The organism is Deltaproteobacteria bacterium (assembly GCA_029860075.1).
In the GTDB taxonomy this organism is placed as follows: Bacteria; Desulfobacterota; JADFVX01; order JADFVX01; family JADFVX01; genus JAOUBX01.
In genome coordinates this window covers 1-46,648 of sequence record JAOUBX010000031.1, presented here as the reverse complement: position 1 = coordinate 46,648, position 46,648 = coordinate 1, and the positions used below count along the sequence as shown (strand labels likewise).

The 46,648-nt window shown below is 44.1% G+C and carries 45 protein-coding genes; 32 read left to right on the top strand and 13 right to left on the bottom strand.

Features of this window, described 5'->3' with window-relative positions; translation table 11 throughout:
* Positions 1-526 precede the first annotated feature (526 nt).
* Positions 527-2,527: an AAA family ATPase gene (locus tag OEV42_10990; GenBank protein ID MDH3974793.1), complete on the top strand. Its 2,001-nt coding sequence runs from the start codon at positions 527-529 to the stop codon at positions 2,525-2,527.
* On the top strand, positions 2,524-3,372 hold the full coding sequence (locus OEV42_10985; GenBank protein ID MDH3974792.1) for an HNH endonuclease: 849 nt from the start codon (positions 2,524-2,526) through the stop codon (positions 3,370-3,372). The genes OEV42_10990 and OEV42_10985 overlap by 4 nt, the downstream gene beginning before the upstream one ends.
* A gap of 263 nt (positions 3,373-3,635) precedes the next feature.
* Here OEV42_10985 and OEV42_10980 read toward each other — a convergent pair whose 3' ends face one another.
* Positions 3,636-3,959, bottom strand: a complete 324-nt coding sequence (locus tag OEV42_10980; GenBank protein MDH3974791.1) for a helix-turn-helix domain-containing protein — start codon at positions 3,957-3,959, stop codon at positions 3,636-3,638.
* 184 nt (positions 3,960-4,143) lie between these two features.
* On the opposite strand from OEV42_10980, the gene OEV42_10975 reads away from it, so the two are divergent.
* The 12 genes from OEV42_10975 (at position 4,144) to OEV42_10920 (ending at position 15,471) form a co-directional block, all read left to right on the top strand.
* Complete coding sequence (locus OEV42_10975) at positions 4,144-4,371, top strand: hypothetical protein (GenBank protein MDH3974790.1); 228 nt, start codon at positions 4,144-4,146, stop codon at positions 4,369-4,371.
* 762 nt (positions 4,372-5,133) lie between these two features.
* Positions 5,134-6,315, top strand: coding sequence for an NnrS family protein (locus OEV42_10970; GenBank protein ID MDH3974789.1), 1,182 nt, complete (start codon positions 5,134-5,136; stop codon positions 6,313-6,315).
* The gene (locus OEV42_10965; protein ID MDH3974788.1) at positions 6,315-7,415 is read left to right on the top strand and encodes a hypothetical protein; all 1,101 of its coding nucleotides are present in this window, start codon (positions 6,315-6,317) and stop codon (positions 7,413-7,415) included. The genes OEV42_10970 and OEV42_10965 overlap by 1 nt, the downstream gene beginning before the upstream one ends.
* 550 nt (positions 7,416-7,965) lie before the next feature.
* Positions 7,966-9,846, top strand: coding sequence for a PAS domain-containing sensor histidine kinase (locus OEV42_10960; protein ID MDH3974787.1), 1,881 nt, complete (start codon positions 7,966-7,968; stop codon positions 9,844-9,846).
* Positions 9,847-10,225: 379 nt separating this feature from the next.
* Positions 10,226-10,684, top strand: coding sequence for a hypothetical protein (locus OEV42_10955; GenBank protein MDH3974786.1), 459 nt, complete (start codon positions 10,226-10,228; stop codon positions 10,682-10,684).
* 112 nt (positions 10,685-10,796) lie between these two features.
* Positions 10,797-11,336: a TlpA family protein disulfide reductase gene (locus tag OEV42_10950; protein ID MDH3974785.1), complete on the top strand. Its 540-nt coding sequence runs from the start codon at positions 10,797-10,799 to the stop codon at positions 11,334-11,336.
* A gap of 239 nt (positions 11,337-11,575) precedes the next feature.
* A complete protein-coding gene (locus OEV42_10945) occupies positions 11,576-12,430 on the top strand; it encodes a cytochrome c (protein ID MDH3974784.1) in 855 nt (284 codons plus the stop codon).
* A gap of 19 nt (positions 12,431-12,449) precedes the next feature.
* Positions 12,450-13,067: a hypothetical protein gene (locus OEV42_10940; protein MDH3974783.1), complete on the top strand. Its 618-nt coding sequence runs from the start codon at positions 12,450-12,452 to the stop codon at positions 13,065-13,067.
* Between the two features lie 188 nt (positions 13,068-13,255).
* Positions 13,256-14,035, top strand: a complete 780-nt coding sequence (locus tag OEV42_10935) for a GPMC system MBL fold metallohydrolase (protein MDH3974782.1) — start codon at positions 13,256-13,258, stop codon at positions 14,033-14,035.
* A gap of 21 nt (positions 14,036-14,056) precedes the next feature.
* Positions 14,057-14,590, top strand: coding sequence for a cob(I)yrinic acid a,c-diamide adenosyltransferase (locus OEV42_10930; GenBank protein MDH3974781.1), 534 nt, complete (start codon positions 14,057-14,059; stop codon positions 14,588-14,590).
* 156 nt (positions 14,591-14,746) lie between these two features.
* On the top strand, positions 14,747-15,133 hold the full coding sequence (gene crcB, locus OEV42_10925) for a fluoride efflux transporter CrcB (protein ID MDH3974780.1): 387 nt from the start codon (positions 14,747-14,749) through the stop codon (positions 15,131-15,133).
* Complete coding sequence (locus tag OEV42_10920) at positions 15,130-15,471, top strand: DUF190 domain-containing protein (protein ID MDH3974779.1); 342 nt, start codon at positions 15,130-15,132, stop codon at positions 15,469-15,471. The genes crcB and OEV42_10920 overlap by 4 nt, the downstream gene beginning before the upstream one ends.
* A 4-nt stretch (positions 15,472-15,475) precedes the next feature.
* On the opposite strand, the gene OEV42_10915 is transcribed toward OEV42_10920, so the two are convergent.
* The 8 genes from OEV42_10915 to OEV42_10880 all read right to left on the bottom strand — a co-directional run bounded on the left by OEV42_10915 (position 15,476) and on the right by OEV42_10880 (position 23,343).
* Positions 15,476-16,018, bottom strand: coding sequence for a hypothetical protein (locus OEV42_10915; protein MDH3974778.1), 543 nt, complete (start codon positions 16,016-16,018; stop codon positions 15,476-15,478).
* 24 nt (positions 16,019-16,042) lie between these two features.
* A complete protein-coding gene (gene nusB, locus OEV42_10910; protein ID MDH3974777.1) occupies positions 16,043-16,468 on the bottom strand; it encodes a transcription antitermination factor NusB in 426 nt (141 codons plus the stop codon).
* A 3-nt stretch (positions 16,469-16,471) separates the two neighbouring features.
* Positions 16,472-16,936: a 6,7-dimethyl-8-ribityllumazine synthase gene (gene ribE, locus OEV42_10905; protein ID MDH3974776.1), complete on the bottom strand. Its 465-nt coding sequence runs from the start codon at positions 16,934-16,936 to the stop codon at positions 16,472-16,474.
* A gap of 72 nt (positions 16,937-17,008) precedes the next feature.
* Positions 17,009-18,208 carry a bifunctional 3,4-dihydroxy-2-butanone-4-phosphate synthase/GTP cyclohydrolase II gene (locus tag OEV42_10900; protein MDH3974775.1) on the bottom strand — a complete coding sequence of 400 codons (1,200 nt, stop codon included), beginning with the start codon at positions 18,206-18,208 and terminating at the stop codon, positions 17,009-17,011.
* 109 nt (positions 18,209-18,317) lie between these two features.
* Positions 18,318-18,956, bottom strand: coding sequence for a riboflavin synthase (locus tag OEV42_10895; GenBank protein MDH3974774.1), 639 nt, complete (start codon positions 18,954-18,956; stop codon positions 18,318-18,320).
* Positions 18,957-18,966: 10 nt separating this feature from the next.
* A complete protein-coding gene (ribD, locus tag OEV42_10890; protein ID MDH3974773.1) occupies positions 18,967-20,058 on the bottom strand; it encodes a bifunctional diaminohydroxyphosphoribosylaminopyrimidine deaminase/5-amino-6-(5-phosphoribosylamino)uracil reductase RibD in 1,092 nt (363 codons plus the stop codon).
* 130 nt (positions 20,059-20,188) lie between these two features.
* Positions 20,189-21,622 carry an HD-GYP domain-containing protein gene (locus tag OEV42_10885; protein MDH3974772.1) on the bottom strand — a complete coding sequence of 478 codons (1,434 nt, stop codon included), beginning with the start codon at positions 21,620-21,622 and terminating at the stop codon, positions 20,189-20,191.
* 23 nt (positions 21,623-21,645) lie between these two features.
* Positions 21,646-23,343, bottom strand: a complete 1,698-nt coding sequence (locus OEV42_10880) for a HEAT repeat domain-containing protein (GenBank protein ID MDH3974771.1) — start codon at positions 23,341-23,343, stop codon at positions 21,646-21,648.
* A 158-nt stretch (positions 23,344-23,501) separates the two neighbouring features.
* Here OEV42_10880 and OEV42_10875 point away from each other — a divergent pair, with 158 nt between their 5' ends.
* Entirely contained in the window at positions 23,502-24,017 is a 516-nt protein-coding gene (locus tag OEV42_10875) for a glycine/betaine/sarcosine/D-proline family reductase selenoprotein B (protein ID MDH3974770.1), read from the top strand.
* Between the two features lie 11 nt (positions 24,018-24,028).
* Here OEV42_10875 and OEV42_10870 read toward each other — a convergent pair whose 3' ends face one another.
* Complete coding sequence (locus OEV42_10870) at positions 24,029-24,205, bottom strand: hypothetical protein (protein ID MDH3974769.1); 177 nt, start codon at positions 24,203-24,205, stop codon at positions 24,029-24,031.
* Positions 24,206-24,655: 450 nt separating this feature from the next.
* Between OEV42_10870 and OEV42_10865 the strand changes: the two genes are divergently transcribed.
* From OEV42_10865 to OEV42_10825, 9 genes are all read left to right on the top strand, one after another.
* Positions 24,656-28,111, top strand: a complete 3,456-nt coding sequence (locus OEV42_10865) for a glycosyltransferase (GenBank protein MDH3974768.1) — start codon at positions 24,656-24,658, stop codon at positions 28,109-28,111.
* Positions 28,095-28,823 carry a hypothetical protein gene (locus tag OEV42_10860; protein MDH3974767.1) on the top strand — a complete coding sequence of 243 codons (729 nt, stop codon included), beginning with the start codon at positions 28,095-28,097 and terminating at the stop codon, positions 28,821-28,823. The genes OEV42_10865 and OEV42_10860 overlap by 17 nt, the downstream gene beginning before the upstream one ends.
* Positions 28,824-29,090: 267 nt before the next feature.
* Entirely contained in the window at positions 29,091-30,137 is a 1,047-nt protein-coding gene (hemE, locus tag OEV42_10855; GenBank protein ID MDH3974766.1) for a uroporphyrinogen decarboxylase, read from the top strand.
* Positions 30,138-31,538 carry an oxygen-independent coproporphyrinogen III oxidase gene (hemN, locus tag OEV42_10850; protein ID MDH3974765.1) on the top strand — a complete coding sequence of 467 codons (1,401 nt, stop codon included), beginning with the start codon at positions 30,138-30,140 and terminating at the stop codon, positions 31,536-31,538. It begins immediately after the preceding gene.
* Between the two features lie 359 nt (positions 31,539-31,897).
* On the top strand, positions 31,898-32,284 hold the full coding sequence (locus OEV42_10845; protein ID MDH3974764.1) for a response regulator: 387 nt from the start codon (positions 31,898-31,900) through the stop codon (positions 32,282-32,284).
* 154 nt (positions 32,285-32,438) lie between these two features.
* Positions 32,439-33,620 carry a beta-ketoacyl-[acyl-carrier-protein] synthase family protein gene (locus OEV42_10840; protein MDH3974763.1) on the top strand — a complete coding sequence of 394 codons (1,182 nt, stop codon included), beginning with the start codon at positions 32,439-32,441 and terminating at the stop codon, positions 33,618-33,620.
* Positions 33,620-34,699, top strand: a complete 1,080-nt coding sequence (locus tag OEV42_10835; protein MDH3974762.1) for a beta-ketoacyl synthase chain length factor — start codon at positions 33,620-33,622, stop codon at positions 34,697-34,699. Before OEV42_10840 ends, OEV42_10835 begins: the two co-directional genes overlap by 1 nt.
* Before the next feature lie 108 nt (positions 34,700-34,807).
* Positions 34,808-35,530, top strand: coding sequence for an ABC transporter permease (locus OEV42_10830; GenBank protein MDH3974761.1), 723 nt, complete (start codon positions 34,808-34,810; stop codon positions 35,528-35,530).
* 8 nt (positions 35,531-35,538) lie between these two features.
* Entirely contained in the window at positions 35,539-36,093 is a 555-nt protein-coding gene (locus tag OEV42_10825; GenBank protein MDH3974760.1) for a DUF2284 domain-containing protein, read from the top strand.
* Between the two features lie 46 nt (positions 36,094-36,139).
* Here the strand turns inward: OEV42_10825 and OEV42_10820 are convergent, their stop codons facing one another.
* The gene (locus OEV42_10820) at positions 36,140-38,167 is read right to left on the bottom strand and encodes a serine protease (protein MDH3974759.1); all 2,028 of its coding nucleotides are present in this window, start codon (positions 38,165-38,167) and stop codon (positions 36,140-36,142) included.
* Between the two features lie 99 nt (positions 38,168-38,266).
* A complete protein-coding gene (locus OEV42_10815) occupies positions 38,267-38,584 on the bottom strand; it encodes a hypothetical protein (GenBank protein ID MDH3974758.1) in 318 nt (105 codons plus the stop codon).
* Positions 38,585-38,746: 162 nt separating this feature from the next.
* Here OEV42_10815 and OEV42_10810 point away from each other — a divergent pair, with 162 nt between their 5' ends.
* Positions 38,747-39,628, top strand: coding sequence for a metallophosphoesterase (locus tag OEV42_10810; protein ID MDH3974757.1), 882 nt, complete (start codon positions 38,747-38,749; stop codon positions 39,626-39,628).
* Positions 39,629-39,884: 256 nt separating this feature from the next.
* Here the strand turns inward: OEV42_10810 and OEV42_10805 are convergent, their stop codons facing one another.
* Positions 39,885-40,628, bottom strand: coding sequence for a hypothetical protein (locus OEV42_10805; protein MDH3974756.1), 744 nt, complete (start codon positions 40,626-40,628; stop codon positions 39,885-39,887).
* Between the two features lie 815 nt (positions 40,629-41,443).
* Here OEV42_10805 and OEV42_10800 point away from each other — a divergent pair.
* The 7 genes from OEV42_10800 to OEV42_10770 all read left to right on the top strand — a co-directional run bounded on the left by OEV42_10800 (position 41,444) and on the right by OEV42_10770 (position 46,374).
* A complete protein-coding gene (locus OEV42_10800; protein MDH3974755.1) occupies positions 41,444-42,751 on the top strand; it encodes a DUF2157 domain-containing protein in 1,308 nt (435 codons plus the stop codon).
* Positions 42,748-43,260, top strand: coding sequence for a GDYXXLXY domain-containing protein (locus OEV42_10795; GenBank protein MDH3974754.1), 513 nt, complete (start codon positions 42,748-42,750; stop codon positions 43,258-43,260). Before OEV42_10800 ends, OEV42_10795 begins: the two co-directional genes overlap by 4 nt.
* A gap of 89 nt (positions 43,261-43,349) precedes the next feature.
* Positions 43,350-43,661 carry a hypothetical protein gene (locus tag OEV42_10790; protein ID MDH3974753.1) on the top strand — a complete coding sequence of 104 codons (312 nt, stop codon included), beginning with the start codon at positions 43,350-43,352 and terminating at the stop codon, positions 43,659-43,661.
* A gap of 183 nt (positions 43,662-43,844) precedes the next feature.
* A complete protein-coding gene (locus OEV42_10785) occupies positions 43,845-44,528 on the top strand; it encodes a TIGR00266 family protein (GenBank protein MDH3974752.1) in 684 nt (227 codons plus the stop codon).
* 4 nt (positions 44,529-44,532) lie between these two features.
* Positions 44,533-45,627, top strand: a complete 1,095-nt coding sequence (locus OEV42_10780) for a M48 family metallopeptidase (protein MDH3974751.1) — start codon at positions 44,533-44,535, stop codon at positions 45,625-45,627.
* 20 nt (positions 45,628-45,647) lie between these two features.
* Complete coding sequence (locus OEV42_10775) at positions 45,648-45,812, top strand: hypothetical protein (protein MDH3974750.1); 165 nt, start codon at positions 45,648-45,650, stop codon at positions 45,810-45,812.
* 211 nt (positions 45,813-46,023) lie between these two features.
* A complete protein-coding gene (locus OEV42_10770) occupies positions 46,024-46,374 on the top strand; it encodes a nuclear transport factor 2 family protein (GenBank protein MDH3974749.1) in 351 nt (116 codons plus the stop codon).
* Positions 46,375-46,648 lie beyond the last annotated feature (274 nt).

The following is a 46,648-nucleotide window of genomic DNA, read 5'->3' as shown; positions in this document are numbered from 1 at the left end:
GAATCCGGTTTTTAATTGTTATAGATACCCGATAAGAGCCTTCGGGTATGACACATGTTTAATTGGTTAACAGTCAGGGACAAGCTATTAATAGCGCATGATAAACACCCTTAACTTAGTGCCATTCGGATGTGTCCCTATTATTAATTATCAGAATAGATCACTCAAAAAATTAAAAAATATTTTCCATCGACTTGATAAAGGTTCTTTTGGATTTCGATATCCATTTGAACAAAATGGGACAACACCATCATTCGAAAAACAAGAAACAATTGAAATGAAGAAAATAATCCTACTATATGATACTGCTATAAAGCTCTTAACATACACTACCGATGTGGTAGCAGAATACTTGCCACCTTCCAACCCGTAATCGTTTCCTTCCTGAATTGCTCAAGACTAACCTTCTTCAAGTAATAGCAACTTTTAACTAGAAAGTTGCATTATTTTTCTACATATGCTTTATTGCTACAGCAAGCGTATGTTATTGAATAACATATGAAAAGCATGCCAATCATTGATTAAAGTGGTAACCTTGCATATCAATCAATCAAGAGATAACATGATAATTATTTCTAGAAAAATCAAATCGGAATTATTTAATGCCATTATTAAGGAACAGCATCCTTTTGGAAGGGATGCGGATAGTGAAGAGATTCTGGAGTTTCTAATGGATATCTGGGATTTAAGAGCTATGCCCTCTGAAGATTCTAGATTTGATGATGCGTATGGCGACATTGTCCAGCATACAATCAACAATTACGATTGGGAGTTGGAATATCTATTTATAGACCGACTAAAATTATTTGAAGACGATGAAATATTTGTCAAATTTGTTGAAAACATAGTTAATCCTAAACACAGAGATGATGAAGATGAAATATTAAAATTTGTATTACTCATTAATTCTTACATAGAAAAAGAAGATTTTGTATTAGCTATTTCCGGATATAGCGATGATAACCTTCCCATATACCAGCTACAAGTCAAGCAAAACAACAATTTACCTTTTGATTTACCGCCAAATAAAATTGAATTTCATGTAATAAAAAAATCACTTGGTCATACTAAAAATTTTTCATCTCATGCCCCGCCTAGTTCTAAGCCAGCGTTCATTTTAGTATATAATGAGGGTTGGAATGATTTTACTTATAAAACAGAATTCTCACTTTTCTACTATGGTGCTGATGACTCCGAAAAATATATAGGAGAGACAAAGATAACTGATGGTACTAGTCAGCATACTGTAACAAGCATACCTAGTAAGTTTACCATCCTCGAAAATAACTTTTGCTCATTGGGGCAAAAATACAGCTTTTATAGCAACCTTAAAGAGGTTACTGGTAGAAATTTTGAAAGTGTTTTGTATGCACTGAAAGATTCTGCTTTTTTCCCTGAAATTCATGATAGATATGAGAAAAACGAAATTTTTAATGAATCACTTATTAGGTTTGATGAGGCAGAACAGTTATTGAGGGTTGCAAAACATAAAGTTTATGGATTTGATTTAACGAACCTGTTTAGCTTCAAATTTAGTTTTCAACCAAAGTATGCCAGTGATCCAATCGATGTGCTTTTTGATTTTAATAGTAATAAAGAGTTGCCTAGTAGGATATACGCTATTATTGGCAAAAATGGAACTGGCAAAACTCAGCTGATAACATCGTTACCAATAAAAATTTCTCAAAAAAAGGATGAGCATTTCAGTCCAAGAGCACCACTTTTTAGCAAAGTAATTGCTGTTTCTTATAGCCTTTTTGACAATTTTGAATTACCAAAAAAAACATCGTATTTCAATTATATTTACTGTGGTTTGCTCAATGAGAAAAGTGAAAAAAAAGAATTACTTTCACAAAGACAACAAGTTCTTCGTTTCCATAACAATTGGAAAAGAATCGAAAAGCTCCAGAGAATATATAAATGGAGAAAAATTCTTTTAAATTTCATTGATGAAGAAATTATAAACACGTTTATTGTTGAAAAAGATGATGATAAGACAATTAATGGCTACGCTGTCAGTATAGATGGTTTTAATAAAATTAAAGATAAACTAAGTTCTGGTCAGAGTATTATTCTATACATAATCACCGAAATAATATCAAACATACGGTTGGACTCTCTACTCCTTTTTGACGAACCGGAAACACACTTACATCCCAATGCTATATCACAATTAATGAACACAATATGTGATTTAGTTCAACAATTTCAATCATACTGCATTATAACAACGCATTCTCCGCTACTAATCCAAGAACTTTTTTCAAATAATGTTTATATTATTGAAAGGCACGAAAATATATCATCAATAAGAAAAATTGGCCTTGAGTCGTTTGGTGAAAACTTAACAGTACTTACTGAGGAAGTATTTGGAAATAAAAATATTGAAAAGCAATACAAAAAAATAATAGATAATTTAATTGAAAAAGAAAAAGCATACTCTGAAATTGTTTCAGCTTTGGAAGCGGATAAAATACCGTTAAGCTTAAATGCTCGTTTATACATCAAAAGTAAACTAAATCAATGAAAAACTTAAACATTTACGATCAAGATACTTTTGAATTTCACAAGAAGGTTGTCGGCCATAAAAGAAACTCAGAAGAGGATCCTACTTATAAGGCAAGAGTTTCTGCGTTAAATGATGCAATTGAAAAACAATTTAAAAAATATGATGAGAAATTTGATGAAGATAAATTAGAGACATTACACAGCCTAGGATATACAGGGGACGAAAAGAAGATTTTACATAAATTATATGTATTTAAAAGTAAAGTCCTTCAAGAGCTTAAAGTACAATTAACTACAGATGAAAATAACAGAATAATTAACACTTGTCAGAATTGCACTATAAGTGAAGTAAACTCATTCGATCATCTTATCCCAAAAGAAGAATTTGCTGAATATGTCGTTAATCCTAAAAACTTATTTCCTTGTTGCACTACCTGTAATAGTCTAAAAAGTACAGCGTGGAGAGAAGACAACAAAAGGATTTTTTTAAATTTATATCTTGATGAACTACCAGACGTACAGTTTCTATTTGTTGAAGTAATGGAGAATTCTGGCGAATTAGATTTGAGGTATTATTTAGAGAATAAATATGGTATTGATCCAGAATTATTTCATTTGATTGAAAGTCACTATTATAAATTAAATTTATTTCAGCGATTTAAAGAGAGTAGTGATTCAGTTATATCTGAATTCGAAACTTCAATAAATGCATTCATCAAAAAGTTGCCAATCGAAGATATAAAAGAAACTATTATTGAGGAATGTGAGAAAAATAAAAAAGCTTTTGGACATAATTACTGGAAATCAATATTAAAAATGACACTGGTAAATGACTTTAACTATATGAGTAGATTTGATAAGTAGCCTTCAACTTCAGATAGGATTGTATTCTTAGCTACCGGTTTCAATTAATAATCCTTAAAAAATTAAATCTATAAAATCACCTACTTGTAGGTGAACTAAATATAATCAATTCTCACAAATCAGTGGGCATAACGCATTAGAACAGAGGGGGAAAATTAATTAGCTCCCATATTAAGGACAGGAATTCTGGGGACAAAATACTTAATTCCACTCTAGCAAATAAAGAGCAGAGCCACTGCTCTTTATTTTAATACCCCCCCCCTCTACTTCTCCACTGCCGCCCTGATCAAATTCAACAAAAGAACAAGCTTTTCATCATCTGCTTTATTAATCAGTTTTTCAATCTCCGCTCTCATCTCTTGCGGACTTTTAAGGTGGCGCTCAAACTCAAAAAGTTCTTTCATCTCTACTTCCAATACCCTGGTAATATTTTCAAGCGTATCGAAGGAGGGGAAGCTCTTGCCCACTTCTATTCTGCTTAATTGTTTCGGGTCAATATTCAGTTGTTCCGATAGTTTTTCTTGAGTCAGGCCTTTGGCCTTACGCAATTCTTTCACTCTTATCCCTAACAGTTCCTTTTTATTCATTACTTACCCCCTAAAGTTATTGTTTTTCTATTAGAAAAACAGATTATCCGACATTTAGAGGAATACAAGAACCATATCAAATATTGAATTTTATCTTGAATGGTAACATTAAATGCGGTATAGTGGACATCAAATGTTACTTTATTTTTGAAATAACCATATTTAATATTGAAAGGAGATAGCTATGAGCAGACCAAATCCACTTTTCCATGAAGATGATCATCCCTTCGATGCATTGCAGAGAGTCGGTTTTATTTTGGCTTTTTTGAGGGATTTTCATGCCCACAATTCGGGGGAAGTCACTTTCAGTAAACGGAGCAGGGAGGGATTTATATTTCTTATCGGTATGCTGGAAGATACAACATTTCAGATTTCTAAAGCGGTTTTGGATATGGGGAAAGAGGGGGAATAGGGTTGCAGGTTATGGGTTAAAATCCAGTTGATCCTGTAAATCCTGTCAAAAGAAAAAGAATTAAAAGCCTTCATACTTTTCTTTGACGGCCTTTATGCCCTTGAGGGTGAAAGATAAAGTATGCAAAAGAAAGGCCGCCCTACATCTTGGCCTGCGGCTTCCCTCGTTCCACTGCTATCTGTGGCGGGTTTATAAACTCGCTTCGCTCAGACAGTATAAACCCTTATTTCCACAGATAACAGTTCCACTCGGCTGCGTTTGATGGGAAGAAAAGATTGGTAAGACCTTTTAGGAAAAAAAGGGGGATAGGGTTGCAGGTTATGGGTTAAAATCCAGTTGATCCTGTAAATCCTGTCAAAAAAAGAATTAAAAGCCTTCATACTTTTCTTTACCCTCAAGGGGCATAAATTCCGGCAAAGAATAAGTATGCAAAAGAAAGCCGCCCTGCAATTCTGGCTTGTGGCTTCCCCCATTTTACGGATATTTTCGGTGGAGTTATAAACTTGCTGTTACTCATGTCTCCAGTCTATACAGCACTTGGGGAGGGTTGCCGCATGACGGGCCGGAGTGAAAAGGAAAGGGGCAATCCTTTCAAGAATCGGGGGCCTCTTTTTACAATTGTTTTCCGGCCTTGTTTTTGCTATAATTCCAACAAAAAAGCGACCTTGCGGAATAAATGATTACTCCTTTGCCCATCTGAAAAAATCGTACTTCACCTTTATCCACTAAATACAAAAAAAATCACCCTTAGGATTAAAACAAATGTCTCTATTTAAACGCAATAGAAGTTCTTATCAAATCTCATCCATGAAGCGGACACGAATACCTGTCTTTCATCGTTTTTGGGGCGCTGCCATGCTGGCAGGTCTTTTCATCGGGTTTCCCCTGGGAAGCTGGACCTGGGCAATGCTGAACGGGCTTGTCGATATTTTACCCGGCTATGCCGATTTAAAAGCGGTTCATTTGTCTGTCCAGGTTTTTGTATTCTTTGGATTATTTGTTGCCGGATTTGCTTTGCAGTCAGGAGCACATGTCCTGGGGGGATCACCACCAAAATCAGAGCAGGTAATCTGGATTTATCCGCTTATTCTTTTGGGTGTCATACTAAAAGTCATTCCTTCGGCGAATGTGCAAATAGCAGGCAATGCGCTTATTACAGCAGGTAATCTCTGGCTGCTTTTCGTTATGGTTCGTACCGCTCTTGGTGGAGCTCAGGAACGCCTTATCCCCATTGGGAGCCTTTTCTTTGTCGGATTTCTGACGCTGGCCGTCGCTCCCTGGCTTGATTTAAGCCAACCGCCGCAAGGCTTCTTTGTCCTGTGGTCCGGTGTTTTTCTTATCGTTCTGGCGGCGGGTCAGCAACTGATTGCCAATGTGCTGGGAGCAAAACGTTTTAACTCCCTTGGTGGCGTGCTCTTTGCCCTGACAGCTATTGCTTCTGTGGTTGTGCTGGGACTGACCGTTTTTACTGAAATGGAACTGCTGCAAGTGACGGGCATATTAATGGCCCTTGCTATTATTATCTACCTTGCTTTTCTCGGCGTCATCCCGGCATTGATTAAAACGGGCTTTACTTCCCTTGTCCTTGCCTTTGTCTTTAATTTTTTCTGGGCACTGGCCATTGCCTTTGCATTGATTTTTGCCGATCCCACGTGGGACGCCATACTTCACATCCTGGCATTAGGCAGTGTTACCACCATGATTATTGCCGTTGGCGCCAGGGTGTTGGGGTTTTTCTCGGGCAAGGTTGCTCTTTCCGAGGGAGCGCTGACGCTATTGATTGTTGCCTGGCAATTGGTTCCACTCCTTCGTGGAGGTGCGCAATTGTTTGATTTTTCAGCCCTCTTTTTAATCCTCTGGGCGGAGATTCTCTTTAGCCTGTGGGCAATCCTTTGTTTTAAAAGAGTATTAAAGGTTATGAATCCTGATAAAGTGGAAGAGTGATGGGTGAGCAGTTATTTAAATTCCTCTTTTTAATGGACCCCTACGATACGCTCAACCTTGAGACAGAGACGTCGCTGCTCTTAATGGATGAGTTGAAACAAAAGGGGCATACTGTGTACTGGATTGAACCGGACCTTCTTTATCTTGAACAGGACCGGGTTATGGGGGAAGTCCGGCCTGTTGAATCGGTATCACCCTTTCGGCTGGGGCTGCCGGAAGAGCAAGGGCTGGCAAATTTCGATTCTTTACTGATTCGTAATGATCCCCCCTTTGATATAAATTATTACCATTTAACGTTGCTCCTCGATTATCTGCCTGCCGGGGTTATTCAGATCAATCCCTCCAAGGCATTAAGAGATCTCAACGAAAAAATTTCAGGACTTCGCCTTCCCCGCTTTTCACCGCCTGCCATGACCACGAAAAACTGGCGTCACATGCTGCAATTCGTAAAAAAACAGGGCGAGATTGTCATAAAACCTCTGGGGGAGTGTTCCGGCAGAGGGATTGAAAAATTATCAGCAGAAGATCCGGCCCTTGAGCAAAGATTGAAAATGAAAATGGGCGAGGGGAAAAGCGCGCTCTATTTAACGGCGCAAGCCTTTTTACCGGCCATTTATGAAGGCGATAAACGCATTTTTCTTGTTGATGGAGAATGTTTGGGTATTGTAAACCGGGTTCCCCTAAATGGAAGTTTTATGGGAAATATTCATCAGGGCGCCAGGTGTGAGGCGGCCACTTTAAATGACCATGAAAAAGAGATCCTGCAAAAACTGGCCACCTTTCTTGAGTCTCACGGTGTTTTTATGGCCGGCGTTGATCTCATCGGCGGAAACATCACGGAAATCAACCTGACCAGTCCTTCTGCCGTGAGACAAATCAATGAAGTTTCGGGAATGAAAATCGAGAAGCTTATTGTTGAAAAAATCCTGGACTATGTTGCCCGGGAACAATCCAGACAATCAACCAAGGCACCGCAAATAGCGGAGAATGTACCCGCCGGGGATTCAGACAAAGCGCAATCCCTGATTTTAAAGCGCCTCAATAGTGCAACACTTTGCCGGGATTTGCTCAAGGGATTGCCTGCTCCACTTTCATCTTAATGAAAACCGCTTAATCGTCTGCTTTTTTTAACGATTACCCTTATTTTTCTTCTGTCCGTGGATTAGGGCTTTTTATTGTGATAAGCTTAAAATATCACGGGTATTTAACCTGGAAAGGGCGGTTATATCGAGCAATGACCGGTTAGGAAATTGCAATTGATTGTCATTTCGAATGAAATGAGAAATCTTTACCCAAGGTACGTTAAGATTTCTCCTCGTACCTCGTCGAAATGACAATCTCATGGCGTATTTACCTTAAAATTAATCATTGAAATTCCTAACCGGACAGTACCGGGTTATATCATGGTTTCCGGCGCAACTGCGATTTTGTAAAAGCGCTGTGAAATCCTGTGTAACACTATCAATCCATGCCCAACTGCCCTTGCCGGGATTAACAAAGGTTTTCCTCTTATGGGACAGGGGAACATGCCTGCAATCAAGCGCTTCTGACTCTTGTCCACAGGGTTTATCTTTTTAGTAGATTGGGGGGGAATCCCCTTGAAATACATTTTAATCCAGGGTAAGGGGCGGTCTTTTTGTGGGGGAAGTAATGCATGCAAAAAACAGACGTGAAATAAAGTGGAGAATGTTCCTCATTGTCGGCGCATTGGGGGTCAGCCTGATCAGCATGCTCAGCTACAGCGCCTATACAGGTATCCGGCTAAATGCCAGGTATGCGCATCTTGATGAAATCGTTATGAAGATTCAACTGGAGGGAACAATGACCCACCTTCTGGCCCTGGAGATGATGGCCGGTGATATTCAGGTAGAGACAACGGTTATCGGTAAATACCTGGATAAGGTCGAAAATTATACGCAGCTTATGCTGGAAGGCGGCATCGCCCCGGAAGGGTACGTTGTGATTCCTCTCGATGATGCGGACGTTCGCCGTAAACTTGTAAAAGTCGCAAAAATGCAGGATGAACTCAGGGGAATTCTTTTTCAACTCCTGAAAACCGCTCGCCCTGAAAGTGTTGTTCGTGAGAGCTATCATCTCATTTTTGATGACTTCATGAAAAATGCGCAAGAGGTGGAACATGTACTCCACAGGCTGATAGATAAGGAGTTAAACAGGTTAAAAGGCACGGAAACAGCGCTTGTTATCTTCGGTATCATTCTCACGGCGCTTGCCTTAATCATCTTTCACCGCTTTGAGAAACAGCGAAAAAAGAGTTACAGCATGCTTCAGGAAGCTTATGCGGACGTGAAAGAGGAGGTTGAGGAACGAAAGATTACCGAAGAGAAATTGAGAAAATCGGAGAGCAGCTATGCCGACCTCTATGAAAATGCACCCGACATGCATGTTTCGGTGGATGCCCGAACGGCACAAGTCGTGCGATGCAACCAAAGACTTGCCGACAAGCTGGGATACAGGAAGGAGGAGATTATCGGTCGCTCCATATTTGATCTGTATCAACCTGATTGCATTGACTATGTAAAGAAGAAGGTTTTTCCAGCCTTTATTGAGACGGGAGAGGTGCATAATGAGGAACTCCGCTTAAGGAAAAAAGATGGTTCCAGAATTGATGTCAGTCTCAATGTGACAGCCGTTCGCGATGAAAAGGGCAAGGTTCTTTTCAGCAGATCGACCTGGCGAGATATTACCGAACGCAAGAAAGTGAAGGAGGAGCTAATAAAGGCGAAGGAATCCGCCGAAAGCGCCAGCAGGACGAAAACGGAATTCCTGGCCAATATGACACATGAATTAAAGACACCACTATCCGCCATAATCGGTTTTTCCCGGATTATGTATGAGGGAGGGGCCGGCAAGATTACTGATCAGCAAAAGAATTTTCTGAGAGACATACAGGAAAGCGGCGGCCGTATTCTCACAATTGTGGATGATATTCTTGACTTTTCCAATATAGAAACGGGCAGACTGGAACTCAGTTGCTCCAATGTCGATATGGGTTCTCTCGTAGAAGAGGGCCTCATATTCGTCAGGGAAAGGGCAGTCAAAGAGGACATCAGCTTAAACAAAGAGGTAGAGCCTTCCACTCTTTCTTTGTTTGGTGATGAAAAGAGGCTCAAACAGGTGCTGGTCAACCTGCTTTCCAATGCTGTCAAGTTTACGCCTCATGGCGGATCTGTTGTCGTCAGCGCAAGAAGAAGGGAAAAGGGAGAGGAGGGATTTGTTGAAATAGTTGTCGAGGACAGTGGCATAGGGATAAGCCCCGAGGATATGGATAAGCTCTTTCAGCCCTTCAATCAGCTGGATACACCTTTTAGCAAGAGATTTGAGGGTATCGGGCTCGGCCTTGCACTTTGCAAAAGGATTGTAGAGATGCACGGTGGAAGAATATGGGTGGAGAGTGAGGAAGGAAAAGGAAGCAGATTTGCCTTCACTATACCGGAAAAGCAGGATTTTATCGGGAAAAGCACCTGTCCGGAAGAGGAAAGTCCGCCTCAGTCTAACGATATGAGAGAATAAACAGATAAAACAGGTTTATTTATACTTTAAGGAAAAATCTCCCCCCTGCCTATTCCCTTCTTTGACAAGGGGGAAGGGCTGCACTGCAAGATAGCTCTGGCTGTGCAGCAATCATTCCGGAAATTGCAGCAAACCAGGGCGAAAGTCAAAATAGAAATTTCTCCTCAAGTGCTCACAAGAACCGCCATCATGATGGATATCCTTGTGGCGCCTGGCTGCGTGTTTTGCTGCTGCCCGTCATATTGCTAATTATGGGATGTATGAAAAAGTCGGATCGAAAAGTCATCGCGGGATATGGTAAGCTTTTAGGAGGAACCCAAAGGGCGGTTTGTACGTGGGAAAGGACTTTTTTTCATGCTAAAGGAAAAGGATTTTTCAAATGGAAAATAAAAGAAACAGGGCATATTGGGTCATTACCGTTTTTTTAGCTCTATCGGCCCTGTTGTTGCTAATGGGGCAAACGATGGCAATAGTGAATTATGATTTTGCGGTGCAACTTGGTTTACAGGAGGATGTCACTGAGGTAGGTGAATATGGTTTACAATTAAACCGGGCTTTCGGTGCGGCAGATACACTTGTTTATTTGCCGCTAATCCTTATTTCGCTGGTGGGTCTCTTTTTGAGAAAGCGGTGGTCCTTAACCATAACAGCAGCCGTAATGGGTATATCAGCTTATTGGGCAACAACAATCGTCTTCATGCTGTTTTTTCTCACAGGTATTCCTCATTATTATCTGGAACCGGGGATAGAATATGGGCTGATTTTAGGGGCGTACATAATCTTTGGCCTTTGGGGCATGATTTACCTCGCCGTACGTGGAGAAAGGATCGTCAACTAAAGGGTGAAGATTTCCCATTCTACATTCATGCAGTTACCTTATTCTTGATATTTTCCCTGTTTCAAGCTATTGTGCGCAATCAATTCGATAACAAACAAAGGAGGAACAGACCTTGAAGAACCTTGTCATCGCCATATCCCTTTTACTCTTTTTAACATCAACGGTAATTTCATCTGAAGCTGTCGGCGGAAAGGCGCCGGCATGGCAAGTGTCGGAGTGGATTAATGGCCCCGGTGTTAATGTGGAAGATCTTAAGGGGAAGGTTGTTGTCGTCGAATTTTTTCAGCTTTGGTGTCCCGGCTGCAACCGTTTTTCCATCCCCCTCATGCTGAAATGGAACCAGACCTTTTCCAAAGAGATAGAGGCGGGCAAACTGTTTATGCTGAGTATTCATACCGTATTTGAAGGGCATCAATTCCAGAGGCCGGAAAAACTGAAATCATTTGTCAAAGAAAAAGGGATTCATCACCTGGTAGGGGTAGATCTTCATAAAAAAGGTGAGAGAGTTCCTGAAACGATGAAAAGGTATAATACAAGGGGTACGCCGGAAATGGCTATTATCGGCAAAAAAGGTGTTATCCGGTTTCAGCAGTTTGGCTCTTTTGATATTGTTAAGGCAGAAAAATTGATAAAGCAGTTGCTGAAAGAATAGAGATTGCAGCAGTTGTTTGCATGCTTCTCAAAGAAAAGGAAAGCCTTTTAAACAGCTTGCAGGTTTTAATCCCCTTGATCCTGTAAATCCTGTCAAAAGAAAAAAGAATTAAGCGCTTGCCGCAGGCGGCATTAGGGGGATTGACAGGATAGAGGCTTTAGCGGTATTCCTTGTTTGCAATTTTTTCAGCTTTATGTTTTAAATAGTCAGTCAAATATTAAGAATGACGGGTAATTTTCATGCGATGGTTATATTTTATTCTTCTTCAGGTTTTGCTGATTGCGATTGTGTCAGGCATTGTCTACAGTCATAAAGACAAGGTGGTTCTGCTGAAAAAACCGCCCCAGTCTCTGCAAAAGTGGTACAAGCCGGAAAATAAACGGCAGCTGTGGCTGCACAATATGTTCAAACTGCGTCGCCAAATGCAGGCGGTTCGTTTCTATGCTGAAAAGAAAGATGCAAAACATTTGGAAAAATGGGCAACCGGCTTGATCAGTCATTATCTGAAGATTGCCGAAATGGTTCCTGAGTGGAAGAAAAAACTGGATATAAAAGCCCTTTCCCGTTTGCAGAAAAGCGTAAAAACCAAAGAATATGAAGATCTGTTCCATGCTCTCCAAGACTTGGGCAAAAGCTGTGAGTCCTGCCATGCAGATTACCGGGTTATTACTGCCGCCATATACCGTGCCCCCGATTTTAGCGCCCTTAAAATTAATTCATCGGTTCCTCTTCATGAACATATGGAAAAACTTACAAGCGAGGTAAATCAGATCAAAATTGCCTCTCAGGACGGTATGACAGCGCTTGCGCTTTCATCTTTGTCAGATTTAAAAAAAGGAATTCATCTGCTCGGTGAAAGTTGTGTCAATTGCCATAAAAAGGATAGGATGGTCTATCCTGATGAAAGAATGAACAAAACAATAAGCAGCCTGGAGGAAAGCCTGAAAACAGGCACACTCAAGGAACAGGGGCGGCATTTGGGCACATTGGCTGTGCTGGCTTGTGCCCGCTGCCACGGCGTCCATCGCCTCTCTTATGATGCCGGGAAAATATTTTCGGCTAATCAGGACTGGTTCGAGTTGATAAAACATTAATCCAAAAGCTATTCTTCACATGAAAAGGACAATATTTATCACCCTGGCTGTTATGGGTACCGGCCTGGCTGCATTTCTTCTTCTCAATTATTATTCACCTATTCAAACCTCCCGCCCGTCTCGCTTCGATGCCAACGATCAGGCGCTCTCTAACGGACTTATCGCAATAGATAAAAAAGCGCTTCCTCAAGCCGGCGGCAAAGTGGCCGCTTACTACGATGCGGCATGCGCTTTTTGTCATGATCTGCCCGATCCGGCCTCCCACGACGCTATTGAGTGGGCATATGTGGTGGACCGCATGGAAGAACTCATTATTGAGCTTAAGGGGAGGGAAAAGAAGATCCTTGTCCCCTGGGATGGGGAGATCAAAAAAGAGGTGCTCGCTTATCTCGAAGAGCAGGCCTTTCAGGGGATGAATCCTGATGATCTGCCGCATACCCCTGAAAAAGGGGCCAAACTCTACAAAGCGATTTGCGCCTCCTGTCATACGCTGCCCGACCCGTCCATGCATTCCCTGGTAGTTTGGGAGTATGTGCTCAGCAAAATGCAGCATTTCCAGAAGGATATGGCCTTGCCTGTTATGTCTGAGGAAGAGGTGGCGGCCCTTTTGGAATACCTTAAACCCCTGTCACGCTGACCACCGTAAGAGGGCAAGTCTTTTTTACAGAAGGGCGAAAAGGCTATGGCCGCAAATTATTCCGCCTTGATTTTTTGACAGCCTTTTTGAAGTATTTATCGGCTCTCTGATGAAGGGCCGTTAGCTTGCCGTCTGCGCCTTTGTATCTTGATATTTAGCCGATGATGTGCTAACGTCAACGCATAAATATGGCTGAAGAGAATGCAACGATTAAAGTCACCATCCTCGGTTCCGGGACTTCTACCGGGGTTCCGGCAATAGGCTGTGATTGTCCTGTTTGCTCCTCCCATGATCCCAGAGACAAACGAACGAGGGCTTCAATCCTGTTAACGCTGGAGGGGGCTAATGTCCTCATCGATACCTCTACGGACCTTCGGTACCAGGCATTAAAAAACGGGATTAAAAGGCTTTCTGCTGTTTTCTTTACCCATGCCCATGCCGATCATGTTCACGGGATAGATGAGCTTAGAAGCTTTAATTTTCTTCAGCAGGAGGCCATACCCTGCTATGGCGACAAGGAGACCCTCAAAAGAATAAAGACCATGTTTGCCTATATCTTCAGGGAGCAAAGGCATGGTGGTGGTATCCCGAAGCTGACGCTTCATGAGATGTCGGGGGATTTGCAATTACTGGGCAGAAAATTTATCCCTGTTGAAGTGCTTCATGGCGAGTTGCCTGTTCTTGGATACAGGGTTGCAAATATGGCCTATGTCACCGATTGCAGTGAGATAGGGCCTGCGTCGATGGAGAAATTGAGAGGGCTTGATCTTTTGATCCTGGGAGCGCTCAGGCACAGGCCGCATGCAACCCATTTTTCACTGAGTGAAGCCCTTGAGGTTGTTGAGGCTTTAAAGCCCAGGCGGACACTCTTTACCCATATGGGGCATGAAGTCAGCTACATTAAAACTTCAGCTGAGTTGCCTGAGGGCGTAGAACTGGCTTATGACGGCATGACTGCAGTTATATAAAATGAATTCAAGGAGCATTGTGTGACGGAAGGACTGATACATATTTATACGGGGGAAGGTAAGGGAAAAACGACAGCCGGCATGGGGCTTGCCATAAGGGCGGCGGGGCAGGGATTAAATGTTTGCATCATCCAGTTCCTGAAAGGTGGAAACAGGGGCACAGGGGAGCAAAGACTCATTGAAGAGAAACTTCCCGGAATAGAATTTATCTGTTCTGACATGATTCATCCCATGTTTTTAAAGAAAAAGCCGCTTTTTACCAGGATGGTGGAAGATGCTGAAAAAACCTTTCAACTCTGTAAAGAGAAAGCCATGTCCCGTGAGTATGATCTTCTGGTTCTTGAAGAGATAAATAATGTTGTTGCCAATGAATGGCTCGACTGGGTAGAGGTGGCAACATTCCTTGAAGGGAAGCCGAAGGAACTGGAAGTGGTTCTTACCGGCAGAGATGCCCACCCCCGGTTGCAGGCCATGGCTGATTATGTAACGGAAATGCTGAAGATCAAGCATCCTTATGATAAGGGTTATATTGCAAGGCGGGGGATTGAGTATTAAGGGGACTGTTAAGGAAAGTCATTTATAAAGGTTTCTTTAAGGTCATTACGGATTAAAGGAGGCAAACTTTTTTTCGGTCAATTTGTCAGATGGGAGATTGCTTCGTTACGTTGTTTTTCACAAAGACTGGAGAAGAAAAGTAAATAGTCAAAAACCATGCAACAGCTCCTGTATATTGGAATAGCCGGTTTTTTCGGCGCCCTGGCCCGTTATCTCCTTTCGGGGTGGACCACATCTGTTGTGGACGGTCGCTTTCCTCTGGGAACAATGACCGTTAATGTGCTCGGTTCGCTCTTTCTTGGTTTTCTCTACACCCTTTCTGTGGAAAGGCTTGTTCTGCCTCCCGAACTTAAGGTAGCCCTTACCGTCGGTTTTCTCGGCGCCTTTACCACCTTTTCGACATTCAGCCTGGAGACTTATAACCTGATCAGGGAGGGGAGCATCTTTCTTTCAATAGTCAATATTATTCTTAACATGTCGCTGGGGCTTGCTGCCGTTATTGCAGGTGTGTCAGCGGCAAAAATTCTTTATGGCGGGCAATGATGAATTATAAAATGGTAAAAAAGAAACTGCTCCGTGTATTTATTACCGAGGCTGACAAAGAGAGGGGAAAACCGCTCTATTACGCTATTATTGATCTTTGCAGGGAAAAGGGTTTAAGCGGCGCTACCGTTATCAAAGGGGTGGCCGGCTATGGTCTGCATAAAGTGGTTCATACCGATAAGATACTCCGCCTGTCGGGAGACCTGCCGCTTATTGTGGAGGTCATCGGTGAAGAAGAAAAAATGGCGGTGCTCATTCCAGCCCTTGGTGATATTGTAAGTGAAGGCCTTATTGCTGTGGAAGATATTGATGTTGTTGCTTTTGATGGAAAGTCCTGACTTATTACCCTGACTCTTCCATACCTCTTACTTCTTTTCTCAGCTTTTTCATATAGTTTTTTGTCTTGTCGAGGTCGCTTTTTTCGAGAACAACAGTGGTATAAATATCATGGTCCTTGATCTTTTTTCTCTCCAATAATGCTGCAATTCCCCGGATTAATGCCCCTGTGGCATCAGTACTTTCAAGAGAGGTCAGTTTTTTAGGGGGAAGGGCAATGGTAAAATTTTTAACATTGATATGCACCATTTGCTCTATGATTTTGCTGCCTGCCTCTTTGAGTTCTCTTTCGTTCATTCTCGATGAATCACCCAGGCCCGTCATGAGGATTTTTTTTGCGCTTATCCTGTATTCAGGAAGAAGGAGAGTCGATTCACCTTTGTCACCGCTGATTTTTCCTTCATTGATGAGTCTCGATATTCTTCCTCTCATTCTCCAGTCAATAAGACCGGCAGCGCCCTTGAGCGGTCTTTCATCGCTGAAAAAGGGCAGAATGACGACTTCCGTTTCAATACGATCGATATCTGTCGATAAGAGTCTCGTTTTCAAGATTCAGCCTTGATTCTTTAAAAATTACCCGGTCTTCTTTTCTCCGGGGTTCCTGCTTTTAAAAACCTTGTCCAGGATGCCGTTGATAAAGGCGCCCGATTCTTCCGTGCCGTAGAGCTTGCCCAGTTCAATGGCTTCGTTTATGGTCACTTTTGAGGGGATACCTTCCATATGGAGCAGTTCATAGGCTGCAAGGCGCAGAATATTCCTGTCTGTAAGGGACATTCTTCCCAGCTTCCAGTGCTCCGATTCCCCTTCAATAAGGGCATCGATTGTTTTCATGTGCTCGCAGATTCCCTTGATCAATGCTTCAGCAAAAGACCATGACTCTTTTTTTACCTTGAAATGGTTTTTGAATTCCTGCAATGCCGCATCCCGTGAAACACCGGTAATGTCGATCTGGTAAAGCACCTGGAGAGCAATTTCCCTGCCTTTTCGCCTTGTTCCCATCCCTTAGATACTTTTCAGCAGGTTAGCCATTTCTATTGCACTTACTGCCGCATCAAAACCTTTGTTTCCTGCCTTTGATCCGGCCCTTTCAATAGCTTGTTCCAGGTTATCTGTTGTAATGACGCCGAAGGAGACAGGCAGGCCTGTTTCAAGAGATACCGTTGCTATTCCCTTTGAGACCTCTGATGCCACGTAGTCGAAGTGAGGCGTGCTTCCTCTGATAACGGCGCCCAGGCAGACAATCGCATCGACCTGGCCCTTTTCCGCTATTTTTTTTGCGGCAAGGGGAATTTCAAAGGCGCCCGGCACACGGACTATTTTTATCGATTTTTCACTGCCGCCATGTCTCTTGATTGCATCCACGGCGCCATGGAGAAGTTTTTCACCTATAAAGCTGTTAAACCTGCCTAAAACAAGAGCGAAGCCAAGCCCGCCGGCATCCAGGTTTCCTTCATATGTATCAGCCATTATTACCTCCTTTTATGTGGGGACCTTTAGCTCAGGCCCTCATAAATTGATTACATTTTTTAATAAACGAGCCTATAAATTGAGAAGATGGCCCATTTTTTTTCGCTTTGTTTCCAGATACTTGAGGTTGTTTTTAGTTGGTGACATCTGGATGGGCACTCTCTCCACGATTTCAAGCCCGTAACCTTCAAGGCCTACGATTTTTTTTGGATTGTTTGTCATGAGCCTGATCTTTTTAATGCCGAGATCGACCAGTATCTGGGCGCCGAGGCCGTAATCTCTGAGGTCGGATTTAAAACCGAGCATTTCATTGGCTTCTACCGTATCTTTCCCTTCATCTTGCAGGGCATAAGCCTTGAGTTTGTTAACAAGGCCGATCCCGCGGCCTTCCTGGTGCATGTATACGATGACGCCTCTTCCTTCCTTTTCGATGATCTTCATGGCTGTGTGCAGCTGGGGGCCGCAATCGCACCGTTGAGAGCCGAAAACGTCCCCTGTAAGACACTCCGAATGGACCCTCACCAGCATCGGTTCTTCAGGGTCGATATCACCCTTGACTAAAGCAAGGTGCTCATGAAAGTCGACCTGGTTTTCGTAAGCAATAGCGTTGAACTCACCACCGTAAAAGGTAGGGATAATCGTTTCCGCCGCCCTGTATACAAGGCTTTCCTTGAGCATTCTGTATTTGATGATATCGGCTGTCGTCACAATTTTGAGTTTGTGTTCCTCACCAAATTTTTCGAGGTCCGGCAGTCTTGCCATGGAGCCGTCGTCATTCATAATTTCACAAATAACGCCTGCCGGTTTAAGCCCTGCCAATCTCGAAAGATCGACGGATCCTTCCGTTTGTCCCGCTCTGACAAGCGTTCCTCCCGCCTTTGCTCTTAGGGGAAAGACATGGCCCGGTCTCGATAAGTCTTCGGGCTTTGCATCATCTGAAATGGCTGTTAGTATGGTGGTTGCTCTGTCGGCAGCCGATATCCCCGTTGTTACCCCTTTTTTTGCTTCAATGGAGACGGTAAAGGCGGTGTTAAAGTTTGACGTGTTGTCACTCACCATGAGGGGGAGTTCCAGTTGATCCGCCTTTTTTTCCGTAAGGGAGAGGCAGATAAGGCCCCTGGCAAAGCGGGCCATAAAATTAATTGCTTCCGGTGTTACCTTCTCCGCCGCTATAACGAGGTCTCCTTCATTTTCCCTGTCTGCCTCATCGACGAGTATTACCATTTTACCTTGACGAAGATCTTCAAGGGCATCATCTATTTTGCTTATAATTGGCATTTATTTCTCCTGCATTTATTAAATATTATCCCACGAAATCTTTCCGATACAGATAAATTGTAAAAGTCAATCCGTGAAATCTGTGTCCAAATATTTTTTAGGCTTAAACAAAACCGCAATCTTCAAGGAGGTTCATATGAATGCCTCCTCCTTTATTGCCTGTTGTCAGTTTTTCTACATATTTTCCAATGATATCGGTTTCTATATTAACTTCATCACCCCTCTTTATGGCGCCAAGCGTTGTTATTTCCAGTGTATGGGGGATAATGTTAAGTGAAAAGCTGTTTTTTTGCACACTGTTTACGGTAAGGCTGATACCGTCAATGGCTACAGAGCCCTTTTCCACGATGAGCCTGACAATATCCTCGCCTGCCGAAATTTCGAGGTAAACCGATTCTCCTCTTGCCTCTTTTTTTATTACCCTGCCTGTTCCGTCAATATGGCCTGTTACGATGTGACCGCCAAACCTGTCACCTGCTTTAAGCGCTCTTTCCAGGTTGACTGTGCTTGACGCAGCCAGTCCTGCAAGGCTTGTTCTCGATAATGTTTCTTCAGAGACATTGGCACAAAAAATGCCGCTTTTTATTTTCGTCGCGGTGAGGCAAATGCCGTTTACAGCAATACTGTCACCAATTTTATCATTGGAGAGATCAAAGGGAGCCATGACGGAAAGTATGAAGCCCTTTTCCGCTCGCCTTATTTCTTTTATCTCCCCCTTGCCTTCAACAATACCTGTAAACATGGCAGGTTTCTTATGCGTTCTTTTTTATATAGCCCTCGATAAGAATATCAGGGCCTATTTTTTTTGTTTTCATGGCTTCAATTTCTATCGCTTCGGCGAGAAGGTTTGCCCCTTCGCCGCCGACAACGCTTACCGACTGGACTCCACCCATGATTTTCGGCGCATAGAAGAGGGCAATTTTATCGACAATTCCTTCTCTAAGCGCCGAGGCATGGATTTCACTTCCTCCTTCGATCATGAGAGAGTTGATATCCATTTGACCGAGTTTTTTCATGAGCGGTTTAAGTGGCACAATGCCGGCTGCATCAGGAAAAACAAAAACCCTGACACCCATATGCTCAAGTTCTTTTACCTTCTTTTCCGGTGCCCTGTCTGTTGTGGCAATGATGAGAGGTGCCTCGGAATTCCTGTTGATGACTTTAGCACCCGGTGAAATGATCAGATTTTCATCGACAACAACTCTGACAGGATCTTTTCCTTTTCTTTCTCCAAGCCTCGTTGTCAGAGAGGGATCATCTTTCCTGATGGTTCCGATACCGACCATAATGGCATCGGAACAGTCTCTCATCTTGTGAACCTGCCTTCTTGCCCCTTCTCCCGTTATCCACTTCGATTCACCGGTCTTCGTTGCGATACGGCCATCCAATGTGGAAGCGGCCTTCAAGGTGACAAAAGGCAGACCTGTTGTAACATGCTTGATAAAGGCTTCGTTAAGTTTCCTGGCTTCCTTTTCGCGAATGCCTGTCTTTACTTCAATACCGGCATCGCCAAGTATGCTGATTCCCTTTCCCGCAACTCTCGGATTGGGATCTGCCATGGAGATGAAGGCCCTTTTAATGCCCGCCTTCACAACGGTATGGGCGCAGGGTGGGGTTTTGCCATAATGGCTGCATGGCTCAAGGTTTATATAAAGGTCGGCGCCTTTTGCTTTTTTCCCTGCGGCCCTGATGGCGCTAACTTCAGCATGGGCCTGGCCGGCTTTTTTATGATAGCCTTCGCCGACTATTTTACCGTTTTTAACGAGGACGGCCCCTACGGCAGGGTTGGGAGACGTTCTGCCGTAACCTTTTCTGGCAAGCCTTAGTGCGCGGCCTATAAACATGTGGACAGAGTCTCTCTTTTGCACCTTTTTTAAATCCCGCTCGAAATGAACAATTTTATACTAAATGGCTGGAAATAACAAGGTTTTTGCGGCGCACCAGAGTAAATGAGGGAAAGCTTTTTATAGGGCGCTAGAGGAAGTAGCGGCTTATATCGATGTGGTACTCTTCGGGGTCGACGGCTTCTGCAATTCTCCTTTCCTTATTTGCGTCGGCAAGGTCTATCTCCGGCCCGTCGATTTCATTTCCTGCCCTATCACTGATGAGCTTAATGACAGGGGAATCCCACATTTCAGGCGCAGGGTTGCTCTCCATGACAACGGCCAGTTCTCTCGTGCTTAAGAGAACCAGTGAGCCGACAGGGTAAACACCTACGCAATTGATGAAGAGTTTTAGCAGTACGGGATCGTAAATTTCTCCGGCCCTGTCGCTCATAAATTTCAGGGCCTTGTCCGGTGTCATCGGCTTTCTCGAATAGACCCTTGATGAAGTGACGCCGTCATAACAGTCGGCAATGGCAATAATTCTGCCAAAGAGGCTCATTTCCCGTTTGTAGACGATGTTGGGATAACCCGAGTTGTTAAGGTTCAGGTGGTGTTCAAATGCGCCTGTAATTATCCTTGCGCTCAAGGTGTCGAGCCCTTTTAGTTTCATCAGTTCCTTTACCCCGTGCAGGGGGTGGCTTTTCATGACTGCCCACTCTTCATCGGTAAATGGCGCCGGTTTATTGAGAATCTGAAGGGGAATATCCGACTTGCCTATATCGTGAAAGAGGGATGCCAGTCCGAGTTCGCAGAGGGTCGCTTTTTTAAGGCCTATCCTTTGCCCTATTCCCAGTGAAAGGATGCAGACGTTGACTGAATGATGATAGGTGTATTCATCGTGGCAGCGAATAGTGGTCAGTCCGATAAGGTTGGTTTCCGCTGTGAGCATCTGGTCGATCATGCTCTGTATGACCCGTTTTGATTTTTTCAGCTTCAGCGTCTGGCCGATTTTTACATCTTCCATAACGTCGGTAACAGCGCTGATCGTCTTTGCATAGAGGAGTTTTGCCCGTTCCTTGTTGCTCTCTAATTCATCCCCTGCCATTCCCTTCTTTTCTGTAAGCACCTCGATGGTGATGCTTTTAATATCCAACTCTTCGAGCTTTTCCTGGAACTTTTCAAATGTCTGAGGTGAGGGTAAGGGTTCTACTTCGCCGAATGAGTAGGCAAATTTGCCGATATCGGCAGCTGTTACATGGCTGTCAAAATTTATGGCGCCGATAAAGTACCTCTTCAGTTCACCCATAGTGAATGTGAAAGGTTCGATGGCCGATTTGTCAGGTTTCAGACGGTGTTCACCGACGAAGAGATAGCCCCCTTTCAGCTTTATCGACGTATCTTCCTTTTTGGCCTTAAGTTCTTTAATGATGCCTAGAACTTTCGATATGGGAGAATTCATGGCTGAATGCCCGTAATCGTAGTTTTTGGCTGTTTTAAGAAGAACAAAAAAGTGGTAAAGCAGGGTTTTGCATATCCTGTTAACTACCTCCTCGGCCTGTAATGAAATATTGTTTTCGCTCATTGACTGTCCTGTCTGATTAGAACTTACCTTGTCTGCGCTGCTGCCATGGCTCTCAAGGTCTGCTCAACAATCTCTTTAACCTCCCCCTTTTTGGCGGAAAGGGCTTCATTAAGGGTTTCTATTGCTTTTGGTGAGCCAAGTTGTCTCAAGGCTGACGCAGCACAGATAACATCTTCCCTTTCCTTTGATTTGTTGAACCAGAATTTTTTCATCAGTATTTCCCGGAGAAAGGGGATTATTTCCTCCGATCCAAGTGATCCTAATGCCTCAAAAAAAACCTTCTTTTCAGGCAGTTCCTTCCCCTCAAAGCTTTCAGCCTCTATAATTTTGAGAATCTGTTTGGTCCCTTTAGTATACTTTGCTTTTACCAGTGTTCTAAGCGCTCTTACCCTGAGACTGCTCATTTTGTCCAACAAAAATCGAAGCATATTTTCATAAGCGGCTTCACCGGAAATGGTCTGGAGGTAAAAAAGCACTTCTTTTCTTATTCTCGGGTCCTTGTGCGATATGAGATTTCGTATATGGTTGAGGGCCGTAGGGTCTCCAATGAGCCTGAGAATTAAAACGGCATTCCTTACAAGATACCATCTTTCGTCCTTAAGGAATGAAAAGAACTCTTCCGGTTGATCTCTCCCTATCTCAACAAGGCTTTCAATAAGGACCTTTCTCATGTCTTTTCGTGAAGCAACGCCAAGGAGATTGCACATGGGCTTTATTGCCTCTTTTCCGAACATGAGAATGAGTTTTTTTAACTGGACGGGTTTTACCCTATCCGTTTGGTCCACTATTTTTTCAAGCCCTGAAATCATTTCTTCTGAAAGCATGCTCTTTTTTGCTTCTAAAATAACCTTGATGAATTCATCCGGCGCTTCTCTTCTTTTGTTGAGCAGGAGAACAAAGTTGATCAGTTCAAGGGAATAATGGACTTCTCCTGCCTCAATCAGGTCTCTGATGAGATTGACCGTAACGGAAAGAAAGTCACGGAATGTAGTCAGCTCCCTTGTAGAGAGAAGAATGGCTGTGAGGATGCTGATTACATCGTCAACAGGCCGTCTTTTTTCTTCAAAATTTCTTGCCTGCTTGAGCCATGCTATCTCTTTGTCCGTAAGCGTTAGAATGCTTTGCGACAGCGTAAGGGGTGTGGGTAATGGCGGTGGTTTGGGAATACTTTTGCTTGCCTGCTCGACTCTTTCTTTCTGGTCCGGTGAAGAAGAACGCCCTGTGCCTATGGAATCACTATCAAATTCCTCATCGTCTTCCGATACTTCATACTGGATATGGGGCAGGTTTTTTGTCCATAGCCGGGTAACGATATCGTCATCTGTTTCGTAGGGGGCTTCCTGACCGATAATATCGAGAAAAGCATAGACCTCATCCTTTTCTATTCCTTCGAGAAATGAAATGGAGGTGAGCCCGTCGGAGTTGAGCTTGAATGCCAGACTGTCTTTGGCGTCAATGTTCTGATAGACGGTATGCCTTCTGAATTTCATCTCAAACTGTTCTACTTCAAGTTTGAGGTCGCCAAAGTCTTCGAGATGCTTATCCATATTTGCCGTAAGCTGCTCAAAAAACTTTTTATGGAGCGGATTGTTGGGAAGATAGATTTTGAACGCTTTGGCCGCTTTTGTCAAAGACTGGATGACATGGGTTATGGACGCCAGTTCTTCCTTGTTAACTTCCGGTTTTTCTTCATTTTCCTGATTTGTTAAGTTTTCCGGCACATCAATATCCTTATTTTCTGGATTCGGCAATGCATAAGTATATCATATGGATAATGATTGAGTTATCATAAAAATGATTCACTGTCAATGATATAAAATAGCATTTTCAGAGAGAAAAAAGTTGTTATTGGCAGAAATGAAAGCTACTATAGTTTGTTATGGAAAGCAAGGGTTTGAAAGAAAGAATCATTACCCGGCTTTTTAGCCGATTCCCCTTTATTGCGGAGCGCTGGGCTGAAAGTTACCAGGCCGTTGAGAGCAGCGGCATTCCCTGGACGCCCTTTACCGGTGACCTTGCAAAGTGCAAGGTCGCCCTCGTTACCACGGCCGGTGTCCATATGAAGGACCAGCCTCCCTTCGATATGGACGATGAAGAGGGGGATTTTACCTTCAGGGAAATTTCGGCTCGTGCCGGGGTGGAAGATCTCATGATCACCCACAAGTATTACGACCATACCGGCGCCGACAAGGACATTAATATCGTCTTTCCCCTGGAGAGACTGAGGGAGATGGCTAAAAGAGGCGAAATAGGGGAGCTGGCGCCGAGGCACTATGGTTTTATGGGCCATATTGTGGGAAACAAGATCGATTCTCTTATCCATGAGACGGCCCCCGAAGTTGCAGGAAAACTCAGAGCTGACGGTGCAGACATTGCCCTCCTTACCCCTGGCTGAGGGATCTGCAATCAGTCCGTCGGACTGATACAAAGAGCAATTGAAGAGGCCCGTATCCCCACCATTTCCATTTCTATCCTCAGAAAGCTGACGGAGGAGGTTAAGCCCCCGAGAGCGCTCTTCCTGCGCTGGCCTTTCGGCCATCCCCTTGGTGAAGCAGGAAACATTCCCCAGCAGGTTGCCGTCATAAGAGAGGCTTTTCGCTACCTGGCAGAGATAGAAGCGCCGGGAACCATTGTCGACCTTCCTTATAAATGGAAAAGGGAAAAGTATCCGCCTCTTTAATTCCCGGCCGGCGCCTTGCCGAAGGCTCGCCGCGACAGGAAGTAAAAAGGGTCCTTCTGTTGCAGAGCCGGGAAGCTGCCCCGGAAAAAAGAAAATGACAAGCCTCTAAAAAAAGCGAATTTCATTAACTAGGCCCTCTTCAAGCGCTTCTCTTTTTTAGCGCTCATTTTAAACCGTCCCGGTCTGTCCTTTCTGGACAAAGAGACCGCTTTGGTTGTACTATACGACGTCACCGTTTTTTTGCCTAAGAAAGTTGTCCGCCTGTCCATAGGGTTTGATGGATGGGGAGTCAGCGGAATTGCACGGTATAATTCCCTGACAGATTATTTTTTCGGGAAATCCCATTTCGATAAATGAAATTATTTATTTTCTTAATCTATTTTTTTTCCGGTCTCACCTATCTTTGCTGGCGCCTTTTTTTTACTGTCAACAATGAAAACCTGTTTGCAACCTTTGTAAGCTCGGCGCTTTATGCCACGGAAGTTTACAGTTTCCTTGCCGCTATCCTTCTTATTTATATAAGTGCAGCACATAAAAGGAAAAATTCCCCGGGGCCTGAGAGTAAATCTCACCCTGCTGTTAATATTTTTATTACAACAGATAATAACTCAATTGATGATCTTCAAAAAACGATCATTGCATGCAAGGCCCTCAATTACCCTGCCGGCAAGGTGGCTATATCGATTATTGATAGAGATGGCCGGAATGATGGCGTAGAGAGGCTGGCAAAAAAGCATAAATGCAGGCCTGTTAAAATTGAAAAAGAAGGGGCCTGTCTCGAAGAGTTAATCCTTGAAGGAATAAAAGGCCTTCCTGCGGAACTGGTTATGCTGCTTAAGTGCGGACATGTGCCGGTAAAAAGTTACCTGAAAAAAACCGTCCCCTCTTTTGAAGATGAAAAGGTTGCTTTTGTCAGGACCCCCTGTCACAACCTGAGTTCAGACCCGCTCCAGCAGGCGCTTATACTCAGGCGTGATTTATCGAACGAAAAGAAGTTGTATGAAAAAGTGGTAGAGCCCGGACTTGACCGTTTCCGTGCGTCAACCCCCTCATGGCAGGGCATCATCTTCCGAAAAGAAGCGCTTCGGGACGCCTTAAGCGATGAGTCTGTCAAAATAGGTATGAATATAAGGATGAATGCCCTTCTTATAGGGAAGGGCTGGAAACCGGTTTATCTGAACAATAATCTTATTTTTAACACATCCCTTGAAGAGGAGGAGAACTTCTTCAGAAAGCGGGCCTGGAAATTCACACGCTCGGGCCGGCTTTTCATTCCTTTCCTTTTCTTTCGTTACCGCTTGTCCCTTTCCCAAAGACTTGCCTATATGGGCCTCATAATGAATGAACTCAACAGCCTCCCAAGGGTTTTATATATGATAGTGCCTCTCTTTTTTATGACAGGTCTGGCGCCTTTCCTTGCGCCCATTGAGACGCTGTCCTTAATTTTTATCCCCTTTTTCATACTCCAGATCATAACCCTTAACCTCTTTAGCCGGAGCTATCGTCATCCTCTTTTTGCCGCCGTTTATGATACGGCGGGCATCTCATCTATATTGATAGCGTTAACAGAAAAACTTTTTGGCAGGGATGCTGATTCATTGTCAGGCAAACCTGTTGCAAGGCCGCTGGTCCCTCTTATTGCTCTCTGGGCTCTTCAACTGACCGGTCTTATAACAGGTTCTCTCTTTTTTCTGAAGGGTATTATTTCACAGGACTTTCTTATGACGGGGGCTTTCTGGATACTCTACAATATGACACTCCTGACGGCAGCCATTGCTTCTGTTTATGGTCGTCCCCGAAAACGGGGACGACCGAGGATATTCAGGGAAGTTCAATGCCGCTTAATATCAGAAAATAAAAGATGGGATGCCACTTCGATAGAGATAAGCGAAAGCGGCATATCGCTCATTATGTCCGGGCCGGAACCGATTCCGGGGGAGCTTGACCTTGAGATTCAGGCGGCTTCAAAATTTCAATTGTCCTGCAAGGTCATGAGAAATGAAGTGATTTCCGGAGACAGGGCATCTGTCGGTCTCATGTTTGTTGATATGTCGGAACGGCAGAAAGAGCGTCTCATTGAGTGGATCTATTGTGAAGAAGAGGAGTGGTTTGAAGAGATTGTCAATGTAAATCCTCATCGCCTGGCGCTTGAGGGACTTTTGACTTCAGCGGCAAGAGTTTTTACCGATGAGATCGACCTTCACAGGAAGGCGCCCCGTTATAATGTGCAAACAGGTTGCAGGATTCTTCTTCCCACAAGGGAGATTAAAGGGACGACTGTTGATGCCAGTTCAAGCGGCATTCTTGTAAAAGTAGCAGAAGAACCGGGCCCTCTCCTTCGAGATATTATTATTGAAATAGATGTTAAGGGCAAAGGGATTTCTTATCCGGCAAAAACAGCCTGGACAAAGCGGACTAAAGATAGCTGGCTCGTTGCTCTAATGATTGAAAAAGAAAGCGGCAGCGACATGATAGCGGCCCTTTTTCCCCTTGCGACTATCAAAGTGGTCAAGGGTGAAAGTTTCCAGACGAGGGTTGTGAGAACCATGGCCCGCATGTCGGCATATCTCGTTTCCCTTGTTCTGGCCGGCGCCGTATTATATATTGCCGTTCATGCGGGTATATTTTCTCTTCCCCCACCGGACATTAAGGCCCTATACCATTTTTTCTGGCTTTTTGTTGTCTTTATATTGATTGACGGTTTAAAGGTCTTTATCGAAATAGTCCATCGGGCTACACCACGGGAGTATAAGTCGGACATATCCCGGGTTACGGCCCTTGTGCCCTGCTATAACACGGGAAAAGCAGTGGAATATACCATTGAAGGGCTTCTCAATATACTTCCCAAAGACCAGATCCTCATTATTGATGACGGAAGCAGTGACGATACGGCGGAAATTGCCAGGCAGAAGGGCGTGAGGGTCCACTCTATGGAGAATAACAGCGGGAAAGTAAAAGCGGTCTACGAGGGTCTCAAAAAAGTAAGGACACGCTATACCCTGTTGCTCGATGATGACGTGCGTTTGCAGAATACTTTTCTTCCCACCTCACTTCTTGAAGAAGGAAACACAGGAGTGGCTTTTTATGTTCTCCCTTGCAGAAGAGTAAGGGAGAATTATAATGGCAAGGATATTGTCAGTTGTCTTCAGCGCTACGAGTATGCAAAGTCCATGGAAATAGGGCGGAGGTTTCAGGACAAAACGGTCAGCGTCAGTTGTATTTCCGGGGCGGTGGGGCTCTTTAATACGGAAAAGCTGATGAAACTGGAAGAAAAACATTCGGGTATTTTTCCCGGTGAGGACTTTGAACGGACCCTTATCAACCTGCTAAACGACGGAAAAGTTGCTTTTGTTAATGATAATGTCTGGACCGTATGCCCTGATAATCTGAAGGACCTTACAAAGCAGCGGCTTTTTAGCTGGTATCCCGGTTATTACAGACTTGCCGGATTTTACCTGAAGATACTTTTTTTGAAAAATATGCCGGCAAGGCTTCGTTTTGAGATGCTTTACAACTTTTACGTCATCTTAAGCGATCCCCTGAAAATATTTTCACTGTTCCTTATTTTGTATTACCACTACTGGGGGGCTGTGCTTTTCCTCTATTTTTTCTATCTTGCCCTGGAAGTTTACCCTTTTCTCGTTGTTGAAAAGAAACTCCCCCTTATGAAATACTATTTCCCTGCATTTATCCTGTTTCCCCTCTATGGTATTTACAGCACCTTCCTTCGCGTCGGCGGGGGATTTGTCTGGTTATGGCATCGCTTTGTTACGGGAAGATGGAAACCGGTTTATGAAAAAGTATCATAAATTTAAATTGGGGATGCTTGTCGGCACGCTAATAGTGAACCTGTTGCTGCTAAAAGGAAGCTGTCTCTTTGCTGCTGATCAGATTACATTTATATTTGACTATATTGAAGACAGCCATGAAAAGGTAAAAAATAAAGGTGACCATGTTTACCGGGATAAAGCTGTTCGGGTAGATTATAAACAGGTTTACGGCGCCGCCTATTTTGGAAACCGGCAGAGAGGGGGAGAGGCGGGGGCTTATCTGAAGGACAAGAGAAATTCCCTCTATGGAGCCCGGGTGAGGATTAAGGAAAATGACGAATCCTATCAGGTTTATACGGACCAGGTTCTGTCAGGAGGGTTTGTGGGAAAGCTTGTTGCCAGGTACATTCATGTTTCGGAGCCTGAAAGGGCCGATGAGAAAACAAACCTTACCGTTTATGGTATAGGCTTTGACAGGTATTACGGCGACTACAATTACTTTTCGGCTATATATTTTAATGATCCAAGAGAGTCGGGCCGCTATTCCATTGTTATCAGCAATACGCTGGCCACTGAAAAGCATTATTTAAGAGTAGGCGCTGTTCCAAGGAGTGACTGGAAAACAGGTTATTTTACAACCGTAAAATATAACCATTTTTTTGTGAGCTATTCTTATCTTCCCAATTATGATTTCTCCAGCTACAACAGAAATTCCATTAGCCTGGGTTATATTATGCCGTTCGATTTATAAAGCAGATCGAATCATCTTCGTTAAAACGCCTTTCCTTTTCTCTACAGGCAAGGTCCGACAGCATGAGGTGAAACAGTGAATCTTATGACCCGATCAGAGCGTTGAAAAAAAGAAGGGGCATGAACAAAAAATGACAGAAGTGTACATTTCTACTTTGGTCATGTAATAATGTTTTCAGCGTAAGTCAAAATCTATGTTCTGCTTGACTTGTAAGGTAGCTTTACCCTAGTATTGTTGTTTCAAAAAAAATCCGGAAAGTGAGAGAAGATGCTTAAAAACGATACATTCCTTAAAGCCTGCAGAAGAGAAAAAACTGATTACACACCTGTCTGGATGATGAGACAGGCAGGGAGATATCTCCCCGAATACATGGCAACAAGGGGAAAAGCCGGTGATTTTCTAACCCTTTGCAAGACGCCTGAACTGGCAGCCGAGGTGACTATTCAACCGATAGATATCCTTGGTGTCGATGCGGCCATTCTTTTTTCCGATATTCTTGTTATTCCCGAAGCGATGGGAATGGAACTGCAGTTCCTCGTCGGAGAAGGGCCTCACTTTCCTGACCCCGTAAGGACTTCGGCAGCTATCGATAAGCTTGTTATTCCCGACCCTATGGATAAGCTTGGTTACGTTATGAAAGCCATTACGGCCATCAACAAAGGCCTTGACGGGCGGGTGCCGCTCATCGGCTTTACGGGTGCGCCATGGACGCTTGCCACTTACATGGTGGAAGGGGGCGGGTCGAAAAACTTCGCCCTTATCAAAAAAATGCTTTACGACACACCGGAACTGATGCATAAGCTGCTCGACAAAACGACGGATGCTGTTGTTACATATCTCAATGCCCAGATAGAAACAGGCGTTCATGCCGTGCAGATTTTCGATACCTGGGGCGGCATATTGACGCCTGATGATTTCGAGGTTTTCTCACTTCAGTACATAGAGCGGATTGTGAGTGAAGTCAAGGGCAAGGTTCCCGTCATCGTCTTTGCCAAGGGAGCGGGGCATATGATGGAGAGCATTGCCGGGACGGGTTGTGATGTCGTTGGTGTTGACTGGATGTCCGATATTGGCGATGTAAGAAAAAGAATAGGAGACAAGGTTGCCCTCCAGGGTAATATGGATCCCTGCACGCTTTATGCCTCTCCTGAAAGGATCAGGAAAACCGTTGAAAAGATCCTTGCCGGTTTCGGCGAAGGAAAGGGCCATATCTTTAACCTGGGTCACGGTATTTTACCGGATATCCCCGTTGATCACGCCAAGGCCTTTATCAATGCCGTTCACGAACTGAGTCCGGCATACCACAGGGGGTAAATGATGAATCCCACTTCTTCAACAACCTTAAAGGTCGATGTTGATATTCTTAAAAAATATACCAAGACCGGACCACGATATACGAGTTATCCCACGGCGCCTATCTTTTCCGAAGAATTCGGTCCGGCCGATTACAAGCGGACCATAGAGGCAACGAACAAGGTTGAAAAACCGGCTGACCTTTCCCTCTACTTTCATCTCCCCTTCTGCCGTTCCGTCTGTTATTTTTGCGGCTGTAACGTTATCTACACAAAGCGGGGTGAACAGGCGGATCAGTACCTCGATTACCTCGAAAAAGAGATCCGAATGGTATCGGCTCTGCAAAAACCGGGAAGAGAAGTGGTGCAGCTTCATTTCGGCGGCGGCACGCCAACCTTTCTTTCAACAGACCAGTTAAAACGGCTAAACAGGGCCATCAGGGAAAATTTTACTCTCTCATCCAACATCGAGGCCGGTGTTGAAATCGACCCGAGAGAGGCCTCGGACGAGCATATCAAGACGCTTCGTGAGATCGGTTTTAACCGGATCAGCATGGGCATACAGGATTTCGATCCCGTTGTGCAGAAGGCTGTCCACAGAGTTCAAACGGAAGAACTTTCCCGTCATGTTATCGATGTATGCCGTAAGGAGGCATTTGAGAGCATTAATATCGATCTCATTTACGGCCTTCCTCACCAGAGCGTCAAATCTTTTGAAAAGACGGTAGACAAGATTATTGAAATTAATCCCGACAGAATGGCCGTGTTCAACTTTGCCTATGTGCCGTGGATGAAGCCCATCCAGAAGAGCATCAAGGAAGAAGACCTCCCATCGGCTGCCGAGAAGTTTGAAATTCTCAAAATGGTTATCGAAAAGTTCACCACCGCCGGATATGTTTACATCGGTATGGACCATTTTGCCAAGCCTGACGACGAACTCTTTGTTGCGCAAAAGGAAAAGACCCTTTACCGGAATTTTCAGGGTTACACGACCAGGGCCGGTTGTGATCTCTATGGACTGGGGGTGACCTCCATTGGCCAGGTAGGCAACTGCTACGTTCAGAATGCTCATGAACTGCCTGACTACTACCAGGGAATAGAGGAAGGAAAGCTTCCCATCTACAGGGGCTATGAGCTAAATGACGATGACATCTTAAGGCGGCACATTATTACGCGTATCATGTGCGACTTTGAACTGGAATTTGCCGACGTGGAAAAAGAATTCAACCTCGATTTCAGGAAAACCTTTGCTCTTGAGCTTAGCGAACTGGAGCCGATGACAAAGGATAAGCTGCTTACCCTGTCTGATGATAAACTCGTCGTATCGGATCTGGGAAGAATACTGATCAGGAACATTGCCATGGTTTTTGATATTTATCTCAGGAAGTCAGACAAAGAGATGCGTTTTTCCAAGACGGTTTAATTTTTTTCAAAAAGGCCATATTTTTTTCTGATTACCGTCTGCAGGGAAGTTGACCCCCCCTTTATAAAGGAGGATTTCAATGTGTCCCCCGTCATTATTGATGGAAAGGATTTTTACTCCCTTTTGCCATTATCCATATCATGTTAGCAGAAGCAGGATTTCGGTTTCATAAAGGCGCCCTTTTTCTCTGATAGAGCCTATTGAGAGACTTTTCCGCTGCATACAGCTATATTTTGCTTTAAAATTTCATATAAGGTATTTTTATTTTGCAAGCTTCATTGCTCACATCTGCTGCCCTGTGAAGATATGGGGGAATGAATATTCTGGAATAAGAAAAATAATTCATTATAATTCGTACTGTGGATAAGTTAAAAATACTCATTGCAGAAGACGACAAAAGCTTGCAGGCTATTTATGACCTGTCCCTTCCTGATGAGATTTTTGAAAAGCGTATGGCAGGAAACGGCCTGGAAGCTGTAAAGGAATATGCCTCATGGAAGCCTGACATTATCATCCTCGATATTCTTATGCCCAAAATGCTGGGCTATTCCGTCCTCAGAGAAGTGCGAAAAATATTCAGTGATTATTCAACGACTATTATTATGGCTACTTCAGTCGATTCGAAGGAAGATGTCGAGTTTTGTGAAAAAGAGGGGATACAGGGGTACATTGTTAAGCCCTTCAATCCCGGAACCCTGGCAGATATTATTCTTAATTGTCACAAGAAAGCAGATAATCGGAACTAAACTGAAATGCGCCCTTCCCGAAGAATGATATTTGCCGGGATTTTTTGGGGTGATATAAAGAGATATTATTACAATTATTCATAGCAAGGGGATGCATGAACGTTAAAGAAAAACAGGGAATTTTTATCATTCCCCGAAAGATGACGGTCTTTAAGTGAAGCGAGCGGCGGTTACAGGTCTCGGCTGTATCACCGGGGCAGGTGAAAACCTGTCATCAATGATGAAAAGTATCTATGCAGGCCGCCGTTATCCCTGCGCACCTACCAGGTTTGAAACGGACCTAAAGGCTTCTCATCCACTTTTCGAGGTGAAGAAAGAATTTCCCCTTGCAGATGAAGGTGAGGATTCACGAACCAATGCTTTTATTCTTACCGCTCTTGAAGAAGCCCTTTCTCATGCGCAAATTGACTGGCATAAGCTGGACAGGAAGCGTATCGGTATTGTCATCGGTACGACGGTGGGATGCGCTTTTAATAATGATTCTTTCTATGGTGACTACCGAAAGGGAACCTTCCCTGATATTTCAAGTGTCGAACGTTATCTTGCCGGTAATTCAGCGCTCTATATTGCGAAAAAGTTCGGTATCAGGGGACCTGCCATTACCATTGCCAATGCCTGTTCTTCCGGCACCGATGCCATCGGTATAGCCAAAGGCTGGATAGAAAGCGGACGATGTGATCTTGTTGTTGCAGGGGGCGCCGATGAAATTTGCCGTCATCTTTATCTTGGTTTTTATTCTCTTTTAAATACCTCTGCCGAGCCGTGCCGCCCTTTCGACAGGAAGAGAAAAGGGCTTAATCTCGGTGAAGGCGCCGGTATAATGATTCTTGAAGAGTGTGGTGCGGCAAAGGCAAGAGGCGCAAAGGCACATGCCCTTGTTGCTGCCTATGCCTGCCGCAGCGATGCCTATCATCCCACAGCGCCCCACCCCGAGGGTAAAGGTCTGGCCAATGCCGTAAAGGCTGTTTTCAAGGCATCGGGCTTAAGGCCGGAAGAAGTGAATTTCATCAATGCTCATGGCACATCAACGGTAGAAAATGACCGGATAGAAGGGACTGTTATCAGCCGTTTCTTTCCTGAAGGAATTCCTGTTGTTTCTACCAAAGCCTATACAGGGCACACGCTGGGTGGCGCAGGGGGTGTGGAGGCGGTTATGACGGTGAGAGGCTTAATGGATGGACTGCTGCCGGCGACGGCAGGGTTCGAGGAACCCGATGAATCATGCGGCATTGTGCCGACAACAAAGCTTACGGAAGTTAAAGGCAGGGCTGCCTTCTCTAATTCTCTTGCCTTTGGCGGACACAATGCTGTCCTGGCATTTGTCAGAGGTGAATAATGGATAAATCAATTCTCGGTATAGGGACGGTCTCGGCCATGGGGTGCGGCATTGAATCTTTGCGGCAGGGGCTGTCGGGGAATGCTTTTCCCAATATTCTGGCCCATCACATTGAAACGAAAGAGGGGACATTTACGCTTCCTGTTTACAGGGCTGTTGCGGAAGGCCTGGAAAATTATATCGAGCGGTCCCGGTTGAGGCGCATGGACCCTTTTCTTCGTATGGGTCTGCTTGCTTCCTGTCTGGCAATGCAGGATTCAGGGCTCGAAATAGATGATGGAGAGCGCGTGGGAATTGTTTTTGGCACCGGTTATGGCGCTCTTGCTTCGTCTTTCGGTTCATTCAATTCTCTTATGGAGGATGGTGACAATTGTGTCTCTCCGACCCTCTTTGCCACCTCCGTTCATAATGCGATGGCTTCCAATGTTTCTATCGCTCTTGGGCTTGGGGGGCCCTTACAGACAGTCTCCTCCTTTGAAATGACGACCTGGGCTGTTTTTGACCTGGCATGCGGCTGGATTGATGAGGGAATTGTTGATTACGTTCTTACCGGTGTAGGTGATGAATACTGTCCGACCCGGGGCTACTCTGTCCTTCTTTCGGGGGCCAGGGGTATGACTGCCATGAATCCTCTTGATTTCAGCTGTTGCACTTATCTCCCGGGAGAGGGTTTTTCCGCCTTTCTTATCGGAAAAGGTCAGGGGTATTGCCGAATAAGCGCCACAGAAAGGGTAGCGGCCTCTCATTTTTCAGGAAAGGGCATGGATGCTCTTTTTCTTTCTGCCAATGGAGAAAAGGAGATGGCTGCCGCTTACAGCAGGTGTATGAAAGAGTCATCCCGGATAGCGGCCTATGCCCCTCTCTACGGCGGGCTTCCTGTAGGGCAGGGCTTTGATCTTGCCGTCGCGGCGCTGTCCCTTAAGGAAGGCACTCTCTATCCCTCTCCTTCGGTTTTTCCTGCTGTTGCTGATAAGCGGGTGATATGCAAAAAAGAGAAATTTGGAAATCCCTTTACCATCGGCACAGTTCAGTGCGACAGGGATGGTAACGGCGGAGTGGTTGAACTTTCGTCCCCATAGCATAAGGGACGAAGGTGAAAAAATGGAAAGGGTCTGGTCAGTATAGCCCCTTATGTAATATCGTTGATCTTGAAACAACTTTAGTCCTTAAATGGGTGGGGCCTGTAAATGAATAACGCCATTCAAATAATTCCCCTCATTAATCTGACACTTGCCTTTATCCCCGTTTTTGTCGTCATTGCTATTCTCTATAAATGGTCCCGCAGCCATGGTCATGCCCTTTACGGTGTATCGAGAATGCTGGCACAACTCCTCATTATCGGCTATTTCCTGGCCTATCTCTTTGAATCGGACAGCGCCTGGCTCGTTCTTGCCCTTCTGGCCGTCATGGTATTTGCTTCCAGCTGGATTGCACTCGCTTCGATCCCTGAAAAGCAACGTACCCTCTACTCAAAGGCCCTCTTTGCCATATTTCTTGGCGGAGGGGTGAATCTCATTCTCATAACGCAGGGAGTCCTCGCTCTCGATCCCTGGTACAGGCCGAGCTACTTTATCCCCCTGGCGGGAATGATATTTGCCAATGCCATGAACAGTGTAAGTCTTGGTGCAGAGAGGTTGCTGGCCGAAAGGGAAAGAGGTGTCACCTATGATGAAGCTCGGAACATCGCTTTCCGCTCTTCACTCATCCCCATTACCAACTCCCTCTTTGCCGTTGGACTTGTTGCACTGCCCGGTATGATGACGGGCCAGATCCTCTCCGGCGTGTCACCCCTCATTGCCGCCCGCTACCAGATTATGGTCATGTGCATGATCTTCGGTGCGGCGGGGATTTCTTCGGCCTTGTTCCTCAGGTTGGTAAAGCCTTGTTTTGAAGAAAGAGATTCTTTGTAAAGTTTATAATGACTAAACTAGATAAAGCTGCTTTTCAGGGCATAAAGGACTTTGAAAGACATGAAGCGACAATTCCTGTCAGCCATTTCGATTTCCGAATGCAGTTCAAAGACAATTGTCTCAACTGCCCTGAATATGGCAAAAACCTCTCTTGTCCTCCCCACAGCCCCGGCTTTAAAGATTTCATTGGAGGCCTGGAACAGGCTAAAGTTATCTGCCTCAGGCTTTCCCTTGACAAGCTCGGTCATCTGCCGGTTGAGAGAAGGGCACGTGCCGCCCATGATATGCTTTCTTCATCTCTTACGGATATTTTGCTGAAAGAACGAAGAGCCGGTTATCTCATAGCCGGGGCCGGGGCCTGTAATGCCTGCCGGGAGTGCCCCCTTGAGAAAGGAGGGAGAGTCTGTGTCAAACCGGAGGAGCAGATATTCAGTCTTGAATCACTTGGCGTCAATATTTCCTCCCTCCTGGAAAAGTGCTTTCACCTTAAGCTGGAATGGCTTAAGTTACATCATGAGGCCCGACATATCTGTGCCGTGGGAGCCCTGTTTTTTAATCGATAGATAAGGGGAAGGTTTTTCTTTAACGTTCTTATCTATTTTTAGACGCTTAGCGCCTCCGGCTTGGGGGTTCTTTCTGAATTGACAGTTTTCTCATAAACTTGTTCAGTTTACCTTTCATTTCACTTTCCCGGGCCTTGCCGTCTTTTCTGAACCAGACCGTATAAAGAATATCCTCATTATTCGCGCTTCTTTTTTTCGATTTATTTGAATAAACTGAACTGATCCGGGTGCCGTTGTCATCGTAGTGCAAGGAAGAATCATAGGGGAACTTTCTGTTCATAATTTTTTCCCAGCTGCTTTGATAACCGTCACTCAATGATTTTGGAGGCGCCGTATTTCTTAATACGCCTAAATAGGTATCGTTGTTTTTATCTTCTCCCGCATAAACACGCGCCACGTCCCAGACCACGTTTTTCGGGCTTTTGTAGTAGCTGAAAGAGAGTTGAAGATAACTGTCATCACTTATTTCCATTATGTCGGGCGTATAGCTGAAGGAGAGTTTTTTGGATTTGTACTTTACATATTTGCCCGGTTTGGCATCTATCTTTATGGATGAAAAAACAGGGGGATGGAGTTTTTTCATTGAGTAGAACTCTTTCCACTCTTTAATCGTTCCATAATATGAGAGATATATAAAGTCGGTAAATACCTTGAGGTCCGGCATGTAGGCTATGTCCAGATAGCCCGTCTGGGCCTGCTTCATCATGGCAATGAATCCGCCCGGAACAGGAAGCATAAAGGCCCCTATCTTCTCGTCGCTATATTCCATAAGCCAGGTGCGAACAAGCCATTTCCTGTCATATTTATCTGTATGCCTGAAATCTTCATGGGCCTTGCCCAAAGAGGTTATCTTGATTTGTTCCGATCCGATAGTTCGTGTTAAAGAGATCCCTTGAAGAAAGAGGTCCATAAAGAGCTTTGAATCTTCATAGAATGTCTTAAGGGGAATATTGTCCGGTTTCTTCATGTAAAGGTAAAGGGTGTCATTCATGCTTCCATAGCTAATATAACCGTTCTTTCCCAGTTCCGCTGTTTTTGTATCCTTGGGGTAATAGGTGCTCCACTGGCCGTCATCTCCCTTCATGATGAGATGAGGGAATACGGCGCCTACAACAGAATGAAGCAATTCGGTGGAGCCTTTGCCCTTGGGAAATATATTTTTATCATTTTCAGCAAGAAGGTCTTTAAGGAGCTTGCCCGTAAACTTGCCGGTAAGCTTGATCATTTCCCGTCTCAAGGCCTGAAAGGATTTAGGCAGCTTTATTATTTTATGGAGTGTGCCTGTTTTGCTCATATCCATATTGTCAAGCTTGTACTGCAACATGAGGTGGACTTCCGCAGTGTTAACAGGCGCTTTTAAAACCTCGGAAATGGGAAGGGCATAGTTAAGGTTTTCATTGTCCGATTTCATTAGAACAATGCCGATGACCTTCCCCCTTTTGTCGAGGAGAGGGCCTCCGCTGTTGCCGGGAGAGGCGGCGGCTGAAAAACGTATCCACTTCCATTTTCCGGCTTCTTCTTCATGAGTGTCAGAGGTGTAGAGTCCATCTCTGATGACAATGCCCTGGCCCAGGGCATTTCCTACGGCAAATACTTTTTCATTGATTTGAGGCTTGTCGTTGATCTCAAGGAATTGAGCATTCTTCTTGTCCTTCAGGGAAAAGAGGACAAAGTCCCTGTAAGATGAATATTTGCTGATCTTGTCCAGCTTGTAGATCTTCCCCTCCTTATCTCTTAAGTACACCTCTTTAAACTGGCTGTCTACGAGAAGGTTCATAACATGGGCGGCTGTAGCGAATTTATTGGCTCCAATAGCAAAAGCTGTCCCTATGGAGTAATATTTGTCTGTTCTTATAGCAAAGGGAACCTGATCCATTGGCAGAGGTTTTTCATAGCTAATATTTTTTCCCGGGAGTTTGGGAACAACAACCTCGAATACGGCATTTTTTACCTGTGAAACAATCTCCTTATCCAGTGTCGTAGCCGGTGAAGTGCTTTTGACGTTATTATTGACGGTCTGACAGCTTAATAGGGGGAGAAAAAGAAATAACGGAAGATAGCGGCGAGTATTCATTTTGTTTTCCCTTTCAATGGATTTTTGGGTTATTCAATAATTTAAAGTTTAATATGGAAAGAAGTTTTTGCAATATTAATACCCCTTTTTAAGGATTTTTTACGCCATGACAGGAAAGCAGTCTGTGGCAAGGGTTTTCTCCTTCCAGTAGAGGCAAAAGCCTCCTTGCCTTTCTCTTTTGCCATGTTTTTCTATTGACTCAATGCTTGATATAACTATGATTTTACCTGAAAGACATGAATAGTTTTCATATTCAATAAGCTTTTGCGAAAACAATAATAAAGGCAGCGGCCCATTCCTTGACAAAGTTATAACGTGGGCTTTCTGCCCTTTTTTCCCGGTTAAAAGATTAGCTATTCCTGCGAAGGGGGATCTCATTTCGTTGTTTTTCTCTGTGATAAATTTTTTCCAGGCCATCAACTGCAACCTGCAATTGAGCGCAAGCTCTTCCCTCCAGGCGAATTATCAAACCCTCCTTATTCCGATCGTTCCTCACTTGACAGGCCACGCAATGAATGCAATGATTCATTAGAATAATACCTAATTAGATAAATCCATCGTCAATGGTAATTTCAGCTTATGAAAAAGTGGACGCGGCGAAAAGTCATTGTTAACGGTTTTCGGGGAGTGGTAATTCTCGGTGCAGGCAAGGGTTTTTATAATACGACTCCCCTGCATATGGAACTGTCTGACAATAAAATTAAAATTGACGGCCTTCCCGAGAGTTTTCGTGGATTAAAAATTGCGCAGCTGACTGATCTCCATGCATCAGCTATTGTCAGCAACAAGCTCTTTAGCAATGCGGCCCGGCTGGTCATGTCACAAAAGCCGGACCTCATCTTTTTAACGGGTGACTTTGTTTCGGGATCGACAAAATTTCTTTCGGGCCATATCGGTGAATTTAACAGGAGGCATTTCGATGAATCTATAGAGGCCCTGTCAGGGTTAAAGGCGCCTCTCGGAATCTACGGCGTTCTTGGAAACCATGACTTCTGGAGCGGCCCGACGGCCCTTGAAACTATCATGACAGGGTTTGAAAAAAAACTTGAAGTCAAATGGCTGCGCAATGAAAGTGTGACAATCGAAAAAGGTGGTGAAATTATTCATCTGCTGGGGGTTGATGACTACTGGTCTCCAGGTTGTTCTCTTGGCAAGGCATACAAGGGACTTGATAATTGGCCTGTCAAGATTCTTTTGAGTCATAATCCTGATATCAATGAAGAGATCGACCTTCTCGGTGAGCGCATCGACCTTGTTGTCTCCGGCCATACCCACGGAGGCCAGATCGTCGCTCCTCTTATCGGTCAGCCTGTTATTCCTTCAAAATACGGCCAGAAGTACAGGGCAGGCCTGGTTCGTGACGGCGCCCGGCAGACCTATGTAAGCCGGGGTATCGGTCACCTGCTGCTGCCTTTGAGATTGAACTGCCCCCCTGAAGTGACATTGATAAGACTGGTTTGAAATGAAAATTTACGCTTTTTTTTCCTTCCAGCGCTTTTATGCTCTGCGGGCGCCATGTGCTCTGTGATGGAAAGGAATTACTCCAATCTCTCGCCAAACCGTGAAATCTGTGCAGATCCGTGTCCCGATATTTTGCTCTAATGGGCAGTTGAAACCGTTTTTACCTTTTACGCATAAGGGGCCCTGATTTCATTCCTTGTTAAAAAAGGAGGGGTTGCGCTTGACCAACCCCTCCTTTTTGCAAAGGACAAACTGGTTATCTCGGCGCTATGCAGTTGGCGTGAGTAATAATTTCACCACCTATAAACATGAACAGAGGCGCAATAGCAGCTGACACAGCCCAGCTATTACCGTTAGGGCGGCTGGAGCTTACTCCTACCCATGGCCCTGCAGTATAACCGCCACCGGAAATAGTTGTTCCTGTGGGGCATGTAGCATAGATTGTCGCTGCGGGCACTGTTAGGCAAGGATTGCAATCAACCCATAAACAAAAACAATCTTTTAAGTAATAACTTTTGTAGATTGAGAACTGTTCAATACCATTGGCCCCGGCGTCAACACTGCATACGACACTGCCGTCTTCATTGATTTCCTGAATATACTCGCCATCAGGACAGGTGCCCGAAATAATATTTTGTTTTAAGGCCACAACTTGCTCAAGTTGAGCTAATTCCTGCTCCAGTTTATAGATCATGGCCATGGCAGCGGCAAGCTCTGTCTCAAGTGAGGCAATATCGCCGTCATTATCCAAAATCTGTTGCTGCAGGGATGCGGCTTGAGCCTTTAATGACTGAATGCTTTGCTCGGTAATCGTTACACGTTCTTCCAATGAGGTAACAGATGCAAATAATTGGTTTATCTGTGCCTGCAGCGCATCAATAGGTCTGATACCGAGGGCGGCCTGCGATGCGGCAGGCACATTGCCGGGGGGCGCTGCATGGGTTGTAAAAGCTGTAAACAAACAGAGGATTCCAGCAATAAGTAATCGGGTATATTTCATTTTTTATTTCTCCTTTGTAATTGATATAAATATATTTTTTGAACCGTATTAAAAAATAATGCCATCGTGCTTATCTGCCGGACGCAGCAAGCGCAGACCCGGTGAAAGTTTGGAGAATAATCTGATAACCGGATTTCGCTTTTATCTATCGAGTCCGGTCGCTGACCCGGGTCGAATAATAGAGATTGTTATTTTGATTTAAATCAGACACCACCCTCCTTTCTTAATATTTATGAAACTCTGTGGGTGCCCTTCTTTGCAGATTCGGAATCCCAATAGAAGCCATCAAAGATGGTCACGCCTCTCGGCAGATCAAGACTTTCCCATGGCATGAGCGCAATAAGGACAACACACTTTCCTGCATTTATTGCAGAAACAGCTGTGTCCGCCGCACGCTCGATGGGGTACTCTGAATATCTTATATGTCACTGTGATGTTTACTAAGCAGGATGGATGAATCTTAGATGTGCATTCTAATAAATCATTTTCAAAAAAACAATCAACAGAAATGACTTATTACTCAACTGATATGATATTTGTTGGAGATTGTCACTTAAAAGAAGAATAGAATAAGCCCTGTCAAAAGAGGTCTCTCCTTATGAGCGACAGCGAAAGCCTGTTATGAATTGTTTTGTTGCTCATAAGAGACATTTTCAGCAGGGGAAGGCCGGGGCGTTTTTCTTAAACCGCAACTCATAACATGTTCTTCCCCTTTGCAAAACCCGCCTGATTAAGGTATAAACATATATCAAGAAGATTTAAAGGGGAGTAGACAGATGGGGAAAAAGAATTGAAGGAAAAGTGAAGAGGAATTAATGCGTTTAATCCGATTGCTGAAAAATGATATTGCCAGGGAAGCCTCTGAATGGGTTTCGGAAGATATTATAACGCAATCACAGGCAGAAAAAATATGTCGGCGTTACGGTGTCGATTACGATCAGGTAAAAAATCGTTCACTCGGTTATAACGTTCTTGTTGCCCTGGGATATCTCTTTATCGGCCTGGCAGTTATCACTCTCATTGGCGCTAATTGGGATAATATCCCCCGCGCAGTGCGAATGTGGGGTCTAATCGTGCTGACAGTGGGAACGCAGGGAATTGCCTTAAGAAAATACTTGTCCCGTGAAAAAAGCGCTGCCACAGGTGTTTTTTTATTAGGCAACCTTTTTTATGGCGCCTCGATTATATTAATTGCTCAGATATACCATCTCGGTGAACATATGCCGGATGGGGTATTTTGGTGGGCCACAGGTTGTTTACCTATCGCTATATTGATTAACAGCCCATGGATTGCTTTGCAAAGCACCTTGCTGGGGATGCTCTGGTTTTATCTGGAACTTGATATGGGCTTTTACCCCGCCCTTTTCCCCTTATTTATTTTAGGCGCTTTGCTTGTTTTATACCGCGGAAAACAGAGTATCGGTCTTTTTTTAACGGCAGTGGCGTCTATTGGTTTTTGGGTTGAATATTCGCTTGCAGAATACTGGCGTCAAGGTAATTACTATTCATTTCATGCTGAACACCTGCCTGTTAGTGCAGCATTGTTTATTTTTGCCTATATGTTTAGCCATTGGCTGAAGGGGAGGCAATCCGTCGTTGCTAAAGATTACGCCGCCGTACTGGCAGTCTGGACCTTGCGATTCGGACTGATATTGATGTTTATAATGAGCTTTGAACAACCCTGGCGAAGGCTGATCAGAGCAAATTGGGAACACACAATGTCAATGTGGATAATTATCGCCGTAATTTCAGGTTTTTCATTGTTTTTGGCTTATAAGGCTGAAAGAATAAACAGGGCAATCTATATAATGCCTTTTTATTTGATATCAATTATCGCTGTTTTGGTTTCAGGAAATAGGGATCATGCTGTATATTTCCAGATCATTTACAACCTCGCCCTTATCACCACCGGTATCTGGCTGATTCTAAGGGGCATACAAAATGGCATGTCTCATTACTTTTTTCTTGGTGTGCTGTCTATACTGTTAACGGCCTTCATGCGTTATATTGATTTAATTGGCGATTATATTGGTGGCGCATTGCTGTTTATGGTTTGTGCCATCGTGCTGCTCGGCGCTGCAAAGTACTGGAAAAACTACGAACCCGGGAGAGAAGCCGCATGAAAAGTAAGGTCGGCGCAGGTTTAGCAATAGCAATTTTTTTTCAGTTTCTTGTTTTAAGCGGTATCTATGTCAGCGCTGCAATCCCATTGTGGACAGGAAGTGAAATCAAGGTAAAGACTGTTCCCGTAGACCCCCGATCAATGTTCAGAGGGAATTATGCGCGATTAAGATATGAGTTTTCCCGTATCAAATCAAGTCATTTTCCCGACGCCAAAGTCCCGAGAAATGGTGAAATAATCTATATATCACTCAAAGCGGGAGATAATGACATCTATGAACTTTCAGACGTTTCACTTGTTGCACCCGGCAGTGGTATTTATTTGCGGGGACGAGTAGAGAATGGAAGATACAGAAGGGATTCCTACAGAGTTAAATATGGGATTGAGGCCTTTTTTGCGCCGAAAAAGGAGGCCCTGGTTCTGGAGAAGGACCTTCGGCATGGAGGCATTGCAGTACTCATGGTGTCCGATAGCGGCGCGGCCCGTATAAAAGATGTCATAGGCAGATAAGGTCTGGCTCTCTTATGATGGCAATTAATGATGAGTAAGGTGATCAAACAGTTCTTTGTTGTTCTTGTTATTTCAAAGCGGTATTTATTATGAGATTATTTTTTGCGCTGCTATTTGTCACTTCACTTTTCATAAATAGTTGTAATGGCCCTGATATTAGAACCCTTGAACAGCGTGATTTGATTAGCAAAAAAAATGCGGAAGAGATTGCCAAAAATGAGTTTTTAAAGCTGAACTATGGGCCACTTAAGCATTTTGAATTAACTGTGACTGATAAATACGATAAAAATAAGTGGTCATTTTTTTTCATGGGCAAAGGCGCATTTGCTCTGCCTGGAAATCATGTTTCTATAGATATCGATAAACAAAGGGGCAAGCCCTCAATAATGTTGGGAGAGTAAGCTAAAAATCCGGCAATGCCGGCATTGGACGGAACCCGGTTCCGGGGATATTATTCAATTTCCGGAGTTCGCCATTGTCCTTCCCGGCTTTGGCGCATGCGGCGGAACAGGCTTTGCCGTCCAGCCCTTCAGGGGCCGGCGTTACTTGTTAATCTAATAAACTAACATGAAAAGGAGGATAGTATGGATTTTAACATTATTAGTAAAGGCGCTTTTGCAACACTGAATGTTTCACTGCAACGAGGTGAATCAATAAAGGCGGAGTCAGGGGCGATGATTACGATGAGTGACACGCTTGATGTTAACTCAAAGATGGAAAGTGGAATTATCGGTGGCCTGGCGCGTAAACTGCTTGCAGGGGAATCACTGTTTTTCCAGACTCTTAAAGCAGAAAGAGGTGATGGAGACGCCATGCTTGCATCGGCCTACCCCGGTGAAATGGCAATCCTGGAGCTTGATGGTTCTGAAGAGTATATTCTTCAGAAAGATGGCTTTCTTGCTGCTGAAGATAGCGTTACCGTATCAACAAAAGCGCAAAACCTGACGAAAGGTTTATTCTCGGGCGAGGGTTTTTTTGTTATGCGCCTTGGAGGAGCGGGTAAAGTTGTTGTAAGCACCTATGGCGGCATTATGAAACTGAGTCTTGCTCCGGGTGAAGTGAAGATTATCGACAATAGCCACATGGTAGCCTGGAGCGCTAATTCAAACTATAAAATAGAAAAGGCTTCCAAGGGCTGGATTTCCAGTTTTACCAGTGGCGAAGGACTGGTTTGTCGCTTCGAGGGGCCCGGGGACGTATATATCCAAACCAGAAACTCTCCCGGATTCGGTTCCTGGGTCAAGCAGTTTATTCCGGCAAAAGGATAATAAGTTGCATCGTTGTAAAGTTGTTTATTATTTAGAGAAAGAAAAAGAAAGCGCAACACTGCTTATCTATCCGGGAACAGATGTTGAAATCGAGTTTCCCCATGGAAAGAGAAAGCATGTTCCCTTTCAATTTGCTGATTTCAAGCTTAAGGGAGATAGCGCCACTACCCTTGAAATTTCATGGACAGACAAGGAAGGGCGGAACTTCATCTATTGTAATGATGAACAGATGTTTTCACATCTTGCTGCCCTTCCCGGGTCACCCTCATTCCTTTCAAAGGTAAGTACGCTCTCAACGCAGCGGCAAAAAAACGATAAAGTGGAAAAAAGGCGTGTTCCTGTTTTATTGGGGGCCATTGCAGGAATTTTGATACTTTCCTACCTTTTTATTATCTCTCTCGTTCCCATTGCCACAAGAATGCTTCCTTTGGAATGGGAGCAGAAAATCGGGGCTATTGCTTACGAAAACTTTTTAACAGGAGAAAGGAAGATTACCTCTCCTGATGTTGTGGCGGCCCTTTCCAAAATCGTAAACCGCATAGATGAACATGATGGCGCTCATATTAACTATGAACTGTCCATTATTGACACAAAGCAGGTAAACGCTTTTGCCTTGCCCGGGGGCTACCTTATCGTCACGTCGGAACTTATTAAACGTTCCCAAAAAGCGGAAGAAGTGGCCGGTGTGCTTGCTCATGAACTTACCCATGTTTTGGAGCGGCACGGCATAGAAAAGCTGCTGAGACAAGCGGGGCTCAGCATTTTAATAGCCGTTATTTTCGGTGACACATCATCAATTACTCAACTGGCGGAACTTGCCTCGGGCCTGGAGGGCCTTTCTTTTAACCGTGATCAGGAAAAAAAGGCTGATGACGGCGCTGTGAAAATAATGGTATCGGCCGGAATATCCCCTTCTAATTTAATCTCTTTTTTTGAAAAATTAAAAGAACTGGAAGGTCCGTCTTCAGGCAATATCCCCGAACTGATAAGTACGCATCCGCCAACCGTTAAAAGGATAGAAAGACTATCCACGGCACCGGAACCAGACTCCATTCAGCCTTTTGATATAGACTGGGATTCGGTAAAAAAGCGCTTGTAAAAATCAGGAGATGGTTCTGAATGGAGCTAATCGAAATATGCTCTCCAGCAGTCAAGGATGGGCAGGTTTATTCTGCCCATGCGGAACAACTGACGGAAAAATGGAAAGCCCGAACCAGAGATGGTGACGGGCTTTTTTTATGGAGAGGAGATAGTTGTGTGTTCCTTCCTGAAAGCGCGAATTGATCTTTTATAAGAGTAATAAAGTTGACTGAACCTTCCCGGTTTTCCTGTAGCCTCAACAGGCAATATTGAATGTTATCCGGCCAAATATCAGGTCAGAGCATACCTTAAGTGATAAATGCAGCAATATAAATTTGTAATGGCTATTTTCTTCTGATATTATCGGGAAAACTACATGCTAATGGATTAGTCTTAAGAAAATGAAAGGGAAAATATGAAGCCCGATAAAAATGATTTTGCAAAGAAGTGGATTGATTCATGGAATTCACATGATTTGGATAAGATATTGGATCATTATGCTGATGATTTTTCAATAACATCTCCAATGATTAAAGTAGCGCTGGGAATAGATACGGGCGCTTTAAAAGGAAAAGATAAAATCAGGCAGTATTGGCAGGCCGCATTAGAAAAGGTTCCCCATTTACATTTTGAGTTTATTGACGTTACCGAGAGTATCGATTCAATTGCTATTTATTATAAATCAGTGTTTGATAAAAAAGCAGTTGAAGTATTTTTCTTTAATGATTCAGACAAAGTGAGCAAAGTGATTGCTCATTATAATTGAGAGCATAAGCTGTCAACGCACTCGAATGCATGACAGTGGTGACTGTTTTGACTTTGGTCTTTTTTTATATGTACGCTACTTTAATTAATCTTTGAAATCCCCGTCCTTTGGGCGGGGTTAGAGTTAAAAGGCTATGCCATAATAATTTTACTTTTCTTTTGCTGGATTTATGCCCCTTGAGGGTACAAAGAAAAGTAACAAAAGAAAGGCCGCCCAGCCCGGATAAACCGGATAAGTGCCTTAACGAAATAACTTCCTGAAAAAAGAAGCAAAA

Excerpts from the sequence above, each read along its gene's own strand:
- ribD (MDH3974773.1), bottom strand. The coding sequence starts at position 20,058 with ATGTTTATAGGCCGCGCACTAAGGCTTGCCAGAAAAGGTTACGGCAGA.
- OEV42_10960 (MDH3974787.1), top strand. The coding sequence starts at position 7,966 with ATGCATGCAAAAAACAGACGTGAAATAAAGTGGAGAATGTTCCTCATT.
- OEV42_10800 (MDH3974755.1), top strand. The coding sequence starts at position 41,444 with ATGCGTTTAATCCGATTGCTGAAAAATGATATTGCCAGGGAAGCCTCT.
- OEV42_10810 (MDH3974757.1), top strand. The coding sequence starts at position 38,747 with ATGAAAAAGTGGACGCGGCGAAAAGTCATTGTTAACGGTTTTCGGGGA.
- OEV42_10985 (MDH3974792.1), top strand. The coding sequence starts at position 2,524 with ATGAAAAACTTAAACATTTACGATCAAGATACTTTTGAATTTCACAAG.
- hemE (MDH3974766.1), top strand. The coding sequence starts at position 29,091 with ATGCTTAAAAACGATACATTCCTTAAAGCCTGCAGAAGAGAAAAAACT.
- OEV42_10805 (MDH3974756.1), bottom strand. The coding sequence starts at position 40,628 with ATGAAATATACCCGATTACTTATTGCTGGAATCCTCTGTTTGTTTACA.
- crcB (MDH3974780.1), top strand. The coding sequence starts at position 14,747 with ATGCAACAGCTCCTGTATATTGGAATAGCCGGTTTTTTCGGCGCCCTG.
- OEV42_10775 (MDH3974750.1), top strand. The coding sequence starts at position 45,648 with ATGGAGCTAATCGAAATATGCTCTCCAGCAGTCAAGGATGGGCAGGTT.
- OEV42_10935 (MDH3974782.1), top strand. The coding sequence starts at position 13,256 with ATGGCTGAAGAGAATGCAACGATTAAAGTCACCATCCTCGGTTCCGGG.
- OEV42_10940 (MDH3974783.1), top strand. The coding sequence starts at position 12,450 with ATGAAAAGGACAATATTTATCACCCTGGCTGTTATGGGTACCGGCCTG.
- OEV42_10970 (MDH3974789.1), top strand. The coding sequence starts at position 5,134 with ATGTCTCTATTTAAACGCAATAGAAGTTCTTATCAAATCTCATCCATG.
- OEV42_10795 (MDH3974754.1), top strand. The coding sequence starts at position 42,748 with ATGAAAAGTAAGGTCGGCGCAGGTTTAGCAATAGCAATTTTTTTTCAG.
- OEV42_10825 (MDH3974760.1), top strand. The coding sequence starts at position 35,539 with ATGACTAAACTAGATAAAGCTGCTTTTCAGGGCATAAAGGACTTTGAA.
- OEV42_10945 (MDH3974784.1), top strand. The coding sequence starts at position 11,576 with ATGCGATGGTTATATTTTATTCTTCTTCAGGTTTTGCTGATTGCGATT.
- OEV42_10980 (MDH3974791.1), bottom strand. The coding sequence starts at position 3,959 with ATGAATAAAAAGGAACTGTTAGGGATAAGAGTGAAAGAATTGCGTAAG.
- OEV42_10865 (MDH3974768.1), top strand. The coding sequence starts at position 24,656 with ATGAAATTATTTATTTTCTTAATCTATTTTTTTTCCGGTCTCACCTAT.
- OEV42_10770 (MDH3974749.1), top strand. The coding sequence starts at position 46,024 with ATGAAGCCCGATAAAAATGATTTTGCAAAGAAGTGGATTGATTCATGG.
- OEV42_10830 (MDH3974761.1), top strand. The coding sequence starts at position 34,808 with ATGAATAACGCCATTCAAATAATTCCCCTCATTAATCTGACACTTGCC.
- hemN (MDH3974765.1), top strand. The coding sequence starts at position 30,138 with ATGATGAATCCCACTTCTTCAACAACCTTAAAGGTCGATGTTGATATT.
- OEV42_10965 (MDH3974788.1), top strand. The coding sequence starts at position 6,315 with ATGGGTGAGCAGTTATTTAAATTCCTCTTTTTAATGGACCCCTACGAT.
- nusB (MDH3974777.1), bottom strand. The coding sequence starts at position 16,468 with ATGGGAACAAGGCGAAAAGGCAGGGAAATTGCTCTCCAGGTGCTTTAC.
- OEV42_10975 (MDH3974790.1), top strand. The coding sequence starts at position 4,144 with ATGAGCAGACCAAATCCACTTTTCCATGAAGATGATCATCCCTTCGAT.
- OEV42_10815 (MDH3974758.1), bottom strand. The coding sequence starts at position 38,584 with ATGGCCTGGAAAAAATTTATCACAGAGAAAAACAACGAAATGAGATCC.
- OEV42_10885 (MDH3974772.1), bottom strand. The coding sequence starts at position 21,622 with ATGAGCGAAAACAATATTTCATTACAGGCCGAGGAGGTAGTTAACAGG.
- OEV42_10875 (MDH3974770.1), top strand. The coding sequence starts at position 23,502 with ATGGAAAGCAAGGGTTTGAAAGAAAGAATCATTACCCGGCTTTTTAGC.
- OEV42_10895 (MDH3974774.1), bottom strand. The coding sequence starts at position 18,956 with ATGTTTACAGGTATTGTTGAAGGCAAGGGGGAGATAAAAGAAATAAGG.
- OEV42_10820 (MDH3974759.1), bottom strand. The coding sequence starts at position 38,167 with ATGAATACTCGCCGCTATCTTCCGTTATTTCTTTTTCTCCCCCTATTA.
- OEV42_10920 (MDH3974779.1), top strand. The coding sequence starts at position 15,130 with ATGATGAATTATAAAATGGTAAAAAAGAAACTGCTCCGTGTATTTATT.
- OEV42_10870 (MDH3974769.1), bottom strand. The coding sequence starts at position 24,205 with ATGACGGCAACCTGCTGGGGAATGTTTCCTGCTTCACCAAGGGGATGG.
- OEV42_10955 (MDH3974786.1), top strand. The coding sequence starts at position 10,226 with ATGGAAAATAAAAGAAACAGGGCATATTGGGTCATTACCGTTTTTTTA.
- OEV42_10860 (MDH3974767.1), top strand. The coding sequence starts at position 28,095 with ATGAAAAAGTATCATAAATTTAAATTGGGGATGCTTGTCGGCACGCTA.
- OEV42_10790 (MDH3974753.1), top strand. The coding sequence starts at position 43,350 with ATGAGATTATTTTTTGCGCTGCTATTTGTCACTTCACTTTTCATAAAT.
- ribE (MDH3974776.1), bottom strand. The coding sequence starts at position 16,936 with ATGGCTGATACATATGAAGGAAACCTGGATGCCGGCGGGCTTGGCTTC.
- OEV42_10785 (MDH3974752.1), top strand. The coding sequence starts at position 43,845 with ATGGATTTTAACATTATTAGTAAAGGCGCTTTTGCAACACTGAATGTT.
- OEV42_10835 (MDH3974762.1), top strand. The coding sequence starts at position 33,620 with ATGGATAAATCAATTCTCGGTATAGGGACGGTCTCGGCCATGGGGTGC.